This is a genomic window from Prauserella sp. PE36, assembly GCF_003311655.1.
In the GTDB taxonomy this organism is placed as follows: domain Bacteria; phylum Actinomycetota; class Actinomycetes; order Mycobacteriales; family Pseudonocardiaceae; genus Prauserella_A; species Prauserella_A endophytica.
Genome location: NZ_QEQT01000028.1, coordinates 1 through 56449, shown reverse-complemented (window position 1 = coordinate 56449; position 56449 = coordinate 1). Strand labels below are relative to the sequence as shown.

At 71.0% G+C, this 56449-nt stretch carries 50 protein-coding genes; 27 read left to right on the top strand and 23 right to left on the bottom strand.

Translation table 11 applies throughout. The features are described 5' to 3' along the window. The 6 genes from DI005_RS01500 to DI005_RS01475 form a co-directional block, all read left to right on the top strand. Nucleotides 1-1575, top strand: a 1575-nt coding sequence (locus DI005_RS01500) for a glutamate synthase-related protein (protein ID WP_233519945.1), incomplete at its 5' end; no start/stop codon positions are given. Further along, on the top strand, nt 1568-3076 hold the full coding sequence (locus DI005_RS01495; protein WP_112272685.1) for a glutamate synthase subunit beta: 1509 nt from the start codon (nt 1568-1570) through the stop codon (nt 3074-3076). The genes DI005_RS01500 and DI005_RS01495, both read left to right, overlap by 8 nt. A 225-nt stretch (nt 3077-3301) precedes the next feature. Then, nucleotides 3302-4240, top strand: a complete 939-nt coding sequence (locus DI005_RS01490; protein ID WP_112273210.1) for a serine protease — start codon at nt 3302-3304, stop codon at nt 4238-4240. Between the two features lie 60 nt (nt 4241-4300). Then, the gene (locus DI005_RS01485) at nt 4301-5923 is read left to right on the top strand and encodes a LuxR family transcriptional regulator (RefSeq protein ID WP_113641046.1); all 1623 of its coding nucleotides are present in this window, start codon (nt 4301-4303) and stop codon (nt 5921-5923) included. A 115-nt stretch (nt 5924-6038) separates the two neighbouring features. Then, nucleotides 6039-7175, top strand: a complete 1137-nt coding sequence (locus DI005_RS01480) for an NAD(P)/FAD-dependent oxidoreductase (protein WP_112272682.1) — start codon at nt 6039-6041, stop codon at nt 7173-7175. Then, nucleotides 7147-8550, top strand: a complete 1404-nt coding sequence (locus DI005_RS01475) for a class II 3-deoxy-7-phosphoheptulonate synthase (RefSeq protein WP_113641045.1) — start codon at nt 7147-7149, stop codon at nt 8548-8550. The genes DI005_RS01480 and DI005_RS01475 overlap by 29 nt, the downstream gene beginning before the upstream one ends. 6 nt (nt 8551-8556) lie before the next feature. Here DI005_RS01475 and DI005_RS01470 read toward each other — a convergent pair whose 3' ends face one another. Together DI005_RS01470 and DI005_RS01465 are read right to left on the bottom strand one after the other, a co-directional pair. Next, nucleotides 8557-9876: a wax ester/triacylglycerol synthase family O-acyltransferase gene (locus DI005_RS01470; protein WP_112272678.1), complete on the bottom strand. Its 1320-nt coding sequence runs from the start codon at nt 9874-9876 to the stop codon at nt 8557-8559. A gap of 328 nt (nt 9877-10204) precedes the next feature. Next, on the bottom strand, nt 10205-12172 hold the full coding sequence (locus tag DI005_RS01465) for a Stk1 family PASTA domain-containing Ser/Thr kinase (RefSeq protein ID WP_113641044.1): 1968 nt from the start codon (nt 12170-12172) through the stop codon (nt 10205-10207). Nucleotides 12173-12289: 117 nt separating this feature from the next. Between DI005_RS01465 and DI005_RS01460 the strand changes: the two genes are divergently transcribed. After that, a complete protein-coding gene (locus tag DI005_RS01460; protein ID WP_112272674.1) occupies nt 12290-12658 on the top strand; it encodes an Rv2175c family DNA-binding protein in 369 nt (122 codons plus the stop codon). Here the strand turns inward: DI005_RS01460 and DI005_RS01455 are convergent. Continuing rightward, on the bottom strand, nt 12627-13811 hold the full coding sequence (locus DI005_RS01455) for an MFS transporter (RefSeq protein ID WP_199542438.1): 1185 nt from the start codon (nt 13809-13811) through the stop codon (nt 12627-12629). The genes DI005_RS01460 and DI005_RS01455 overlap by 32 nt on opposite strands. Before the next feature lie 23 nt (nt 13812-13834). Between DI005_RS01455 and DI005_RS01450 the strand changes: the two genes are divergently transcribed. Beyond that, the gene (locus DI005_RS01450; protein ID WP_112272670.1) at nt 13835-14350 is read left to right on the top strand and encodes a CGNR zinc finger domain-containing protein; all 516 of its coding nucleotides are present in this window, start codon (nt 13835-13837) and stop codon (nt 14348-14350) included. 138 nt (nt 14351-14488) lie between these two features. On the opposite strand, the gene DI005_RS01445 is transcribed toward DI005_RS01450, so the two are convergent. The 4 genes from DI005_RS01445 to DI005_RS01430 are packed head-to-tail and all read right to left on the bottom strand — an operon-like array spanning nt 14489 to nt 18782. Further along, on the bottom strand, nt 14489-15274 hold the full coding sequence (locus tag DI005_RS01445; protein ID WP_112272668.1) for an LLM class F420-dependent oxidoreductase: 786 nt from the start codon (nt 15272-15274) through the stop codon (nt 14489-14491). Then, nucleotides 15271-16149: a phytoene/squalene synthase family protein gene (locus DI005_RS01440; protein ID WP_112272666.1), complete on the bottom strand. Its 879-nt coding sequence runs from the start codon at nt 16147-16149 to the stop codon at nt 15271-15273. Before DI005_RS01440 ends, DI005_RS01445 begins: the two co-directional genes overlap by 4 nt. Further along, a complete protein-coding gene (gene crtI, locus DI005_RS01435) occupies nt 16146-17633 on the bottom strand; it encodes a phytoene desaturase family protein (protein WP_113641042.1) in 1488 nt (495 codons plus the stop codon). Before crtI ends, DI005_RS01440 begins: the two co-directional genes overlap by 4 nt. A 57-nt stretch (nt 17634-17690) precedes the next feature. Further along, the gene (locus DI005_RS01430) at nt 17691-18782 is read right to left on the bottom strand and encodes a polyprenyl synthetase family protein (protein WP_113641041.1); all 1092 of its coding nucleotides are present in this window, start codon (nt 18780-18782) and stop codon (nt 17691-17693) included. 45 nt (nt 18783-18827) lie between these two features. On the opposite strand from DI005_RS01430, the gene DI005_RS01425 reads away from it, so the two are divergent. The 3 genes from DI005_RS01425 (at nt 18828) to DI005_RS01415 (ending at nt 22629) form a co-directional block, all read left to right on the top strand. After that, nucleotides 18828-19712 carry a methylenetetrahydrofolate reductase gene (locus DI005_RS01425; protein WP_112272659.1) on the top strand — a complete coding sequence of 295 codons (885 nt, stop codon included), beginning with the start codon at nt 18828-18830 and terminating at the stop codon, nt 19710-19712. An 18-nt stretch (nt 19713-19730) separates the two neighbouring features. Then, complete coding sequence (locus DI005_RS01420; RefSeq protein ID WP_113641040.1) at nt 19731-21398, top strand: DUF885 domain-containing protein; 1668 nt, start codon at nt 19731-19733, stop codon at nt 21396-21398. 328 nt (nt 21399-21726) lie between these two features. Further along, entirely contained in the window at nt 21727-22629 is a 903-nt protein-coding gene (locus DI005_RS01415; RefSeq protein WP_112272655.1) for a DMT family transporter, read from the top strand. On the opposite strand, the gene DI005_RS01410 is transcribed toward DI005_RS01415, so the two are convergent. From DI005_RS01410 to DI005_RS01400, 3 genes are all read right to left on the bottom strand, one after another. Continuing rightward, nucleotides 22608-23198 carry an AAA family ATPase gene (locus tag DI005_RS01410; protein WP_233519943.1) on the bottom strand — a complete coding sequence of 197 codons (591 nt, stop codon included), beginning with the start codon at nt 23196-23198 and terminating at the stop codon, nt 22608-22610. The two genes, DI005_RS01415 and DI005_RS01410, sit on opposite strands and share 22 nt — an antisense overlap. Before the next feature lie 108 nt (nt 23199-23306). Beyond that, nucleotides 23307-23873: a GNAT family N-acetyltransferase gene (locus tag DI005_RS01405; RefSeq protein WP_112272652.1), complete on the bottom strand. Its 567-nt coding sequence runs from the start codon at nt 23871-23873 to the stop codon at nt 23307-23309. Continuing rightward, nucleotides 23870-24397, bottom strand: coding sequence for a YbaK/EbsC family protein (locus tag DI005_RS01400; RefSeq protein WP_112272650.1), 528 nt, complete (start codon nt 24395-24397; stop codon nt 23870-23872). The genes DI005_RS01405 and DI005_RS01400 overlap by 4 nt, the downstream gene beginning before the upstream one ends. A gap of 239 nt (nt 24398-24636) precedes the next feature. On the opposite strand from DI005_RS01400, the gene DI005_RS01395 reads away from it, so the two are divergent. From DI005_RS01395 to DI005_RS01380, 4 genes are all read left to right on the top strand, one after another. Then, nucleotides 24637-25152 carry an SAV_6107 family HEPN domain-containing protein gene (locus tag DI005_RS01395; protein ID WP_113641039.1) on the top strand — a complete coding sequence of 172 codons (516 nt, stop codon included), beginning with the start codon at nt 24637-24639 and terminating at the stop codon, nt 25150-25152. Continuing rightward, nucleotides 25152-25916 carry a maleylpyruvate isomerase N-terminal domain-containing protein gene (locus DI005_RS01390; protein ID WP_113641038.1) on the top strand — a complete coding sequence of 255 codons (765 nt, stop codon included), beginning with the start codon at nt 25152-25154 and terminating at the stop codon, nt 25914-25916. The genes DI005_RS01395 and DI005_RS01390 overlap by 1 nt, the downstream gene beginning before the upstream one ends. A 54-nt stretch (nt 25917-25970) precedes the next feature. Then, nucleotides 25971-26654 (top strand): VOC family protein, encoded by a 684-nt coding sequence (locus DI005_RS01385; RefSeq protein WP_112272644.1) that lies wholly within the window; start codon nt 25971-25973, stop codon nt 26652-26654. 116 nt (nt 26655-26770) lie between these two features. Beyond that, on the top strand, nt 26771-27868 hold the full coding sequence (locus tag DI005_RS01380) for a GNAT family N-acetyltransferase (protein WP_112272642.1): 1098 nt from the start codon (nt 26771-26773) through the stop codon (nt 27866-27868). 7 nt (nt 27869-27875) lie between these two features. Here the strand turns inward: DI005_RS01380 and DI005_RS39625 are convergent, their stop codons facing one another. The 3 genes from DI005_RS39625 to DI005_RS01365 all read right to left on the bottom strand — a co-directional run bounded on the left by DI005_RS39625 (nt 27876) and on the right by DI005_RS01365 (nt 33965). Continuing rightward, a complete protein-coding gene (locus DI005_RS39625) occupies nt 27876-28187 on the bottom strand; it encodes a hypothetical protein (protein WP_369973545.1) in 312 nt (103 codons plus the stop codon). Between the two features lie 618 nt (nt 28188-28805). Next, on the bottom strand, nt 28806-29306 hold the full coding sequence (def, locus tag DI005_RS01370; RefSeq protein WP_112272638.1) for a peptide deformylase: 501 nt from the start codon (nt 29304-29306) through the stop codon (nt 28806-28808). A gap of 48 nt (nt 29307-29354) precedes the next feature. Beyond that, nucleotides 29355-33965, bottom strand: coding sequence for an ATP-dependent helicase (locus DI005_RS01365; RefSeq protein ID WP_233519941.1), 4611 nt, complete (start codon nt 33963-33965; stop codon nt 29355-29357). 138 nt (nt 33966-34103) lie between these two features. Between DI005_RS01365 and DI005_RS01360 the strand changes: the two genes are divergently transcribed. Next, nucleotides 34104-36014, top strand: coding sequence for an Hsp70 family protein (locus DI005_RS01360; RefSeq protein ID WP_112272636.1), 1911 nt, complete (start codon nt 34104-34106; stop codon nt 36012-36014). A 3-nt stretch (nt 36015-36017) separates the two neighbouring features. Here the strand turns inward: DI005_RS01360 and DI005_RS39405 are convergent, their stop codons facing one another. Further along, complete coding sequence (locus DI005_RS39405; RefSeq protein ID WP_255565646.1) at nt 36018-36140, bottom strand: hypothetical protein; 123 nt, start codon at nt 36138-36140, stop codon at nt 36018-36020. 59 nt (nt 36141-36199) lie between these two features. On the opposite strand from DI005_RS39405, the gene DI005_RS01355 reads away from it, so the two are divergent. From DI005_RS01355 to DI005_RS01340, 4 genes are all read left to right on the top strand, one after another. Next, complete coding sequence (locus DI005_RS01355) at nt 36200-36394, top strand: DUF3046 domain-containing protein (RefSeq protein ID WP_112272635.1); 195 nt, start codon at nt 36200-36202, stop codon at nt 36392-36394. Nucleotides 36395-36585: 191 nt separating this feature from the next. Further along, nucleotides 36586-37626 carry a recombinase RecA gene (recA, locus tag DI005_RS01350; RefSeq protein WP_112272633.1) on the top strand — a complete coding sequence of 347 codons (1041 nt, stop codon included), beginning with the start codon at nt 36586-36588 and terminating at the stop codon, nt 37624-37626. 261 nt (nt 37627-37887) lie between these two features. Then, nucleotides 37888-38457 (top strand): regulatory protein RecX, encoded by a 570-nt coding sequence (locus DI005_RS01345; RefSeq protein ID WP_113641037.1) that lies wholly within the window; start codon nt 37888-37890, stop codon nt 38455-38457. A 38-nt stretch (nt 38458-38495) separates the two neighbouring features. Next, on the top strand, nt 38496-39095 hold the full coding sequence (locus DI005_RS01340) for a Uma2 family endonuclease (protein ID WP_112272629.1): 600 nt from the start codon (nt 38496-38498) through the stop codon (nt 39093-39095). Here the strand turns inward: DI005_RS01340 and DI005_RS01335 are convergent. From DI005_RS01335 to edd, 3 genes are read right to left on the bottom strand one after another with little or no spacing between them, the layout of a single operon-like run. Then, nucleotides 39092-40543 (bottom strand): lipase maturation factor family protein, encoded by a 1452-nt coding sequence (locus DI005_RS01335; protein ID WP_112272627.1) that lies wholly within the window; start codon nt 40541-40543, stop codon nt 39092-39094. The two genes, DI005_RS01340 and DI005_RS01335, sit on opposite strands and share 4 nt — an antisense overlap. 25 nt (nt 40544-40568) lie before the next feature. Beyond that, nucleotides 40569-41195 carry a bifunctional 4-hydroxy-2-oxoglutarate aldolase/2-dehydro-3-deoxy-phosphogluconate aldolase gene (gene eda / locus DI005_RS01330; protein WP_112272625.1) on the bottom strand — a complete coding sequence of 209 codons (627 nt, stop codon included), beginning with the start codon at nt 41193-41195 and terminating at the stop codon, nt 40569-40571. After that, the gene (edd, locus tag DI005_RS01325; protein WP_113641036.1) at nt 41192-43078 is read right to left on the bottom strand and encodes a phosphogluconate dehydratase; all 1887 of its coding nucleotides are present in this window, start codon (nt 43076-43078) and stop codon (nt 41192-41194) included. Before edd ends, eda begins: the two co-directional genes overlap by 4 nt. 234 nt (nt 43079-43312) lie before the next feature. Here edd and DI005_RS01320 point away from each other — a divergent pair, with 234 nt between their 5' ends. The 4 genes from DI005_RS01320 to DI005_RS01305 are packed head-to-tail and all read left to right on the top strand — an operon-like array spanning nt 43313 to nt 47108. Next, nucleotides 43313-43597, top strand: coding sequence for a hypothetical protein (locus DI005_RS01320; protein WP_113641035.1), 285 nt, complete (start codon nt 43313-43315; stop codon nt 43595-43597). A 17-nt stretch (nt 43598-43614) separates the two neighbouring features. Next, nucleotides 43615-44412, top strand: coding sequence for a hypothetical protein (locus DI005_RS01315; protein ID WP_113641034.1), 798 nt, complete (start codon nt 43615-43617; stop codon nt 44410-44412). 24 nt (nt 44413-44436) lie between these two features. Further along, the gene (locus DI005_RS01310) at nt 44437-46353 is read left to right on the top strand and encodes a fumarate reductase/succinate dehydrogenase flavoprotein subunit (protein ID WP_113641033.1); all 1917 of its coding nucleotides are present in this window, start codon (nt 44437-44439) and stop codon (nt 46351-46353) included. Beyond that, on the top strand, nt 46353-47108 hold the full coding sequence (locus DI005_RS01305; RefSeq protein ID WP_112272615.1) for a succinate dehydrogenase/fumarate reductase iron-sulfur subunit: 756 nt from the start codon (nt 46353-46355) through the stop codon (nt 47106-47108). Before DI005_RS01310 ends, DI005_RS01305 begins: the two co-directional genes overlap by 1 nt. Nucleotides 47109-47176: 68 nt before the next feature. Here the strand turns inward: DI005_RS01305 and DI005_RS01300 are convergent, their stop codons facing one another. From DI005_RS01300 to DI005_RS01285, 4 genes are all read right to left on the bottom strand, one after another. Further along, a complete protein-coding gene (locus tag DI005_RS01300; RefSeq protein WP_112272613.1) occupies nt 47177-48064 on the bottom strand; it encodes an amino acid ABC transporter permease in 888 nt (295 codons plus the stop codon). Then, nucleotides 48061-48729, bottom strand: coding sequence for an amino acid ABC transporter permease (locus DI005_RS01295; protein ID WP_112272611.1), 669 nt, complete (start codon nt 48727-48729; stop codon nt 48061-48063). Before DI005_RS01295 ends, DI005_RS01300 begins: the two co-directional genes overlap by 4 nt. Before the next feature lie 85 nt (nt 48730-48814). Beyond that, entirely contained in the window at nt 48815-49672 is an 858-nt protein-coding gene (locus tag DI005_RS01290; protein WP_112272609.1) for a glutamate ABC transporter substrate-binding protein, read from the bottom strand. A gap of 70 nt (nt 49673-49742) precedes the next feature. Beyond that, nucleotides 49743-50471, bottom strand: a complete 729-nt coding sequence (locus tag DI005_RS01285) for an amino acid ABC transporter ATP-binding protein (protein WP_199542440.1) — start codon at nt 50469-50471, stop codon at nt 49743-49745. Nucleotides 50472-50741: 270 nt separating this feature from the next. On the opposite strand from DI005_RS01285, the gene miaB reads away from it, so the two are divergent. The 3 genes from miaB (at nt 50742) to DI005_RS01270 (ending at nt 54271) form a co-directional block, all read left to right on the top strand. After that, entirely contained in the window at nt 50742-52223 is a 1482-nt protein-coding gene (gene miaB, locus DI005_RS01280; RefSeq protein WP_113641032.1) for a tRNA (N6-isopentenyl adenosine(37)-C2)-methylthiotransferase MiaB, read from the top strand. After that, nucleotides 52220-52714, top strand: a complete 495-nt coding sequence (locus tag DI005_RS01275) for a hypothetical protein (protein ID WP_112272603.1) — start codon at nt 52220-52222, stop codon at nt 52712-52714. Before miaB ends, DI005_RS01275 begins: the two co-directional genes overlap by 4 nt. 186 nt (nt 52715-52900) lie before the next feature. Next, nucleotides 52901-54271 (top strand): OFA family MFS transporter, encoded by a 1371-nt coding sequence (locus DI005_RS01270; RefSeq protein ID WP_113641031.1) that lies wholly within the window; start codon nt 52901-52903, stop codon nt 54269-54271. A 144-nt stretch (nt 54272-54415) separates the two neighbouring features. Here the strand turns inward: DI005_RS01270 and sucD are convergent, their stop codons facing one another. Together sucD and sucC are read right to left on the bottom strand one after the other, a co-directional pair. Beyond that, on the bottom strand, nt 54416-55300 hold the full coding sequence (sucD, locus tag DI005_RS01265) for a succinate--CoA ligase subunit alpha (protein WP_112272599.1): 885 nt from the start codon (nt 55298-55300) through the stop codon (nt 54416-54418). A gap of 5 nt (nt 55301-55305) precedes the next feature. After that, the coding region (gene sucC / locus DI005_RS01260) for an ADP-forming succinate--CoA ligase subunit beta (protein WP_113641030.1) at nt 55306-56449 on the bottom strand (1144 nt) is incomplete at its 5' end.

The following is a 56449-nucleotide window of genomic DNA, read 5'->3' as shown; positions in this document are numbered from 1 at the left end:
CTGATCTCCCCGCCGCCGCACCACGACATCTATTCGATCGAGGACCTTGCGCAGCTGATCCACGATCTGAAGAACGCCAACGAGCGGGCCCGCGTCCACGTGAAGCTCGTCAGCTCGCTCGGCGTCGGCACGGTCGCGGCCGGTGTCTCGAAGGCCCACGCCGACGTGGTGCTCATCTCCGGGCACGACGGCGGCACCGGGGCCTCGCCGTTGAACTCGCTCAAGCACGCGGGAACGCCGTGGGAGATCGGGCTCGCCGAGACGCAGCAGACGCTGCTGCTCAACGGGCTACGCGACCGGATCACCGTGCAGGTGGACGGCGCCATGAAGACGGGCCGCGACGTGGTGGTCGCGGCGCTGCTGGGCGCCGAGGAGTACGGCTTCGCCACCGCTCCGCTCGTGGTCGCGGGCTGCATCATGATGCGCGTGTGTCACCTCGACACGTGCCCGGTGGGCGTCGCCACGCAGAATCCGGATCTACGCAAGCGCTACACCGGTCAGGCCGAGCACGTGGTGAACTACTTCCGCTTCGTGGCGCAGGAGGTCCGGGAACTGCTGGCGGAGCTGGGTTTCCGCACGCTCGACGAGGCGATCGGCCGCGCGGACGTGCTCGACGTCGACGAGGCCGTCGACCACTGGAAGGCGCGAGGACTCGACCTCACGCCGGTGTTCGCGGTGCCCACCGACACGCCGTACGGCGGGGCGCGGCGCAAGGTGCGCGAGCAGGACCACGGCCTCGAGCACGCGCTCGACCGCACGCTGATCCAGCTCGCGGAGGCGTCGCTGGAGGACGCGCACCCCGTGCGGCTGGAGCTGCCGGTCCGCAACGTCAACCGCACGGTCGGCACGCTGCTCGGCTCGGAGATCACGCGCCGCTACGGCAGCGCGGGCCTTCCGGACGACACGATCCACGTGCTGCTGACGGGTTCGGCGGGGCAGTCACTGGGCGCGTTCCTGCCGCCGGGCGTCACGCTGGACATGGTCGGTGACGCCAACGACTACGTCGGCAAGGGCCTGTCCGGCGGGCGGGTGATCGTCCGCCCCCATCCGGAGTCGCCGTTCGCGGCGGAGGGTCAGGTCATCGCGGGCAACACCATCGCGTACGGCGCGACGAGCGGTGAGCTGTTCATCCGCGGCCAGGTGGGCGAGCGGTTCTGCGTGCGCAACTCGGGCGCGCTGGCCGTCGCCGAGGGCGTTGGCGATCACGCGTTCGAGTACATGACCGGCGGCCGTGCCGTGGTCCTCGGCCGCACGGGCCGCAACCTCGCGGCGGGCATGTCCGGCGGCCTCGCCTACGTGCTCGACCTCGACGAGCGGCAGGTCAACCTCGGCATGGTGGAGCTGCTCACGCCCGAGGCCGATGAGCTGGCGTGGCTCAAGAAGATCGTCACGAGGCACCACGAGCTGACGCGCTCGGCGGTGGCGGCGTCGCTGCTGGGCGACTGGCCGCGCCGCTCGGCGTCGTTCACCAAGGTGATGCCGCGTGACTACAAACGAGTTCTGGAGGCCACCAAGGCCGCGCGTGCGGCGGGCCGTGACGTGGACGAGGCGATCATGGAGGCGGCTCGTGGCTGACCCGACGGGCTTTCTGAAGTACGAGCGCGCCGAGCCGCCGAAGCGGCCGAAGGACGAGCGAGTCCACGACTGGCAGGAGGTCTACGCCGACCTCGGCCAGGAGGAACGCAACCGCGCCGTGCGCACGCAGGCCAGCCGCTGCATGGACTGCGGCATCCCGTTCTGCCACTCCGGCAGCGCGGGCTGCCCGCTCGGCAACCTCATCCCCGAGTGGAACGACCTTGTGCGCCGGGGCGACTGGGCGGAGGCCAGCGAGCGGCTGCACGCCACCAACAACTTCCCGGAGTTCACCGGGAAGCTGTGCCCCGCGCCGTGCGAGGCGGGCTGCGTGCTGTCGATCTCGCCCGCGTCCGGTGGCCCGGTGGCGATCAAGCGCGTCGAGGAGACGATTTCGGCGCAGGCGTGGGAATCCGGCTACGTGCAGCCGCAGCAGGCGACGGTCTCGACCGGGCAGCGGGTGGCGGTCGTCGGGTCCGGCCCGGCCGGGCTGGCGGCGGCGCAGCAGCTCACCCGCGCCGGGCACGAGGTGACCGTGTTCGAGCGCGACGACCGGCTCGGCGGCCTGCTCCGCTACGGCATCCCCGAGTTCAAGATGGAGAAGAAGGTCCTCGACCGCAGGCTCGCGCAGCTGCGGAAGGAGGGCACCACGTTCGTCACCGGCTGCGAGGTCGGGGTCGACCTCACCGTCGAGGAGCTGCGGGAGCGCTACGACGCGGTGGTGCTCGCGGTCGGCGCGCTCCGGGGCCGGGACGACACGACCACGCCGGGGAGGGATCTCAAGGGCATCCACCTGGCGATGGAACACCTGGTGCCCGCCAACCGGCAGTGTGAGGGCGACGGCCCGCCCGCCATCGAGGCGGCCGGCAAGCACGTCGTGATCATCGGCGGTGGCGACACGGGCGCCGACAGCTACGGCACCGCGATCCGCCAGGGCGCGCTCTCGGTGACACAGCTCGACCAGTACCCGCAGCCACCGTCCACACGCGACGACGACCGCTCGCCGTGGCCGACTTGGCCGTACATCCTGCGCACCTACCCGGTGCACGAGGAGACGGGCGAACGGCGCTTCGCCGTGGCGGTGAAGCGGTTCGTCGGCGACGAGGACGGCAACGTGCGGGCCATCGAGCTGCACAAGGTGCGCGTGGAGAAGGACCCGGAGACCGGGCGCCGCGAGGTGGTGCCCACGTCCGAGGAGGTCGAGGAGCTGCCTGCCGATCTCGTGCTCTTCGCGATCGGGTTCGAGGGCGTCGAGCACATGCGGCTGATTGACGACCTCGGCCTGAAGCTGACCAGGCGCGGCACGCTCTCGTGCGGCTCCGACTGGCAGACCGAGGCGCCGGGCGTGTTCGTGTGCGGTGACGCCCACCGCGGCGCCTCGCTCGTGGTGTGGGCGATCGCGGAGGGCCGGTCCGTGGCCAACGCGGTGGACACCTACCTCACGGGCGCCTCGGACCTCCCGAGCCCCGTCCACCCGACAGCACTGCCACTCGCGGTGGTCTGACCCGGCCGACTGCAGTGAAGGCCACCTTGCCTGCGTTCAACGCAGGCAAGGTGGCCTTCACTGCAGCTGGGCACCGCGCAGCACGCCGTTGCGTCACCCTTCACCAGACCTCTCCGGATTGGGCCAAGCGGCGGTACACACCTAGGCCCGCTCGGGCGAACCTGGCCTACGCAGCTGTGGTTGCCAATTCACGATCCGTGATGACGGAGGATGTGGGAGGGCGTCATGAGGCGAGGGCTGGCGCGGTCGGCGATGGTGGTGGCCGCGAGCGCGGTGGCGGTGGCGGCCTTCGCCACCCCGGCCGCAGCGCAGCAGACGGATGTGGCGGTACACGCGCTCGACGGCACCGCGAGCGAGGCCACCGAACACTGGACCGCCGACCGCATGCGGGCGGCGATTCCCATGGACGACCTGCTCGACAAGACGGTCTCGGCGGTCGCCGACGTCGCGCGCGGCGCGCCGACGGTGATCCGCCCGCAGGCCGCGAACAGCACCGGGGAGCCGTGGACCGGTGGCGGCGAGGTCACCGAGACCGCGGGCCGGGTCTTCTTCGACTTCAACGGCTCACCCGCGTCGTGCAGCGGAAACGCCGTCACGAGCGCCAACCGCAGCGTCGTGCTGACGGCGGGCCACTGCGTGAAGTACGAGGGCACCTGGCACACCAACTGGATCTTCGTGCCCGGCTACGACAACGGCAACGCGCCCTTCGGTGAGTGGGCCGCGAGCCAGACGCTGACCACGCCGCAATGGGAGGCCGGCGAGGACATCAACTACGACGTGGGCGCCGCTGTCGTCGAACCCCTCGACGGCAACCACCTCACCGACGTGGTGGGGGCGCAGGGCGTCGCGTTCAACACCGAGCGCGGCCAGGACATGTACTCCTTCGGCTACCCGGCGGCCGAGCCCTACGACGGCGAGTCGCTGACCTACTGCAGCGGCGCGACGTTCACCGATCCGTTCTTCAGCGAGGACTACGGAATGCGCTGCGACATGACGGGCGGCTCCAGCGGCGGTCCGTGGTTCCTCGGCTTCGACGAGGCGACCGGGCTCGGCGTGCAGGCCTCCGTGAACAGCTTCGGCTACACGTTCCTGCCCGGCTACATGTTCGGCCCGTACTTCGGCAGCGACGCACAGTCGCTCTACGAAACAGCGCAGGTCGCGTAGCAGGGCCGGTGCCTTCCCAAGCCTCCCGCCGTGAGGTCCAATAGACGGCGGGAGGCCCCAATGGCGACGGCCACGGAACTCGGACGCGCCCGGCAGTGCTTCGAGCGGCACGACTGGCGGGACGCCTTCACGCGGCTGTCGACCGCCGATGCGGAGGAGCCCCTCGAACCCGAGGACCTGGCGCGCCTTGCGGCCGCCGCGTTCCTGCTCGGCCACGACGCCGAGAGCTACCGGGCGGGCGAGCGGGCGTTCCACGAGTACCTGCGCCTCGGCGACGCGGAGCGGGCGGCGTGGAGCGCGTTCTGGCTCGCGCTGCGACTGCTGCTGCGCGGTGAGCTGGCCCGCAGCGGCGGGTGGTTCGCGCGGGCGCAGCGGATCGTCGACGACGGCGACCTCGACTGCGTCACGCGGGGTTACCTGCTCACCGCGACCGGGATCAGGTCCGCACAGGGCGAGGACTTTCTCACGGCGTACGACCTGTTCACCGCCGCCGTCGAGATCGGAGCCCGGTTCGGCGACGCCGACCTGGTGGCGATGGCCCGGCACGGCCAGGGCCGCGCCATGATCGGCATGGGGGACGCCGTCGCCGGGCTCTCGCTGCTCGACGAGGTGATGGCGGAGGTCACCGCGGGCGAGCTGTCCGCGATACCGGCCGGGATGATCTATTGCAGTGTCATCGAGGTCTGCCAGGAGGTCGCCGACCTGCGCAGGGCGCAGGAGTGGACGGCGGCGCTCAGCGCGTGGTGCGCCGCGCAGCCCGGCCTGGTGCCGTTCCGCGGGCAGTGTCTCGTGCACCGCACCGAGGTTCTGCGCCTGCGGGGCGCGTGGGCCGAGGCGCTCGCCGAGATCGAGCGCGCGTGCCTGCGTCTCGCCGACCCGCCTGGCCAGCCCGCGCTCGGCCTCGCCCTCTACCAGCAGGCCGAGCTGCACCGGCTGCGTGGCGAGCTGCAGCTGGCCGAGCAGCGCTACGGCGAGGCGAGCGAGCGGGGCTACCCGCCGCAGCCGGGGCTCGCGCTGCTGCGGCTCGCGCAGGGCCGCACCGCCGCGGCGGTGGCCGCGATCCGGCACGCCGCCGACGGGACGCTGCCGCCTCGGCAGCGGGCCCTCACGCTCGCGGCGCGGGTCGAGATCATGCTCGCGGCGGGCGACACGGCCTCGGCGGGCACGGCCGGGAACGCGCTGGCCGGTCTGGCCGCCGTTCACGACGCGTCGTTGCTGCGCGCGCTGTCGGCACACGCCGAGGGAGCTCTCCGGCTCGCGGACGGCGATCCGGTGGCAGCGGTCGGGTCGCTGCGCGCGGCGTGCCGGCTCTGGGCCGAGGTCGACGCGCCCTACGAGGGCGCCCGTTCGCACATCCTGCTCGGCCTGGCCTTCCGCGGGCTCGGCGACGACGACACCGCGCGGTTCGAACTGGACGCCGCGCGGCGCACACTGCTCCAGCTCGGGGCCGCCCCCGGCGTCGCGGGGCTGAGGGAACCCGCTCCGGCGGCCTGCGAGCTGACCGGCCGTGAGCTGCAGGTGCTCGCACTGGTCGCGGCTGGCCGCTCCAACCGCGAGATCGCGGGGGAGCTGGTGATCAGCGAGCACACGGTGCGGCGGCACCTGCAGAACGCCTTCGCGAAGCTGGGGGTGTCCTCCCGCGCCGCCGCGACGACCTACGTGGTGCAGCACCACCTGGTGTGAGCGGGTGGCACGAACGGACCATGCCCGCACCGCCCGTTTTGGTACACGCGTGCGATGCCGTGCCGTGCTCGCCGTCCGTAGCGTCGAGCGATCCACAACGGGTGAGGAGGACATCATGACCGAGGCGAACGGCACCCGGCGCATCGAGACGGTGATCATCGGCGCGGGCCAGTCCGGGCTCTCCACCGGGTACCACCTCGCGAAGCGCGAGCGTGACTTCGTGATCCTGGACGCCAACGCGCGGGTCGGGGACAACTGGCGCTGTCACTGGGACACGCTGCGGCTCTACAGCCCGGCGCGCATGGAGGGCCTGCCCGGCATGCGGTTCCCGGCGCCGAGAATGGCCTACCCGACCAAGGACGAGATGGCCGACTACCTCGAGTCCTACGCGACGACGTTCGACCTTCCGGTGCGCACGGGCGTCACGGTGACGGGGCTGTCGCGTGTGGACGGCGAGTACGTGGTGCGGACGAACGGGCCGTCGTACGTGTGCGACAACGTCGTCGTGGCCTCGGGCACCTTCGGCAGGACGCCGTACGTGCCGGACTTCGCGGCCGGACTCGACCCGGCGATCCGGCAGCTGCACTCCAGCGAGTACAAGAACCCCTCCGGGCTGCTGCCTGGCGGAGTGCTCGTGGTCGGGGCCTCCCACTCTGGCGGCGACATCGCGTACGAGGTCGCGAAGGCGGGACATCCCACGGTGCTCAGCGGCCACATCAACGGCGAGCTGCCGTTCGACATCAACCGCAGGCCCGCGTACGCGATCGCGCCCGTGTTGTTCTTCCTCGCCCAGCACGTGCTCACCCTGCGCACGCCGATCGGGCGCAAGCTGCGCGAGGAGATCAGGCACCACGGCGGGCCGCTGATCAGGGTGAAGCGGGCCGACCTCGTGGCGGCAGGGGCGGAACTCGCCGAGGACCGCACGGTCGGCGTGCGGGACGGCAGGCCGATGCTCGCCGACGGGCGTGTGCTCGACGTCACCAACGTCGTGTGGTGCACGGGCTTCCGGCAGGACTTCTCGTGGATCGATCTGCCCGTGATCGGCGACGACGGGTGGCCGCTCGAGCAGCGGGGCGTCGTGTCCTCGGCTCCGGGGCTGTACTTCACGGGGCTGGCGTTCCAGTACGCGTTCTCGTCCATGCTGGTCGGCGGCGCGGGCCGCGACGCCGAGTACGTGGTCAGGCACATGCTGTCCCGGAAGAGGGCGCCGCTGGCCGCTTCGTATGCTGGAGGCCGTGAACTGGACAGTTGACGTCCCCATCGACACCCTGCCCTCGCTGCCGCCGCTGCCCGCGGACCTGCGCGCCCGCCTCGACGACGCGCTCGCCCGCCCGGCGGCGCAGCAGCCCGAATGGCCCGACCGCGACATCCTCGGCCGGGTCAGGGCCGTGCTCGAGAGTGTGCCGCCCATCACCGTGCCCGCCGAGATCGACCGGCTGCGCAGCCGGCTCGCGATGGTCGCGCACGGCGAGGCGTTCCTGCTCCAGGGCGGGGACTGCGCGGAGACGTTCGAGTCCAACACCGAGCCCCACATCAGGGCCAACCTGCGCACGCTGCTGCAGATGGCCGTGGTGCTGACCTACGGCGCGAGCCTGCCGGTGGTGAAGGTCGGCCGCATCGCCGGCCAGTACGCCAAGCCGAGGTCCAACTCCACCGACGCGCTTGGCCTGCCGGTGTACCGGGGGGACATCGTCAACTCGCTGGTCGCGGAGCCGGAGCTGCGGGTGCCGGACCCCGGCCGCATGATCAGGGCCTACGCCAACTCGGGCGCCGCGATGAACCTGATGCGCGCGCTGACCGGGGCGGGCATGGCCGACCTTGCGCAGGTGCACGACTGGAACAAGGACTTCGTGCGCACCTCGCCCGCCGGTGAGCGGTACGAGGCGCTGGCCTCCGAGATCGACCGCGGCCTTCGCTTCATGTCGGCGTGTGGCGTGAGCGACAGCTCGCTGCACTCCACCGAGATCTTCGCCAGCCACGAGGCCCTGCTGCTCGACTACGAGCGGGCGATGCTGCGGCTCGACAACCCCGGCTCGCCGGACGCGAAGCTCTACAACCTCTCGTCCCACTTCCTCTGGATCGGGGAGCGCACGCGGCAGCTCGACGGCGCGCACATCGCCTTCGCCGAGCTGCTGGCCAACCCGATCGGGCTCAAGATCGGCCCGACCACCACGCCCGAGCAGGCCGTCGAGTACGTCGAGCGGCTCGACCCGCGCAACGAGCCCGGCAGGCTCACGCTCATCTCGCGCATGGGCAACGGCAAGGTCCGCGAGGTGCTCCCGACGATCGTGGAGAAGGTCGAGAGCTCCGGGCACAAGGTCATCTGGCAGTGCGACCCGATGCACGGCAACACCCACGAGTCGTCCAACGGCTACAAGACCAGGCACTTCGACCGCATCGTCGACGAGGTCCAGGGCTTCTTCGAGGTGCACCACCGCCTGGGCACCTACCCCGGCGGCATCCACGTCGAGCTGACCGGCGAGGACGTCACCGAGTGTCTCGGCGGCGCGCAGGAGATCTCCGACCTCGACCTCTCCGGCCGGTACGAGACCGCGTGCGACCCCAGGCTCAACACCCAGCAGTCGCTGGAGCTGGCGTTCCTGGTCGCGGAGATGCTGCGCGCCTGAGCGGGCTCAGAGACTGCGCTGGTACAGGCCGGCCAGTGACTTGGTGACGGCGTCGGCGAGCGAGCCGACGTCGGGCACCGCCTGCCCGTTGGCCTGGAGTCCGATGTGGAGCGAGTTGCGGTAGGTGCTCAATGCGATGCCCACCGACTGGTGCGGGGCGAGCGGAACGAAGGGGTAGACCTCCCTCAGCCGGGCTCCGTTCAGTGACATGGGGATTCCGGGCAGCGGCACGTTGGTGACGACGGTGTCGAACAGCAGGGGCGCCGCCCGGCCCGCCATCTTCGTCGCGATGCGGTGCACCCCGGAGGGCACCTGGCTCGCGAGGATCGGGATCGCACCGGCCCCGCGCGCGGGCCCGGCCTGCTTGTTGCGCTCCATCGCCGCCCGGACCGCCCGCAGCCGGTCGACCGGGTCGTCCAGCTCGACCGGCAGGTCGCACAGGTAACCGGAGAGGACGTTGCCGCCCGCGTGCTCGGCCTCCCGCCCGCGCAGGCTCACCGGGATCAGCGCACGCAGGGAGCGGGCGTCGGCGCGCTGCCCACGGTTGATCATCCAGTCGCGCAGCGCGCCGGCCAGCACCGCCAGCACGACGTCATTGTTGGTGCCCCCGTGCGCCTTGCGGATCACCCGGATGTCGGCGAGGTCGATGCGCACCAGCCCGATGCGGCGGGTCGCGGCGTTCATGGTCGCCGTGGGCGAGATCGGGTACGGGCGGGCCGCGCGCAGCACCGCGCTCGCGATGCCCGCCGACGCCTTCGCCTGGCTGATCGCCGCGGTGGCCCCGTCACGCAGCTCCCGCAGCGGCGACCTCGGCTCGGGAGCGCGCCGCCGGTGGTCGCGCTGCGCAGGCACGGACACCTCGTCGAGCAGCCCGAAGGCGAGTTCGACAGCGCCCGCGCCGTCCGTCAGCGCGTGGTGGAACTTCACGAGCAACGCGAACTCGCCGTCCGGCAGCCCGGTCACCAGTTGAAGATTCCACAATGGAGCGTCGAGGTCGAGCGGTTCGGCCATCCAGTGCGAGGCGAACTCGGCGAGCGGGTCCGGCTCGTAGAGGTCGCAGAGCTTGCTGACACCGATGTGGTTCACCGCGTCGAAACGTGGATCGTCCTCCCACTGGGCGCCGCCGAGCAGGGGCAGGCCGGAGCGGACCCGCCTGCGCAGCCTGGGTATCCCAGCCGCCCGTTCGGCCAGCAGGGCGACGATCTTCTCCGGGTCGAGCTCCCGTCGTGGTCGGAAAGTCGCTACCGCGCCCATGTGCATGGGCGTGTTCTCACCTTCCAGGCAGAGGAAGGCGACATCGAGTGCGCTGAGCCGGTCCACTGGCATCGGCGGTCTCTCCCCGCGAGTAGATCGCTTGTCGGTTGCCGTTGAGTAGTTCACCAGTCGTACATGTCGTGGGCGTGGTCGAAGTGTTACCGACCCGCTAACCCTTCGGTGACGTCGCCTGGCGTCGCGCGCACCCCGCAACGGTCACAGAATCTACGGCGAATTTCCCCCCGATGTCGAGGGGCCGACGTGATTTCCAGCCATTACGGCAACGAATACAAACCTTCGGGGGGCACGATCATTCAAGCGGGACAACAGGTTCCAGTATCCGGGTGCGCACGTGCGTTGCGCCCGAACGCGAATTTTCACACATATTTCAGATCGGGTATCACGGCACGATGGTGAGGTTGATCGTGGTGCCCTTCGGCACGAGGGTTCCCGGAGCGGGATCCTGCCCGATGACGAAGCTGAAGCCTCCCCGGCCCCCGTCGCTCGCCGAGAGCCCGGACTGGGACAGGATCTGCACGGCCTCCTCGCCGGAGCGGCCGAGCACCGACGGCACCTCGACGGCGTTGGAGACGTACACGCCCACGCGGTTGCCCGCCTCGATCGTCGCGCCGCCCGCCGGGTCGGTGCGGATCACGTGGCCCGTGGGCACGTCGCCGGAGAACTCCTCGCCCGCGTCGTAGGGCTGGAACCCGGCCGCGGTGAGCGTCTGGAACGCCTGGTCCCTGCTCATGCCAGCCACCGACGGCACCGGGGTCGGCGGCGGTCCCTTCGACACCACGATCGTCACGGCGTCGCCGATGTTGGCCTGGCTGCCGGGCTGTGGCGACACCGCCACCACCGCGCCCTCCGGCACCTCGGCGCTGTACTGGTCGGCGGCCTGGTCGCGTTTCGGCTCCAGCTGGACCGCCTTGATCGCCTGCTCGGCCTGCTGCACCGACGAGCCTGGCGGGATGTCCGGCACGACGGGCCTGCCGAGCGAGAGCACCACGGTCACCTCGTCGCCGAGCAGCGCCCGCGAGCCCTGCTCCGGGTCGCTGCGGATCACGGTGCCGCTCGGCACGGTGTTGTGCCGTTCCTCCGTGAACCGCGGCGTGAGCTCGGCCTGGCGGAGCACCTGTTCGGCACTGGCCCTGTCCATGCCCGCGACCTTGGGCACGTCCACGTAGCGGCCACCGGTGAACCACCAGACGCCCGCGCCGATGCCGCCCGCGACGAGCAGGCCCACCAGCACCCACAGCGTCACCCAAAGGCCGCGGCGCCTCGGCGGGCCGTCCTCCCGCGCGCCCGGTGACGGTGGCAGCGGCTGCTGCGTGTCGGCCTGATGAGCCATGCGGGGCAGCGCCTGTGTGCCGCGCGGGCCGCCGCCCGCCGGTGTCTGGACGGTCACGGCCTGGAACGCCGGCAGCGTCTTCTCCGCGTCCGGCACCTGCTCCTGCTCGCGTGGGGAGGACGGCACCACGACGGGCACGACGGGGATTCCCAGCTGGTTGCGGACCTCGGTCAGCTCGGCGAGGAACACGCCCGCGTCCTGCGGCCGCGCCTCGGGGTCACGGCGCGTGGCCCGCAGGACGAGGTCGTCGAGCGCGGGTGGCAGGTCTGCCCTTGCCAGGCTCGGCGCGGGCACGTCGTCGTTGACGTGCCGGTAGGCGACGGACAGCGCTGTGTCCGCGGTGTAGGGCACGCGGCCGGTGAGCATCTCGTACAGCAGGATCCCGGCCGAGTAGACGTCACCGCGCTCGCTCGCCGACCCGTCGGTGACCTGTTCGGGGGAGAGGTAGGCGACCGTGCCGAGGATGACGCTCGTGCTGGTGGTGCCCGCGCTGGCGACCGCGCGCACCAGGCCGAAGTCGCCGACCTTCACGACCCCGCCCGCGTTGCCGCCCTTGCCGATGAGCACGTTCTCCGGCTTGACGTCGCGGTGCACCAGCCCGGCCGCGTGCGCGGCGGCGAGCGCCGAGAGGACGTGCTCGGCGATCGTGAGGGCCAGCGGGAGGTCGAGCGCGCCGCGCTGGTCGAGCAGGTCACGCAGCGTGCCGCCGTCGACGAGCTCCATCACCAGGAACGCGCGCCGCTCCGGTCCCGCGGAGGTGTCGAAGCCCTGGTCGTGCACGGCGACCACGTGCGGGTGGTGCAGCCGCGCGGCCGAGCGGGCCTCACGCTCGAACCGGTCCACGAACGTGCGGTCGTCGGCGAACCGGGAGTCCATGATCTTGATCGCGACCGGGCGGTCCAGTCGCGTGTCGACACCCCGGTAGACCGAGGACATGCCGCCTCTGGCCAGCAGCCCGTCGACGCGGTACCGCCGATCGAGCAGCGTGCCGGTGAGGCCGGTTTCCGTGCGTGTCACAGGGCTGGATCCTACGGTCGGTGGCGTTGCCTCCGGCTACGGTGCCCCCGTTACGCCATTAGATTGGTCCTGCTCACCGAGGCTGTGTCTCTTGCCGCATGTGGCAAGGTAGTAGGCGTGAGTGCGATCCCTATCGCTGACGACGTGCTCGATGCCGAAGTGGCCGTACTCCCGGTGGCGGAGGTCGCAGGCGTGCTCGGGCTGTCGCTGAACAAGGTGCGGCAGATGTTGCGGGACGGGCAGCTGATCGCCGTCCGCAGAGATGGTGAGCTGGTCGTCCCCGCGGACTTCCTCGGCAAGGACGGCGTCATCAAGGGCCTCGCCGGAACCATCACGGTGCTTTCGGACTCCGGGTTCACCCGCACCGAGATGCTGCGGTGGCTCTTCTCGGAGGATGAGTCGCTGCCCGGCGTGACACCCATCAACGCGCTGCGCACGAGTCACGGCACCGAGGTCAAACGGCGCGCGCAGGCGATGGCTTTCTGACCGGGATGGACACATAGGTCAGCGCGGCCAGCGCCTGGAATCCCGCCGCGGTCAGCAGGCACGCCGTCGGCGACGCCGCGGCCACGGGGCCCGCGAGCGCGGAACCCGCCGCCAGACCGGTGATCTTGAGACTGGCGCCGGTGGTGAAGATCCGCGCCCGCAGGCCGTCGGGCGCCTCGCGGTGCCGGATCGCGAACAACGCCGTGAGCTGAGGACCCTCGCCGAGCCCGGCGACCGCCGCGGCCGCGACGACGAGCACGGCCGGTCCCGGCACGGTCGCGAGCAGCATGCCCGCGCCCAGCAGCGCCGTGCTCGCGAGCACGGCGCGGTCGGGACGGGCCAGCAGGCGGGGCGCTCTGGCCAGCACGGCGTTGGCCAGCAGCGCCGTCGCGGCGAGCACGCTCAGCAGCAGCGCGCCGAGGCCCGCGTCGCCGAACCGCTGCTCGCCGAGCAGCGGGGTCGCCACCAGCAGCATGCCGAACCCGGCGAACGACACCACCGACGTCGCCGTGGCCCGCAGCAGCGACCGGCTGGCCCCGATGGCCCGTATTCCGGCGAGCAGGTCGTGGAGTAGCCGAGTGCGCGGCGCGGGCTGCTGTGACGGCAATGCCAACGCCGCCGGGATCGCCGCGGCGACGAGCACGATCGCCGCCACCAGCGCCACCGGTGCGCCGAAGGCGCCGGCCAGCACGCCCGCGAGCGCGGGCCCTGCCAGGCTCGCTCCGCCGAACGTCATGGCGTCGAGCCCGTTCGCGCGCGGCAGGGTCCGCGCGTCGACGAGCCGGGGCAGCTGCGCGGTCCAGCCGCCCGAGAGGGCGGGGTTCAGCAACCCCGCGCCGAGGGCCACCGCCACCACGAGCGGGGTCGCGACCGTGCCCACTCCGGCGAGCACGATGGCCAGCCCGCCCGCGTAGCAGCCGAGCGCCGCCGCCAGCAGCATGCCGGGGCGGCGGCTGCGGTCCAGCACCGCGCCGAGCAGCGGACCGCCCACGGCCGCCGAGACCGTCAAGCCCGTGAGCAGGGCTGATCCGGTCTCGATCGAGCCGGTCGCCGCGAGCCCGAGCACGAGCAGGGCGGGGCCGGACAGCTCGTCACCGGTCCTGGCGACCGTGGCGCCGAGCAGATATCTCGCCATTGCGTAACGGCTCTTCACGCACAAGACGTTACACTGGTGGCATGCCGTTCGAGGGCGCGCAGCGGGCCGCCGACCTGGTGGCCGTGCTGCTTCGCGAGCCGGTCGGGACCGAGAACGTGGCGGCGGTGCTGCTCGACCACGGGGAGAAGGAGCCGCTCGGGCTCGGCGACGCCGACGTGGCGGCCATGCGGAAGGTCGCGCCCGAGCTGCACGCCGTGTTCGCCGCGACCAGCGTCGAGCAGGCTGCCGGACTGCTCAACGACCTGCTCGCCCGGTACGCCCATCCGCCGAGGCTCACCACCCACGGCGGCGAGCACGAGTGGCACGTGCATGTGGACAGTCGCGACGACGCACCGTGGGCGGAGTGGCTGGTGACGTCGTCGGCGCACGCGCTGGCGCTGCTGCTGGCGCAGCGGCAGCGCCAGCCGGGCGGGCTGTGCGCGTCGGCCGCGTGCGGACGGCCCTTCGCCGACCTCGGCGGCGGCAGCCCGCGCCGGTACTGCTCGGAGCGGTGCGCTACCCGCGAACGCGTCGCCGCGCACCGCCGTAAGGGCTGAGCGGCGTGCGGCACCGCCTGGCCCGCCTTGTTCGATTCCACGCAGGCAAGGTGGCCTTCACTGCGTTGAACGCAGGCAAGGTGGCCTTCACTGCGGTGTGACCGCGGTGTGAGGCTTCGTGCGCTTCGGAGGGTGTGGTCAGCCGTTCTGTGCGTCGCGCCAGGCGATCCACTTGCGCAGCGTGCTCAGGTCGTAGTCGGGGCCGCCCGTGGCGACCGTGAACATCGTGATGCCCAGCTCATGCAGCTTGGCGCCGGAGTCCTCCGGGTCGCCCCGCACGCCAACCGACCGCTCGATCTCGGCCGGGTCGCGGCCCACGTCGGCGCAGTGCCGGTCGAGGATCTCGAGCTTGCGCGCCGCGATCTCGACGTCGCCGAAGCCGTGCCAGATGTCCGCGTGCTTGGCCACCAGGCGCAGGGTCTTCTTCTCGCCGCCGCCACCGATCAGCACCGGAATCTCGCGGGTCGGAGCCGGGTTGAGCTTGGCGAGCCTGCTCTCGATGCGCGGCAGCGCGTCGGCGAGTTCGGCGAGCCTGCTTCCCGCGGTGCCGAACTCGTAGCCGTACTCGGTGTAGTCCTTTTCGAACCAGCCGGCGCCGATGCCGAGGATCAGCCTGCCGTCACTGATGTGGTCGACCGTGCGTGCCATGTCCGCCAGCAGCTCGGGGTTGCGATAGCTGTTGCACGTCACGAGCGCGCCGATCTGAACGCGCGACGTGGACTCCGCCCAGGCGCCCAGCATCGTCCAGCACTCGAAGTGCTTGCCGTCGGGATCACCGGAGAGCGGGTAGAAGTGGTCCCAGTTGAAGACGATGTCGACGCCGAGCTCCTCGGCCTCGGAAGCCGCGCGCCGGATGGTGGCGTAGTCGGCGTGCTGCGGCTGGAGTTGCAGTCCGATCCGAATGGGCCTCTTGGCTGTGGTCATACCCTCACCCTAGTCAGGAGCGCGCCGCCCGCGACCGCGATCCGCCGCCACCGCGGCACCGCCACGCGACGTCTCAGCACGTCGTAACCCGCGGTGACGATCTCGTCGAGGATGCCCTCGTACAGCGTGCACGCGGTGGCGACACAGGGCCGGGACTCCTTGCGGAGCAACGCGATCCCGGGCCGGGCGCGCCGGTAGACGGCGCGGTTGCGGGCCACGAGGGCCGCCAGCGCGCGGCGGATCCGCCGGTCGGTGCCGCCCGTGCGCGCGGACCATTCGAGCAGGTGACGGTCCACATCGAACGCGGTCAGCTCGGCCAGTGGCAGGTAGATCCGGCCGCGTGCGAGGTCCTCCCCGACATCGCGCAGGAAGTTCGTGAGCTGGAACGCCTCGCCGAGCGCGGCGGCGTACGGCGCGGCCTCCTCGCGGGGCGCCACGGTGCCCAGCACGGGCAGCATCTGCAGCCCGATCACGCAGGCCGAGCCGTACATGTACTCGTGCAGCGCCTCGTACGTCGCGTACTCGCGCACGTGCAGGTCCATCCGCATCGAGCGCAGGAACGCGGCGAACAGGGACCGGTCGATGCCGTAGCGAAGCACCGTGTCGGTCAGCGCGAGCAGCACCGGGTCGGCCGGTCGCTCCCCGGCGAACGCCCGGTCCAGCCGGGCCCCGAGGTCCGCGAGGCGGGACTCCGGGTCACTGCCGCGCGACGGGTTGTCCACGATCTCGTCGGCACACCGCGCGAAGCCGTACAGCGCGTGCGTGCCCGGCCGCGCGTCCGGCGGCAGCAGCCGGGTCGCCAGGTAGTACGTGCGCCCGTGGTGGGCGTTGATCCGGCGGCACTCGGCGTACGCGCTGCGCAGCTGCGCGGTCATCGCGCGCCCTTCGGCGGCGCGATCCGCGCGGCGGCGAGCCTGCCCGAGATCAGCACCGGAGGAATGCCGACTCCCGGTGTCGTCCCGCACCCCGCGAGCACGACGTTGTCAGCGCCCCGCACCAGGTTCGCGGGCCGGAACGGGCCGGTCTGCGCGAACGTGTGCGCCAGCGAGAACGGCGTGCCCGCGGCGAGCCCGCGTTCGGCCCAGTCGGCCGGCGTGACCAGCTCGGCGATCTCCAGCTCGCCCGCGACGCCGTCGAGCCCCCGCGCGGCCAGTGTGCGCAGCAGCTCGTCGCGGTAGGCGGGGCCGAGCCGCGCCCAGTCGAGCGGTCCCGTGTGCAGGTTCGGCGCGGGCGCCAGCACGGAGATCACCTGCTCGCCGTCGGCCGCGAGTCCGGGATCCGTCGCGGTGGGCCGGGTGACGAGCAGGGACGGATCGCTCATCAGCCTGCCTTCGCGGATGATCTCGGCGAACGTCCGCTCCCACTGCTCGCCGAAGAAGATCGTGTGGTGGGCGAGTCCCGGCCAGGTGCGCCCGCTGCGTCCGTGCAGCACCACCGCCGAGGGCGAGAACCGCAGCGGCAACGCGCGGCGGGGGCGGATGCCGAGCAGGCCGTACGCCGTGGTCAGCTCCGTGGCGAGCACCACCGCGTCGCACTCGACGCGGTCGCCGTGGCCGGTCCGCACCGCGCGCACGCGGGAGCCGACGCGCTCGAGCCATGCCGCCTGCGTGCCGAACCGCACCGTCGCACCGGCCTGCTCCGCGGCCTCGGTGAGCGCCCGCCCGACCGCGCCCATGCCGCCGCGCGGGTAGTACACGCCGCCCACGGTGTCCATGTAGGAAATGACGCCGTAGGCGCCCAGCGCGCGCATCGGGTCGAGCCCGGCGTAGAGCGACTGGAACGAGAACAGCCTGCGCACGCGGTCGTCCCGCAGGAACCGCCCGATCCGTGGGCCGAGCCTGCCGAAACCGCCGAGCGCGGCCAGCTTCGCCAGCTCCGGGCGCACCAGGTCCACCGGCGAGTCGAAGTTGCCGCCGATGAAGTGGTCCTTCTGCGCCGCGTACAGCGCGGTGAGCCAGCGCCGCAGCCGCCGGTATCCCTCGGCCTCCCCGGCGCCGGCCACGGCGCGGATCTCGGCCTCCATCGCGTCGGCGTCGGTGTGCAGGTGAATGGTGCTGCCGTCGGCGAAGTGCGCGCGGTAGGCCGGCTCGAGCCGTTCGAGCGTGAGCAGGTCGGCGGTGTCGCGGCCGACGGCGGCGAACGCCTCGTCGAGCAGCTCGGGCATCGTGAGCACGCTCGCGCCGGTGTCGATCGTGTAGCCCTGGTCGCGGTGCCCGCCGGCGCGCCCGCCCGGCCGGGGGTCGCGTTCCAGCAGGGTCACCTGCCTGCCCTGGCCCAGCAGGTGCAGGGTGGCGGAGAGCCCGGAGAGCCCGGCGCCCACCACGACGACCCGGTCGGTCGGCCCGGGAACCCTCCGCACTAGTGCCCCATCAGATCTGCGTCCACGGATGACCACACCCACCTTCCCTGACGGGCTCTAGTACTTCCTCTGCGTCGCAACGGCCGTCAACTCGGTCAGCTTCGACGCCGCCGGCTCGGCGAGGTCGATGCCGCGCAGCGTGGTCAGCGCGGCGTCGGTCAGCTCGTCGATGCGGCGCTCGACCTCCGCGACCGCACCGACATCGGTCAGCGCCTGCCGCACGATGTCCACGTCGGCACGTGTGAGATCGGGGTTGCCCACCGCGGCGGTGATCGCCTTGTGCTCCTGTTCCCGCTCCTGCTCGGCCGCAAACCGCAGCCCCAGCGCGAGCAGCAGCGTCCGCTTGCCCTCGCGCAGGTCGTCGCCCGCCGGCTTGCCGGTGACGGACGGGTCCCCGAAGACGCCGAGCATGTCGTCGCGCAGCTGGAACGCGACGCCGAGGTCGCGGCCGAACGCCATCAGCGGGTCGATCAGCTCCGGCCCCGCACCGGCGAGCGCGGCGCCGAGGTGCAGCGGCCGCTGCACGGTGTAGGCCGCGGTCTTGAGCCGGTCGATCCGCAGCGCCGCCTCCACCGACGCGTCGCCGGTCGCCTGCGTGTGCACGTCGAGGTACTGGCCGGCGAGCACCTCGGTGCGCATCGCGCGCCACGCGGGCCGCGCGGCGCGCAGCACCGGTGCGGGCAGCGGCGCCTCGGCGAACATGTCGTCGGCCCACGCGAGCGCGAGGTCGCCGATGAGCACGGCGGCCGCCAGCCCGAAGCTGTCCGGTGAGCCGAGCCAGCCCTCCTCGGCGTGCCTGCCCGCGAAGGCGACGTGCACGGTCGGGGAGCCGCGGCGGGAGTCGGAGGAGTCCAGCACGTCGTCGTGGATCAGCGCGCACGCCTGGATCAGCTCGAGGCTCGCCACCACCCGCAGCACGCCCTCGGCGTGGTCACCCGTGGGATCGCCGCCCGCGCCACGCCAGCTCCACCACGCGAACGTCGGGCGCAACCGCTTGCCCCCGCCGAGCACGAAGTCACTCAGCGCGTCCGTGGCGGGACCGAACGTGGGCTCGGTGTGCCCGATGGCCTCGCTCGCGTCCCGGAGGAAGTCGGCCAGCGCGGCGTTGACGTGCGCTGGCAGGTCTGCGTCGAAGGCGGGCTCACTCATGCCTCTATCGTCGCAGGTCGATACTCCGCCAGTAGCATGTGCGGCATGACGTCGGTGATCGAGCGACTGCGGGGCGACACTCCCGTTTTCTCAGTGGAGTTCTTCCCGCCCCGCGACGAGGCCGACGAGGCGGTGCTGTGGCGAGCGGTCCGCGAGCTGGAACAGCTCGACCCCGCCTACATGTCGATCACGTACGGCGCGGGCGGCTCGAGCCGCGACGGCACCATCCGCAGCATCGCCAGGGTCGCGACCGAGACCACCCTCGTGCCCATGGCGCACCTCACCGCCGTCAACCACTCCGTCGCCGAGCTGCGCAACGTCATCGGCTGGTACGCCGCCGTCGGCGTGCGCAACATCCTCGCCCTGCGCGGCGACCCGCCCGGCGACCCCTACGGCGAGTGGATTCCGCACCCGCAGGGGCTCAACTACGCCGAGGAGCTCGTAGAGCTCGTGCGCTCGCTCGGCGACTTCTGCGTCGGGGTGTCGGCCTTCCCCTACGGCCACCCCCGCTCGCCCGACCTCGACACCGACACCCGCTACCTGGTGCGGAAGTTCAAGGCGGGGGCGGACTTCGGCATCGCGCAGCTGTTCTTCGAGGCCGACGACTTCCTGCGGCTGCGCGACCGCGTGGCCGCCGCGGGCTGCGACAAGCTGCTCATCCCGGGCATCATGCCGCTGACCACGCCGAGGACGTTGCACAAGACCATCGAGCTGTCCGGTGTCGACGCCCCGCGCACGCTGCTCGACCGGCTCGAACCGCTCTCCGCCGACGCGAAGGCGTTCCGCGCCGAGGGCCTCGACGCCGTCACCGAGCTGTGCGAGCGGCTGCTCGCCGAAGGCGTTCCCGCGCTGCACTTCTACACGTTCAACCGCTCCAAGGCGACACGCGAGCTGGTGGGCAGGCTCGGACTGGTTCCGGCGCGCGCGTGAGGCGGTAGCGTGCCGCCCATGCGTGTGCACGAGATCTGCGACCAGTTCGTCGACGACATCGCCGCGGCCGACCCCGTCGCGGCGACGATGTTCGGCGTGGCGAGCTACGACGACCAGCTCACCGACTACTCCCCGGAGGGGCATGCCGCCCGCGCCTCGCTCGCGAAGCGGGCGCTGCGCGAGCTCGAGGCGGCGACCCCCGCCGACGACGGCGAGCGCGTGGCGAAAGCCGTGTTCCTCGAACGGATCGGCCTTGATGTGGAGGTCCACGAGGCCGGCCTGGACGTGGCGTCGCTGAACGTCATCGAGAGCCCCGTGCAGAACGTGCGGCAGGTCTTCGACCTCATGCCGAGCGAGACCACCGGGCACTGGGAGAACATCGCCGCGAGGATGGGCAAGGTTCCCGCAGCGCTCGACGGTGTCCGGGCCTCGCTGCTCGCCGCGGCCGAGGCGGGCAACGCGCCCGCGCTGCGGCAGATCGCCAAGGTCGCCGAGCAGGCCGAGGTGTGGGCGGGCCTGAGCGGGGGCTCGGGCTTCTTCGTGCCCCTCGCCGAAAGCGCCGGGGGCGTGCCGGATTCGCTGCGCGCGGAACTCGGCCGGGCCGCGCACGCCGCGCAGGAGGCCTACGCCGAGCTCGCCGGGTTCCTGCGGGCCGAGCTCGCCCCTGAGGCGCCCACGAAGGACGCCGTCGGTGAGGACGTCTACCGCCTGTGGTCGCGCTACTTCGTCGGCGCGAACCTGGACCTGCGCGCCGCCTACGACTGGGGGTGGGAGGAGTTCGCCCGCGTCGAGCGGGAGGCCAAGGAGGTGGCCGCGCGGATCGCGCCGGGCGCGTCGCTGGCCGGGGCCGCGCGGGCGCTCGACGAGGACGAACGTTACCGCGTGCGCGGGCAGCGCGGCTTCCAGGAGTGGATGCAGGGGCTCTCCGACGAGGCACTGAACTCGTTGCGAGGCAAGCACTTCGACATCCCCGACGAGCTCATGGCGCTCGACTGCCGCATCGCGCCGCCCGGCGGGGGCGTCGGCGCCTACTACAGCGGTCCCAACGAGGACTTCTCCCGGCCGGGCACCATGTGGTGGTCGGTGCCGCAGGACCGCGAGGACTTCTCCACCTGGCGCGAGGTCACCACCGTCTACCACGAGGGCGTGCCGGGGCACCACCTGCAGATCGCGACCGCCGTTCACCAGGCCGCCTCGCTGAACCGGTTCCAGCGGATGCTGGCATTCACCTCGGGCCACGCCGAGGGCTGGGCGCTGTACGCGGAACGGCTCATGCGCGACCTCGGCTACCTGGAGGACGACGGCAACCTGCTCGGCATGCTCGACGCGCACCTCTTCCGCGCCGCGCGCGTGGTGGTGGACATCGGCATGCACCTGGAGCTGGAGATCCCGGCGGGCACCGGCTTCCACGAGGGCGAGCGCTGGACGCCGGAACTGGGTCTGGAGTTCATGCTCACCAGGACCATCACCGACGCCGACCACGTGCGGGACGAGATCGACCGCTATCTCGGCTGGCCGGGCCAGGCGCCGTCGTACAAGCTCGGCGAGAAGCTGTGGCTGGACGCCCGCGACGAGGTGCGCGGGCGGCAGGGCTCCGCCTTCGACCTGCGGGACTTCCACATGCGGGCACTGCGCATGGGCGGCATGGGCCTCGACACCCTCCGCGAACAGCTCGCCCTGCTCTGACACCGTCCCCCCAAGGCCACCTTGGTTGCGCCCGCCCGTCTGCCCTCCACCGCCCAAACGGAGACGCTGACGCGCCACTGCGTCGATTCAACGCAACAAAGGTGGCCTTGGGTGCAGTCGGCGACTGTATGATCGGGCCCATGATTCACCGGGTCTTCCGCAGCACCCCGCCTCCGCGCTCCTGAGCGGGGCGTAGGCACGAAGCCACGCCGTGCGGCCTTCTCGTCGCCGCACGGTTTCTTTCTGCATCCATCCGGTAGCCGTTCCGGCTCCGGAGCACGCCCCGCGTCGTCGGCCCTCCCTTTCACTTCGACGTTGGAGCGTTCTCATGTCCGTTTCCGTTGCCGTGCGCGCCCGCGCCGGCTCGGTGAGCCTGGTCGTCGCCGGGGTGCTGTGGGGAACCGGCGGCCTCGCCGGTTCCCTCCTGTCCGAGCGAGCGGGGTTGCACCCGCTGGCCGTCGCCGCGTACCGGCTGCTGCTCGGCGGCGCCTTCGCGGTGCTGTTCCTCTGGGCGACCGGCAGGCTGCGCGCACTGCCGCGCACGCGAGCCGCCGCGGTGCGGCTGCTGCTCGCCGGTGTCCTGCTCGGCCTGTTCCAGGCGTGCTACTTCGCCGCCGTGTCGCTCACGTCCGTGAGCATCGCCACGATGACCACCATCGGCAGCGTCCCGGTGTTCGTGGCGCTCGCGACGGCGGTCGCCCGGCGGCGGGCGCCGCGGCTGCCGACCGTCCTTTCCATCGCGGGCGCGCTGCTCGGCCTCGTGCTGCTCAGGTGGTCGCCCGACGGCGCGGGCGAGGGCTGGGAGACGATCGCCGGCCTCGCCTTCGCGCTCGTGTCGGGAGCAGGGTTCGCAACGCTGACGCTCGTCACCCGCAATCCCGTCGAGGGCCTCGATCCCTTGCGCACCACCGCGTTCGGCTGCCTGCTCGGTGGCGTGGCGCTGCTGCCGGGCGCGCTGTGGTTCGGCGCGGCTGTCCCGTTGAGCGCGGACGTGCTCGCACTCGCGGTGTATCTGGGGGCCGTGCCGACGGCGCTGGCATACGCCGCGTACTTCCGTGGGCTCGAGCACTCCCATCCGGTGCTCGCCGCGCTGTCGGCGCTGCTCGAACCGCTGACGGCGGCCGTGCTGGCCGCGGTGCTGCTCGACGACCGCCTTGGCCTTGCCGGCTGGTGCGGCGCCGCGCTGCTGGTCGCCGCCATCGGGGTGAGCTACTGGCGGCCCGAGCGCTGACCGGCCGGGTGGCGCCTCCCCTGGGGGGCGTCCCCCGGCTCCGTGAGCACAAGCAGGCCCCGCCGGGTGACGGAGCGGTCGGTCACCGTCGCGCTGCGCCACCCGGCGGGCACCATGCCCGCCATCAGCCGGTCGCGCGTGCGCGGTGCGTGCCGCGCGTGCCGCGAGAACGACCAGCCGAGCAGCACGCGGCCCCGCCGGTGCTGTCCCTTCAGCGCCTCCTCGACGGTGCAGTCGATCCACAGCAGGTGCCTCGGCCGCCCTGTCAGCACGCCCAGCGCGACGAAGGCGGACCTCGCGAACGCGCCCGTCGCGGGGTCGTGCACGACGATCGTGTTCCGCGCGCGGGCGGCCACGGCGACGAGCCGGAGCACGTGCAGGACGTGGACGAGCGGCCGGTACCAGGAGTAGGGCGTCCCGGCCGGCAGAACGCGGCGGAGCAGGGAGCGCAGCTGATCGGTGTCCAGCACGGTGACGGGCGGGACGCTCTCGATGTCGCGCAGCAGTGTGCTCTTGCCCGCACCCGGCAGGCCGGCCACCACCACCAGTGCGTGGGGCTCGACGTGCATGGGGAAACGGTCGGGTGCGGTAAGGCTCATGCTCCGCCCAACGCGCCGCGGGTGGTCCCGCGTTCCGGAGAACGCGGAAGACCACGACGATCTGGGGAAACGCACAGGCTACTCAAGGGGCAGCGTGCGTCCCAGTATCGCGAACGGGCGCGGGTCGCCCGCGAAGTGGTAGTCACGCAGCACGTCGGTGAAGCCGAGCCTGCGGTACAGCTTCCATGCCCGGCTCGTGCCCTCGGGTGTGGAGAGCAGCACGTGCCGGTGCCGCACGCCGTCGACGAGCGTGCGCAGCAGATTCTCGCCGGTGCCCCGGCCCTGGCTGCTCGGCCGGACGTGGATCTCGGTCAGCTCGAAGTAGTCACCGAGCCACGCGTCGGCGGCCTGGTCGCCCTCGCGGCCCGCCAGGCCCCTTCGCACTTGCTCGTGCCACCACTGGCCCGGCGTGCCGCGGTAGCCGTAGGCGAGCCCGACGAGGCGGTCGTCGGTGTCGAGCGCGGCGACGCAGCGCCAGCCGTCCCGCAGCGCGTGGGTCAGCCACATCGGCGCGCGTTGCTCGGCGGTGCCTTCCGGGTAGTTCATGGCGGCGACGTAGAGCGAGAGCGCCTCGGGCAGCCGGGCGCGGAACTCGTCGCCGGAGAGGTGGGCGAGCTTGGCGTAGCCGGAGGACATCGCGGTCATGCCGGCACGTCCTCCGGGGGTGGCGCCGCGACGTCGGCCGCGCGGCCGCCGGTGACGGCGAGCAGGCCGTCGAAGGTCGTGGGGTACACCGACTTGGGGTGCCCGGCCGCCGCCCACACCACGTCGTAGGCCCGCAGCGCGGTGTCGACCAGCGTGATCAGCCTGCTCGGATGCCCGACCGGCGCGACACCGCCGATGGTCTGCCCGGTGTGCTCCTTGACGAACGCGGGGTCGGCCTTGCCGACCTCGGTGGCGCCGGTCAGTGCGGCGAGCGTGCGCGGGTCGGCGCGGTGCGCGCCGGAGGTCAGCGCGAGCAGCGGGGCGTCGGGCTCGCCGTCGAACGAGGCGCGGAACACGAGGCTGTTGGCGATCGCGCCCACCTCGACGCCCAGAGCCTCGGCCGCCAGTGCCGCCGTGCGCGCGTCGGCGGGCAGGATCCGGATGCCGTCGGCGGCGGCGTCCTGACCGGCCTCGGTGAGGGCTGCCGCCACCTTGGCGACCGAGGGGTGGTCGAGGGTGCTCATACACGTATGAGATCACGGGACAGCCGTCGGATGCGACGCAGATCGCCCGTTGACCACCCCACCTGGGCTTGAGCACCCGTCACCCGCGAGCTAGTCTGGAGGTGTTCGAACATACGTTCGACACCCGGTGGAGCGCTCTCCGGTCGGTCCCCGGCGCGTGGATGGGGGAAGCATCTGCGCGCCGGGACCATTGTCCGCCGTCCGCGCTCCATCTCCGGTTCGAGAGAGGGAGGTGGGCCATGTCCGTCGCGTTCGCGTCGCGCGGTGGCCCGGGGTCGCGCAAGGGCTCTACCCAGCCCGCGCTGCCGTTCGAGGTGCGGCCGCCGACGGTGCCCGCCGCCGTGTCGCTGCTCACGCAGGCGAAACACGGGCTGGCGGAGGCGACGCGGGAATCGGATCCGGTCAAGCGGTTCATCGCCGCCTACCTGTCGGCGCTGCGGGCCGCGGCCGCGATCCTCGCCGCGCGCGGGCGTCCGCACCGGGGCCGCGCGAAGCCGGAGAGTGTGTGGACGCTGCTGGAGGGCGCCGTGCCGGAACTGCGGCAGTGGGCCGGGTTCTTCGCGGCGCACTCCGCGAGGCAGGCGGCGGCGCAGGCGGGCGTCACGCGGCGCATCACCGCCGAATCCGCGGACGAGTTGTCCGCACGGGCGGGCCAGTTCGTGTCGATCGCTGGCCGCGTGGTGCACGGTCACCCCGTGGAGCGGGCCGCCCACTGCGGCGCGCGCCCGCACGCGCACCGGCGCCGGAGCGGATGATGCCGGGACAGGCGCTGATCGACCACGGCAGGCTGCTGGACGCGATGGGGTACGAGGTCGATCTGCTGATCGAGGCGGCGCGCGCGGTGCCGCACGACGTGGCGGTGCCGATGAGTCCGGGTTGGACGGTCGGAGAGGTGGTCCGCCACGTGGGCAGTGTCTACCGCGTCGCGCTGGCCTGGCTGGTCGAGGGAGGCCGGCCAAGGGAGTGGCAGCGGGACCCCGCGCCGGGCCAGACCGTCGAGAGCTACCTGCGGCAGGGGTTCGTGGACCTGGACGAGGTGCTGCGCTGGCACGACCCCGGTGAGCGCGCCGCCACCTGGTGGCCCGCGGACCCGACCTACGGGTTCTGGTGCCGCCGCATGGCGCACGAGTCCACGATCCACCGGGTCGACGTGGAGGACGCGGCGCGGTTCGACCTCGGTGAGATCGCCGACGACATCGCGCTCGACGGCATCGACGAGGCGCTCGCGGTGTGGTTCAGCCACCGGCTCGGGATGCTGGGGCTCAGCGGCACCCGCCAGAGCTCGGTGGGGGTGCGCACCGGCGGGCACAGCTGGATCGCCAGGGCAGGGCCCACGGAAACGGTCGCGTGGCGCTGCTCCGATGCCGAGGCACTGCGGGCCGACGCGGTCGTCTCCGAGTCCCCGGTCACGGTCTACCTGTGGCTGTGGGGCAGGCAGCGGCTGGGAGCGGTGCACGTGGACGGTGACGACGACGCGGCAGGGCAGTTGTGGGCGCTGATGAGGCTGGCCACGAGATGACGGGTTTGTGGGGAAGCAACATCCGTTGTCGAGGTCGGTCGCTAGATTGCCCAGATGGCAACTCGTCTGGCGCATCTCGTGGTGGACGCGCGACAGCCGTCGCTGCTCGCCGGGTTCTGGTCCGGGCTCCTGGGTTGGGAGGTGGTGCCTGAGGACGGGGCGGACGTTGAGGGTGCGGTCGCGGTGCGGGCACCGGAGCCGGACGGCTGTCAGCTGTCGCTGGTCTTCGTGCCGGCACCGGGACCCAAGACGGCGAAGAACCGCGTGCACCTGGATCTGGCCAGCGCCGGTAGGGAGCGGCAACGGTCCATCGTGGACGATGCCGTCGCCCGCGGCGCCACCACAGCCGACGTCGGGCAGGGCGCTGTGCCATGGGTGGTGCTCGCCGACCCGGAGGGCAACGAGTTCTGCGTGCTCGAACCGCGTGAGGAGTACGCCGACACGGGAGCGCTGGCGGCCGTCGTCGTGGACGTACGCGAACCTGCCGCGCTCGGTGGGTTCTGGTCCTCGGTCAGCGGCTGGGACGTGGTGCGGCGCCATCCCCAGTTCACGAGCCTGCGGGAGCCCGGATGCCGGGGACCGTGGCTGGAACTGTTGCGCAACGCGGACGCCGAGCGCACGGGGACAAGGTGGCGCCTCGCCGTGGCCGTCGAGGGCGATGCGCCGGCCGGGGAGCTGCCGGGCGCGCGGCTCACCGATCCGGAGGGCAACGAGATCGCGGTCGTCACTCGCGGCTGACCTCGGGGCGTGATCACGGAGCGTGTTTCCGTTGCGTTGCGCACCCGAGGCGACGCTGACACGCGCGAAACACCTCTGCCGCCGACCAGCAACAACGGCCGGGGATCGTGGATGTCATGGACATTCGCCGTGCCCGGACCACCGCGCGTTCCGAGATCCCCCGTGCCTGGCTCGACCAGGTGCGGGAGGCCGACCGGACCTCGGTCACGTGGAGGTTGCGCGTCCGCATGGACGACCGGCCCGGCACGCTGGCCCGGGTCGCGGTCCGGCTCGCGGACCTGGAGTGCAACATCCTGGGTCTCGCCGTGCTGGCGGTGCCGGATGGGGTGCTCGACGAGATCGTCGTCCGGCCGGCCGTGGGCCTGACGCGCGCGCACCTGGTCCAGGCCATCGAGGACGAGGATTGCGAATGCCTCGGCATCACCGACGCCGACGTGCGTGAGCTGGTCGACTCGTCGGCGGCCGGCCTGGTCGCGGCGAGCCGCGTCGTCGCCGATCCGGCGAGCCTCGCCGACGCGGTGCGCGAGGTCCTCGCGGCGGATCTGGTCACTGTGGTGCCGTCCGTCGAGGCCAATCCCGGCCGAACCGAGGGCGGGCACCGCGCCGTCTTCCTCGCCGGGGAGGCCGACGCGCTCGTGGCCCGCAGGTTGTGGGCGCCGTTCCTGCAGCAGGAGCTGGCGAGGGCCGACGCGCTGCTCGGACTGCTGGCGGCCATGCGCGCCAACGTCTCCGGGCCAACGGTCGAGACCTGTACCGACGGCGCGACCGTTGTGCTGCGCGAGGCCCGGCCAGGTGACGCCGACGCGCTTTTCGCGCTGCACGGCCGATGCTCGGCGCGGACCCTGTTTCACCGCTACCACACGGGCCTGCGCATCGTGCCGCGCCGCTGGCTGCACCGGCTGCTGGTCCCGCCGCGCGGGGTCGGCGTCGTGGCCGTATGCGGGCGGGACGTGATCGCACTCGGCCAGCTGATTCCCGAGCAGGGCGGCGACGCCGCGGAGATCTCGCTGCTCGTCGAGGACGCCTGGCAGCGCAACGGGCTCGGCACCGCCCTGCTGCGCAGGCTTGCGGTGCTCGCCTCCGCGTGGGGCTGTCGCGAGCTCGTCGCGACGTGCCTGCCAGGGGAGGACGGAATCCGCAGGACAGCTCTCCGGGCAGGGCTCTCGCCTGCACCCGCCCCCGATGAGAGAGGTGTCCTGCGGATCGTCCTCTGAGCTGCTGTCAGCAGGTGACAGACACGTCGGCGCTCTCCTCGAAGGAGACGTGCACGTGGTCGTAGTGGTTCGCGGTCGCGCTGCCGCGGTCCTCCATCGTCGACCAGCCGCTGCCGTCGTTGTACTGCTGTTCCCAGATCACGTAGGTCACCCCGAACTCCGCCTGGTGAGCCAGGACGTAGTCGGCGATCTGGTCACCTGTGGACGAGTCGACCATGAAGTCCAGCGCCAGTCCGGAGGGGTGGTCGCTCGCGCCGGAACGGCTGCCGACGCCGCCGACGGAATCGACGTCGAACTTGGTGAGAACGTGGTTGCCCACCTGCGCGACGTGAGGCTGCGTTCCCTCGAGTTCGGTCGAGCACGACTCGGGCGGGGGCGGCGGTGGTGGTGGCGGAGGAGGCGGTGGCGGAGGCTCTTCGCTGGAGCTCTCCGTGGTGGTGGTCGTGGTCGGGGAGGGGGAGGGCGGGGGTGTGGTTGTCGTGCTGGTCGGGACCGGCTTCCGGCTCGTGGTGGGGGATGGTTTCACGAGCCGGTGCTGTTCGGTCGGTCCCGCTGAGGCGGCGAGCGCGGCGCCACTGTTCTCGGTGTCGTTGCCCCACAGTCCGCTGGTGAACCAGACTGTGAACGCGAGCATGCTCGCTGCGGCTACGCCCAGCGCGGTCGGTTTTGCCCAGGAGGGCGATCTTTTCGCACGATGTCGGCCGGCCATTTCTGTCCTCGAAAAATCGATTACGGCAAGAGCTCGGCCAGATTACGAACTGACAACGGCGAAGTCACGAACGAGTGGTGATGGCCACAGGGCAGGCGAAGCAACCTGGGTTCTTGACCAGGTGAGTTAGGCCGTTCGGCGGTATAACCGGCAGATCACGGCGCACTCAAACGGCACGCCGGTTGCCCAGGGTCAGATCAATATTCCGTTGCGTTGCGGAGCAATTTGTCAACGGGACCAGAACCAGTCGCGCTGGCGCGCTTCGCGCAGGGCCTGCCGGCGCTGGTCTTTGTCGAGCCGGTCGAGATAGAGCTTGCCGTCGAGGTGATCGGTCTCATGCTGAAGACACTGCGCCATGAGCCCGCTGCCCTCCACGGTCACCGGCTCGTTGCGCACGTCGACGCCGCGGACGACCGCGTACCGCGCCCGGACGGTGGTGAACCACAGTTCGGGCACGGAGAGGCAGCCCTCGGTGACCTCCTGCGTTTCCTCGGAGAGCTCCACGATCTCCGGGTTCAGCACGTACCCGAGCTCGCCCTTCACATTGTAGCTGAACGCCCGCAGGCTCACGCCGATCTGCGGCGCGGCGAGTCCCGCCCTGCCGGGCAGGTCGACGGTCTGGAGGAGGTCGTCGACCAGTGCCTTCACCGAGGCGTCGAACCGGGTCACCGGGTCCGCCACGGTCTTCAGCACCGGGTCACCGAAGTAGCGCAGGTCGCGCACGGCCATCGTCGGGATCCTTTCCACACGTCGCCGTGCAGCTTAGGAGGTGGGCGCTCAGGCCCGGAGCCGCAGCCCCTTCGGAGTAGCCCGGAAACCGGCCTCCCGCAGGACATCCGCGAGCTCGGAGGTCAGCGCCTCCTCACCATCCGCCCGCTGAACCTGCAGCTGGCCGAGCCACCCCTCTCTGACCGCCGTCGACAGCGCGTGAGCCGCCGTGCGCAACACCGGCCCGTCCTCCGTGAACGACAGCAGCGACCGTCCGCCCCGCTCCACGTAGAGCGCGGGCACACCGTCGACCAGCACCGTCAGCGCCCCCGCCTTGCGGGCGGGCCGGTGCTTCGTGGCCCCCAGCGGAACCGGCCAGGGCAGCGCGGCGCCGTACGGCTGTGCCGGATCGGCGGCCGCCAGCACCACGGCACCCTGCGGCGCACGTGGGCCGCCGGCGTCGGACAGAGCGCGCAGCCGGTCGACCGCGCCGCGCGCCGCGAACTGCGCCGCGCCGAGCCCCTCCACGACGTACCCGCGGATGACCTGACCCGAGTCCTCCATGCCGCGCAGCACCTTGTAGATCCCGGAGAAGCCGCCCGTGACCCGCTCGGTGTCCAGTGCGCCCCGGGTGAGCACCCCGTGCCGTTCCAGGAACGACTCCGTCCGCGCGTGGGTCCGCCGCGTCGGGTCGGCCTCCCGGTCCGGGGTCAGCCCCCAACGCCCCGCGACCGTCGGCGGCCCGGTGCGCGACGGCATCGCGGGCCTGCCCGCCCGCAGCCGCGCGTAGCGGCCCCTCGGTGGCGAGCGGCGCGGCTTGTGCGCCGCCCCCTTCCCGGAGACCTGCGCCCGCAACGGGCCGAGCGTGTCGCCCGTGACCATTCCCGCCCACACGAGGTCCCACAGCGCGGCCACCACGTCCCCGTCGTCGGGCGCCTTGTCGACCAACGGCGTCACGCGGTCGACGAGCTGCCGGAAGAACAGCGCGCCGTGCTCCAAAGTGGACACGATCGCGGAGTGCAGCGGGCCCTCCGGCATGGCCTCCTCGACATCGGGCAGCAGCAGATCGGCCACATCGGACGGTGCCAGCGCGACCCAGCCGTCCCCTCCGGACAGTGAGCCGCAGCCACACCACGTCACCTCGCCCGCCGTGGTCAGCTCGTCCAGCAGTGCCGGGTAGTAGCCGGGCAGCCTGCTCGGCAGGATCAGCGACTCCAGCGCGCTCGCCGGCAACGGCGCACCCGCCAGCTGCTCGACCACGGACAGCACGTCGTCCGCCGTCGGCGCCGAGCGCACGCGCCCGCCGATGCCGTGCCACCCTGGCAGGAACCGGCCCAGCGCGGCCGGTTCGACCGGCTCGACCTCCGCCCGCAGCCGCGCCAGCGACGCGCGCCGGAGCCTGCGCAGCACCGCGGCGTCGCAGTACTCGACACCGCCCGGCTCGTACGGCTGCGGCCGCAGCTCACCCCTGACGAGCCTGCCCTCCGTCGTCAGCCGGTCGAGGATCCCGGTGACCACCGCGGGGCCGAGCCCGAACCGCCGCGCCGCCTGCGCCGCCGCGAACGGCCCCCGGCTGCGGGCGTAGCGGATCAGCAGGTCGCCCAGCGGGTCGGCCACCGGCTCCGTGAACACCTCGGGCACGCCGATCGGCAGCGCGACGCCGAGCGCGTCCCGTACCCGACCGGCGTCCTCGATCGCGAGATAGCGCTCCTCGCCGCCGATGCGCACCTGGATCGCCCGCCGCTCGGCGACCAGCTCGGTGAGCCAGTCAGGGCGCACCCCGCGTTCGGCGGCCTCCTCAACGGTCAGGTCACCGAGGAAGCGCAGCAAATCCGCCGCGTCCTCGACGCCGCGGGCGTGCCGATCCTCGTCGAGTCGTTGCAGCGAGCGCTCCACCGAAGCCACCACGTCGGCGTCGAGCAGTTCCCGGATCGCCTCGGTTCCGAGCAGCTCGGCGAGCAGCGCCGAGTCGAGAGACAGCGCCGCGGCCCGCCGTTCGGCGAGTGGCGCGTCCGTCTCGTACAGGAACATGCCGACGTAGCCGAAGAGCAGGCTCCGCGCGAACGGCGACGCCGACGGCGTCTCCACCTCGACGACCTTCACCCTGCGCGCCCGGACGTCGGCCATCAGCTCGCGCAGCCCGCCCACGTCGTAGACGTCCTGCAGGCATTCCCGCATGGCCTCCAGCACCACCGGGAACCGCTCGTACTTGGCGGCCACCCCGAGCAGCTGCGCGGCCCGCTGCCGTTGCTGCCACAACGGTGTGCGCCGGCGGGGATCCCGGCGCGGCAGCAGCAGCGAGCGCGCCGCGCACTCCCGGAACCGGGCCGCGAACAACGCCGAGCCGCCGACCTCGGTGACGATCAGCGACTCGACCTCGTCCGGGTCGACGAGCACGTCCTCGGCGGTCAGCATGATCTCCCTGCCGTCCGCGTCGAGCGCCTCCGGCAGCCGCAGCACGATGCCGTCGTCGGAGTGCGCCACCTGCGCGTCCACGCCGCGCGTCTCCCGCAGCCGCGCCGCGATCGCCAGCGCCCACGGAGCGTTCACCTGCGCGCCGAAGGGCGAGTGCACCACGACGCGCCAGTCGCCGAGCTCGTCGCGGAACCGCTCCAGCAGCATCGTCCGGTCACTCGGCACGTGCCGGGTCGCCTCGCGCTGCTCACCGAGATAGGTCAGGAGGTTCGTGCTCGCCCGTTCGTCGAGTCCCGCGGCGGTGGCCCGCTGCCGGGCGGTCTCATCGTCTGCTGTGGACACCTCGCGCAGGAACCGGCCGAGCGCCCTGCCGAGCTCGAGCGGCCTGCCGGGCGCGTCGCCCTTCCAGAACGGCATCCGCGCGGGCTCGCCGGGCGCGGGCACCACGATCACCCGGTCGTGCGTGATGTCGGTGATCCGCCATGACGAGGTGCCCAGCAGGATCGTGTCCCCGACCCTGGACTCGTAGACCATCTCCTCGTCCAGCTCGCCCACACGCGAGCCCGGCCGCTCGCCGTCGCCCGGCGTCATCACCGTGAACAGGCCGCGGTCGGGAATCGTGCCGCCCGAGGTGACGGCGAGCCGCTGCGCCCCCGGCCTGCCGCGCAGCTCGCCGGTCACCCGGTCCCACGTGATGCGGGCCCGCAGCTCACCGAACTCCTCGCTGGGGTAGCGCCCGGCGAGCATGTCGAGCACCGCGTGCAGCGCGTCGTCCGGCAGCGCCGCGAACGGAGCCGCCTTGCGCACCGTCGTGGCGATCTCCTCCACCGTCCTCGGTTCGAGCGCCACCATGGCGACGACCTGCTGCGCCAGCACGTCGAGTGGGTTGCGGGGATACCGGATCGCCTCGATGGCGCCGTTCGTCATCCGCTCGGCCACGACCGCGCACGACACCAGGTCGCCCCGGAACTTCGGGAACATCACGCCGCTCGACACCGCGCCGACGTGGTGGCCCGCCCTGCCCACCCGCTGCAGGCCGGACGCGACCGTGGGCGGCGCCTCGATCTGCACCACCAGGTCGACCGCGCCCATGTCGATGCCGAGTTCCAGCGAGGACGTGGCGACCACGCACGGCAGCCGTCCCGACTTCAGCTCCTCTTCCACGCGGGTGCGCTGCTCGCGGGACATCGAGCCGTGGTGGGCCTTCGCGACCGTCGCCTCGGCTCCCACCGTCAGCCCGGACTCGCCGATCGCCTCCGCCGGGTAGCGCTGGCCCGGCTCCAGCTCGGTACGCTCGGCCACGAGCTCGTTGAGCCGCGCCGTGAGCCGCTCGGCGAGCCGTCGCGAGTTCGCGAACACGATGGTGGACCGGTGCTGCCGGATCAGCTCCAGCACGCGTTCCTCGACGGCGGGCCAGATCGACGGCCTGCGCACGCCGCCACCCGAGATCTCCTCCTGCGTGCCGATCCCGCCCTCCGAGGGCAAGGGCAGCGGTTCGGCGGGAGGGCTCGCCGGAGCGTCCAGCTCGCCCATGTCCTCGACCGGCACCTCGACGCTGACCTCGATCGTCTTGGCGAGCTTGGGCTGCACCACGCGCACCGGCCTGCCGCCGGCGAGGAACGAGCTGACCTCGTCGACTGGCCGGACCGTTGCCGAGAGCCCGATGCGCTGGGCGGGCCGCCGCAGCAGGTCGTCCAGCCGCTCAAGTGAGAGCGCCAGGTGCGCGCCGCGCTTGCCGCCCGCGACGGCGTGCACCTCGTCCACGATCACGGTCTCGACACCACGCAACGACTCCCGCGCCGACGAGGTCAGGATCAAGAACAGCGACTCGGGCGTGGTCACCAGCACGTCGGGCGGCGTGCGCGAGAACGAGCGGCGCTCTGCCGCCGTGGTGTCGCCGGTGCGCATGCCGACCGTGATGTCCGGCACCGGCAGACCCAGCCGGTGCGAGGCCTGCGAGATCCCCGCCAGCGGTGCCCTCAGGTTGCGCTGGACGTCCACCGCGAGCGCCTTCAACGGCGAGACGTAGAGGACCCGGCAGCGGTTCTTCGGCGTGTCCGGCGCGCCCTCGACCGCCAGCCGGTCCAGCGCCCACAGGAACGCGGCCAGCGTCTTGCCCGAGCCCGTCGGCGCCACCACCAGGGAGTGCTCGCCCGCGTGCGCGGCGCGCCAGGCCCCCTCCTGCGCGCGCGTGGGCTCGGCGAACGCCCCCGCGAACCAGTCCCTGGTCGCGGGGGAGAAGAGGTCCAGAACATCCGTGCCCACGTTCCCATGATGCTCCCGGCCACCGACAGTTTCCGGCCGTACCCGTCCTGAGCAGGGAAATCGCCGGGTCCGTCCACGCCGTGAGCGCGGACATGGGAGCATCACCGCGAGCTTCGCGACATCAACAAGGGGAGAACTGTGCGGATTCTGTCCGTGGATCTCGGTACGTCCAACACCGTCGCCGTCCTGTCCGCACACGGTCGCCCGCCCCGCGTCGTCGAGGTCGACGGTTCCGCGACGATGCCCTCCGCGGTCTTCGCGGAGGAGGACGGCACCCTCGTCGTGGGCAGGGACGCCGAGCGGCGCGCGCGGCTCGACCCCACCCGGTTCGAACCCAACCCCAAGCGCAGGGTCGACGAGCAGACCCTGTTGCTCGGCACCGATGTCGTCCCGGTGAACGAGGCGCTGGCCGCGGTCCTGCGGCGTGTGCTCGACGAGACCTCCCGACAGCTGGGCGGCGAGCAGCCGGACGAGATCCGGCTGACCCATCCCGCGCAGTGGGGTCCCGTCCGCCGCAACGTCCTGCTCTCGGCCGCGCGGCTCGCCGGCATGACCGGCTCCGTCTCGCTGGTGCCCGAGCCCGTGGCGGCCGCCGCGCACTTCGCGTCGTTCCCCGGCAAGGCGCTCGGCGCCGGGCAGACGCTCGCCGTCTACGACCTCGGCGCCGGCACGTTCGACGTCGCCGTCGTCGGCGCGACGCAGAACGGTTACACGGTGCTGGCCGAGGACGGCCTTCCCGATCTGGGCGGTCTCGACGTCGACCAGGCGCTGCTCGTGCACGTCGGGCGCGAGGTCTCCCACCGCGACCCGCAGCACTGGCAGCGGCTGCTGCGCCCGGAGTCCACGGCCGACCGGCGTACCCGGCGCACGCTGCAGGAGGACGTCAAGGCCGCCAAGGAGGCACTGTCGCGGCTGCCGCAGACCGAGGTGCCGATGCCGGAGCCGTTCACCGACGTGCTCGTCACCAGGGCCGAGCTGGAGGCGCTCGTCCGGCCCGCCATGCTGCGCAGTGTCGAACTGCTCGCCAGGACGGTCCGGGCGGCGGGACTGAGCCCCGACCGGCTCGCCGGCATCTACCTGGTCGGTGGATCGAGCAGGCTGCCGCTGGTCGGCACGCTCCTCGCGGAGAAGCTCGGCGTGGTGCCCTCCAGCCTCGACCAGCCCGAGACCGCCGTGGCGCTCGGCGCTCACCACGTGGCCTCAGACGGCATCAGCATGCGCACCCAGAACGTCGAGGGCCAGGTCGCCTCGGCGGGCGTCGCACCGCCGCAGCAGGCGCCCGGCGCCACCGGCCCGCACCCCCCGCCGCAGGTCGCCGCCGTGCCCGGATACGCCCCACCCGCTGCCTACCAGCAGCAGCCCGCGTACCCGAACAGCGGCCCGCAGCCTGCGCTGGCCACCCAGCACGCACCGGGGGCGAACTTCCCCTCGTACCCGGCGGCGCCGGACGGCAAGGGCGAGAAGAACCGCAAGAAGCTGCTCATCGGGGCCGCGATCGCGGCCGTGGTGCTGATCGCGGCGAGCACGGCGTTCTTCCTGTGGCCCTCGTCGTCGGCCACGACCTACACGGCGGAGGAGTGCCGCGAACCGGGACAGACCGACCAGCAGGGCTTCACGGGCTGCCTGCGGCAGCTCGCTGGTGACCTGGCCGACACCAGCCAGTGCGGGCCGGGCACCGGGACCGGCCCTGCCGCGGCGGCGAACGAGGAGGAGCTGGGGGTCACCGTGACCTGCTCCGCGCCGGGGCTCGCGGGCGCCCAGGTCACCTACCTGCACGGCTCGTCGCGCGACGTGCTGAAGCAGTACACCGACGGGCTGCTGAACCGCACGGGCGGCGGCGACCGGGTGGAGGCCGACTGGGGCGGCAACGCGCTCGAGGGCAGTTACTCGGCCTCCGCGGGGCGCAACTCGTCAGTGCTCGTCTTCACGGTCGATGACCGCCCGCTGTCCGGCTTCATCTACCAGGTCAACGCCACGGGAGAGGGCGAGTCGGCCAAGCCGGGCGCGCTGGCCGACTACTTCGAGCAGAACGTGCAGCCGGGCGAGTAGCCGTCATTTCCGCCGATTGCGGCGGTAGTTGATCAGCAGGACGACCAGCGTCGCGCTCACGGCCGCGATCGAGGCGAGCGCCAGGGCCGTTGACTCGAACCCGGAGAAGGTCTGTGCGAGCTGCATGTCCCCACGGTACGGCCTCGGCGCGGGAGCACGCCGGTCCCGTGGTTAGCCTTGTCCCGATGCGAATCACGGTTTTTCGACGGCTGATGGCGGAAGAGTTCGGCGCGGCGCGCTCGGAGACGCTGGCCAAGGACCACGTGCTCAGCGGTCTCGGCGGGCGCACGGTTGACGAGGCGCTCGAGGCCGGGGTGCCCGCGAAGGAGATCTGGCAGCAGGTCTGCGCCGAGTTCGAGGTTCCCGTCGAACGCCGCTGACCGCTCGGCGAGCCGAGAAATCCTACTGGAGGGGTGTGTCACCTTCGACCTCGAACAGGTGTTCGTCTATCGTGTTGTTCACGCCGGGGTCGTCTGTCCACAGATTTCCGCCGAGCCCGGGAACTGTCGGACCCCGCCCGTAACGTCGAGCCCAACAGATCACAACCGCGACAGCCAATGAGGTGGATTCCATGCCAGCAGCACCGGACAAGGGCAAGGCGCTCGATCTAGCCCTTGCCCAGATCGACAAGCAGTTCGGCAAGGGGTCGGTGATGCGGCTCGGTGAGGACACCCGCCCTCCGATCGAGGTCATTCCCACCGGCGCCATCGCGCTCGACATCGCGCTGGGCATCGGCGGCCTGCCGCGTGGCCGCATCGTCGAGGTCTACGGCCCCGAGTCCTCGGGTAAGACCACCGTCGCGCTGCACGCCGTGGCCAACGCGCAGAAGGCGGGCGGCATCGCCGCGTTCATCGACGCCGAGCACGCGCTCGACCCGGAGTACGCCAAGGTGCTGGGCGTCGACACCGACGCGCTGCTGGTCTCTCAGCCGGACACCGGTGAGCAGGCGCTGGAGATCGCCGACATGCTGATCCGCTCCGGTGCGCTCGACATCCTGGTGATCGACTCGGTCGCCGCGCTCGTGCCGCGCGCCGAGATCGAGGGCGAGATGGGTGACTCCCACGTCGGCCTGCAGGCACGCCTGATGAGCCAGGCGCTGCGCAAGATCACCGGCGCGCTGCACAACTCCGGCACCACCGCGATCTTCATCAACCAGCTGCGCGAGAAGGTCGGCGTGATGTTCGGCTCTCCCGAGACCACCACCGGTGGTAAGGCGCTGAAGTTCTACGCCTCGGTCCGCCTCGACGTCCGCCGCATCGAGACGCTCAAGGACGGCGGCGAAGCCGTCGGCAACCGCACCCGCGTGAAGGTCGTCAAGAACAAGGTGGCGCCGCCCTTCAAGCAGGCCGAGTTCGACATCCTCTACGGACACGGCGTCTCTCGCGAGGGCTCGCTCATCGACATGGGTGTCGACCAGGGCATCCTGCGCAAGTCCGGGGCCTGGTACACGTACGAGGGCGACCAGCTCGGCCAGGGCAAGGAGAACGCCCGGAAGTTCCTGCGCGACAACCCCGACATCGCCAACGAGGTCGAGAAGCGCATCAAGGAGAAGCTCGGTATCGGCGCCCAGCTCGACGCCGACGAAACCGCTCCGGCGCCGGTCGACTTCTAGGGAGAGTGTTTCAAGTGGGGGTTTGCGTGGCGGTGCGGGTGGCGGAACCTCAGCCGCCCACCCGCCGGCCCGGCCACCGTCCCCCATCGATGCGCTTCGCGCCACAGTGTCCTCGGCTCCGGGATCGCCTCCTCATGAATGCCAATCCACCACGTCGTCGCTGTCCTCTCGAGGAGGCGGCTGAGAACCCGCTGCGGTGCCGGTTGCCGGCCACCCCAAGCGGCGTGGCCGCTTCTGATGCGCGCTCTGGGGGCCCGGCCGATGAGTGAGCCGAGCTCCGGCGGGGCACGGCGGTCGCGAGCACGCCCGGTGTCCGAGCTGACCCCCGAGGAGGCGAGGAAGAAGGCCAAGGAGCTCTGCTTGGATCTCCTGGCCGCCCGGCCGCGCACGAAGGACGAGCTGCGCAAGACGCTGCGCCGTAAGGGGTTCGACGACGAGCTCAGCGAGACGCTGCTGGGCAAGCTCGACCATGTGGGGCTCGTGGACGACGCCGCGTTCGCGGAGATGTGGGTGCGGTCCCGTCATGCCTATCAGGGGTTGGCGAAGCGTGCGCTCGTGGCCGAGCTGAGGCGCAAGGGCGTCGACAGCGAGGTCGCGGCGGAGGCGGCTGGCGAGATCGACCGCGACGCCGAGGAGGACCGAGCGAGGCAGCTCGTGCGCAAGAAGCTGCGCACCATGAGCGAGGTGGACGAGCAGACCGCGACCCGGCGGCTGCTCGGCATGCTCGCCCGTAAGGGCTACCCCCAGGGTCTGTCCTACGCTGTGGTCCGCGAGGAACTCCGAGACGCGGGCGCCGAGTCCACGATGCTCGACGACGTCACCCTGGAATAGCTTCCGTGAGACACTCGGCCAGGGCGTGAGGAGCCGCTGTGACAGCCCTGCCAGAGCACCCCGCATCGCGACTGCCCGGCGTGGATCACCTGCTGACCATCGCCGAGTATCTCGAACTGGGGGAGACGGAGCCCGGGTACACCGAGCTCATCGGGGGCCGTCTGTTGATGTCGCCAAGCCCGAGACCGGGCCACAACATTGCCTCGTTCAGCCTCCTGGAGCAACTGAAACCACAGTTGCCCGGGGGTCGTCGTGGGGTGCAGGACATCGATGTCGATCTGGAGCTCACGTCACCGGACCAGCCAGGCTACTCGCGGAGACCTGGTCTCGTCGTGGCCGACGGCGATGCCGTCGCACGAGTGGACCGGGAAGGGGGCATGCTGCGCGCGTCCGACCTGCTGCTCGTCGTGGAGATCGTGTCTCCGGGATCGAAGCGCATCGACACCGTCGACAAGCGCGGTGAGTACGCCGATGCCGGTATTCCGCACTACTGGATCGTCGACATCACCGAGCCCGTCTCGCTCGTGGCCTGTCACCTGGCGGGCGACTTCGGCTACCAGGACGACGGCGCCGTGACGGGGACGTTCACCGCCACCGAACCGTTTCCCGTGCGCATCGACCTCGCCGCCCTGCACTAGTCGGGATACCCCACCGGCACGGCCGTGCCGTCCTCGGCGAGCCGGCACGTGCGGATCACCGTGCCCACCGGCTCGCGGACCCACCACGCGCCCGTCTCCCGGCGTTCCTGGCGGGTGGTGTATCGGTAGTGGAACAGGCGAGCCCGGACGAACTTGGGCGCCGATCCGGGGAAGGGGTTGCGACGGAACAGCTTCAGGGTGCGCCGGTCCGCGATCAGGAGCTTCGTTGCCAGCTCGGGCAGCCACCGGGTGCCGTAGCGCGACGACAACGACACGAACCACAGCTGCCAGTCCAGCCGGAGGTGGTAGGGCGCGATCTGCGGCGGGCGGCGCCGTGGATCGCCCGGTTTGCCCTTGAGCTCGTACTCGCGCCACCTCGTCTCCGGCGTCACGGCCGGCTCATCGGTGCCCTCGATGATCACCTCGTGCCGGTCGCGGGTGATCGTGCCGAACGCGCCGTAGGTGTTCACCAGGTGCAGGCGGTTGAAGCTGTAGTTCATGATCTGCCCGCGCCCCAGGAGGTTCCGGATCGGCCAGTAGCTGAGCACGACCGTGGCCGCGGTCAGCCCGAGCACCACGGCCCGGTACCAGAGCGGCGTCTCACCGGGCTGGGGCGGTGTCAGCGGGAACAGGCCACCGTCCACAGCGGACACCGCGAGCGTGATGGTGATGACGTTGAGCCACGCGAAGTTCCCGCTCAGCACCAGCCAGCCCTGCGTGACGATGACGACTCCGGCGGCGACCGTCGCCACGGGCTGCGGCGCGAACAGCAGAAAGGGCACCACCAGCTGCGCCACGTGGTTCGCCGCGACCTCCACTTTGTGCAGTGGTCTCGGCAGGTGGTGGAAGTACCAGCTGAGCGGCCCTGGCATCGGCTGCGTCTCGTGGTGGTAGTACAGGCACGTCAGGTCGCGCCAGCACCGGTCGCCGCGCAGCTTGATCATCCCGGCGCCGAACTCCACCCGGAACAGCAGCCACAGCAGCAGCCACAGCACCAGCACCGGCGGCTCCACGTGGGCAGGGCCGAGGAAGATCGCCAGGAAGCCCGTTTCGAGCAGCAGTGACTCCCAGCCGAACGAGTACCACACCTGGCCGACGTTGACGATCGACAGGTACAGCACCCACGGCACCGCCCACAGCAGCATGTGCGCCCAGACCGGCAGGCCGTCGGCGAGCCCGGACACGAGCACCGCCGACACGAGTGCGCCCGTGCCGGCGACCGCGACGAAGAACCGGTCCGAGTAGTGGGCGTGGAACAGGCTCGGCGACTCGCGAAACGGCGTCCTGCTCAGAAAACGCGGAACGGGCAGCAGCCCGCGTTCTCCGAGCAACGCCCGGAACTGGTTGAGCGCCACCAGAAACGCCAGCAGGTAGATCGCCGCGAGCATCCGCTGGAACACCAGGCGCGAGGCCCAGTAGTCCTGGTCGCCGAACCAATCCCAGCTCACCGCGAGTGTGTCTCCTGACGAAACCTCACCGCTCGAGCGCGGACGCCTCCTTCGCCAGTGCCTCGATCCGCGCGTAGTCCCGAGCGGCCAGCGCATCCTTGGGGGTCAACCATGTGCCACCCACACAGCCTACGTTCGGCAGTGAGAGATAGCGCGGCGCGCTCGCGACCGTGATGCCTCCCGTGGGGCAGAACCGCAGGTCCGGCAGGGGGCCGGCGATCGCGCTCAGCGCCGGCGCGCCGCCGCTGGCCTCGGCGGGGAAGAACTTGAGGGTGTCCAGGCCCCGCTCGGCCAGGCGCATCGCCTCCGACACCGTGGCCGCGCCAGGCAGCAACGGCAGCCCGGTCGCGAACGCGCCGTCCAGCACGGAGTCGGTCGCGCCCGGCGTCACGAGGAACGCGGCCCCCGCGTCGGCCGCCTGCCGCGCGTGCTCGGGCCGCGTGACCGTGCCCGCGCCCACCACGATGTCCGGCACGCCCGACGCCACCCGCGTGATCGCGTCGAGTGCGACCGGGGTGCGCAGCGTCAGCTCGATCGCCCGGATGCCGCCCGCCAGCAGCGCCTCCGCCACCGGGACGGCGTCCTCGGCGCGGTCGAGCACCACCACCGGCAGCACCGGCGACAGGTCGAGCAGTTCACGTCCGGTCGTCACCTCGTACCTCCCACACCGACCTCTGTCACAGCACCGAAGTGCCCCGGCGTCACCGGGCCGAACACGCTCGCGCCCGCCTCCGCGGGGCCGACCGAGCGCCGGAGAGCCGCGAACAGTTCCCTGCCGGTGCCGGTCCAGGCCGCCTCGTCGGGCGGGCCGTCCGAAGGCGTCCGCCCGGCCAGCTCGGCCGGGTCCACCAGCACGTCCAGCTCCCCGGCTTCGGCGTCCAGCCTAACGAGGTCACCGTCGGCGACCTTGGCCAGCGGGCCGCCCGCCGCGGCCTCCGGCGACACGTGGATCACCGCCGGGATCTTGCCCGACGCGCCGGACATCCGGCCGTCGGTGACGAGCGCGATCCGGTGGCCCCGGTCCATGAGCACGCCAAGCGCCGGCGTGAGGCCGTGCAGCTCCGGCATCCCGTTGGCTCGGGGGCCCTGGTTGCGGATGACCACGACGACGTCCCGGTCGAGTTCCCCGGCGCGGAAGGCGCGGTCGAACTCGGCCTGCGTGCTGAACACGCGTGCGGGCGCACGCACTACGCGGTGCTCCGGCGCAACGGCCGACACCTTGATGACCGCCCGCCCCAGGTTGCCCGACACCATGCGCAGCCCGCCGTCCATGGCGAACGGCCGGTCGGCGGGCCGGAGCACGGCCTCGTCGAGGCTGTGGGCGGGAACCTCGCGCCACTTCAGGGCGCCGCCGTCCAGGACGGGCTCCCGCCGGTAGTGGTGCAGGCCCGTTCCGGCTGCCGTGCGGACGTCCTCGTGCAGCAGCCCGGCCTCGAGCAGCGTGCCGACGAGGAACTGCACGCCACCCGCGGCGTGAAAGTGGTTGATGTCGGCGCTGCCGTTCGGATACACGTTCGCCAGCAGCGGCACGACGGCGGAGAGATCGGCGAAGTCGTCCCACGTCAGCTGGAGGCCCGCCGCGGCGGCGATCGCGACCAGGTGCAGCGTGTGGTTGGTCGAGCCACCGGTGGCCAGCAGCGCGACGAGCCCGTTCACAACGGACCGTTCGTCGATCACCTCGGCGACCGGTGTGTAGTCCTCGCCCCGCGAGATGGCGACCACGCGCCGAGCGGCCTCCTCCGTCAGCGCCCGGCGCAGCGGCGTGCCGGGGTGGACGAAGCTCGCCCCAGGCAGGTGCAGGCCCATCACCTCGACCACGAGCTGGTTGGAGTTGGCGGTGCCGTAGAAGGTGCAGGTGCCGGGTGAGTGGTAGGAGGCGGCCTCGGCGTCGAGCAGGTCCTCGCGTGTCGCCCTGCCCTCGGCGTAGAGCTGGCGCACGCGCACCTTCTCCTTGTTGGGCAGGCCCGAGGTCATGGGCCCGGCCGGCACGAGGATCGCGGGCAGGTGCCCGAAGGAGAGCGCGCCGATCAGCAGTCCGGGCACGATCTTGTCGCACACGCCGAGCAGCAGGGCGCCGTCGAACATCTCGTGAGAGAGCGCGACGCCGGTGGCCATGGCGATCACGTCGCGGCTGAACAGGGACAGCTCCATGCCGGGGCGGCCCTGCGTGATGCCGTCGCACATCGCGGGAACGCCTCCCGCGAACTGGGCGACGCCGCCCGCCTCGCGGGCGGCGTCCTTGATCCAGGCGGGAAACTCGTCCAGCGGCTGGTGGGCGGAGAGCAGGTCGTTGTAGGCGGAGACGATCGCGATGCCCGGCTTGCGCAGCCCGCGGATGGCGAGCTTGTCGGATGGCGAGCACGCGGCGAAGCCGTGGGCGAGGTTGCCGCAGCCGAGCCCGCTCCGCGCGGGGCCCTCGGTCGCGGCCGCGGCGACGCGGGACAGGTAGGCGGCCCTGGTCCGGGCGCTGCGCTCGGTGATCCGGGCGGTGACGTCGGCGAGGACGGGATGGACGGTGTTTGATCTCACGAGCATCTCCGGTCGCTGCACTGGTATTGGGAGGCGGCGGACGACGGCGCTGACGTCTCGGCCGGGCTTGGGCAACTGACACGATACAGATGAGCGCAGCAGGGACCAAAATCGATTAAGAAGATCACGATTAGTGACCCCGATCACGTCCGAAACTACCGGTGTGCTACTTGTCACACTCAACGCTGAAAGGCAGAGTCGGCCATAAGCCCGACCGGACTGATTCGGAGGTCACGGAAGATGTCCACCACAGAGTTGAGCGAACTCCGCAGGACCATAGGGCAGCTGAGGCAGTGCGTCGGTGCGCTGCGAGCGCGCTACGGAGAGGCCCCCGCGGTCCGCAGGCTCGTCAACGACGTCGAGCGGCTCGACATCGATGCCATCGACCTCGACCAGATGGTTCCCGTACCCACGCAGGCCCGGCCCGTGGACGTCGTCCCGGTGCCCGACACCCCGTACGACCCTGCCCTGTGGGAGGGCGCGGACGACGAGGGCGTCGGCGGCTACCAGCGCGACCAGCGCTGAAGGCGGCGGCTGGCAACGTGGCAAGTCCCGCCGAAATCCGCACTCCTGGCCGCTCGCGCGCGAGCATCGCCGCCCGAACCCTGCGCACCGACCGCTGGTGGATACCACCACTGCTCACCACGATCGGGCTCGCGACGTTCGTCATCTACGCCGGCGTCCGCTCGTTCATGCGCACGGGCTACTGGGACGCCGAGCACCACTACCTGACGCCGTTCTACTCGCCCTGCCTGAGCGAGTCGTGCCTGCCGGGTTCGGCGCACTTCGGCACACCGATCGGGGAGCTGCCGGGGTTCATCCCGCTCGCCTTCCTTTCGCTGCCGTTCCTGCTCGGCTTCCGGCTCACCTGCTACTACTACCGCAAGGCGTACTACCGCTCGATCTGGTTCTCGCCGCCCGCGTGCGCGGTGGCGGAGCCACACACCAAGTACACCGGCGAGACGCGGCTGCCGCTCATCGTGCAGAACGCCCACCGGTACTTCTTCTACGTCGCGTTCCTGATCACGCTGATCAACACCTACGACGCCATAGTCGCCTTCCAGGGTGGCTTCGGGCTCGGGAACCTGATCCTGCTCGGCAACGTGGTCCTGCTCTGGTGCTACACGCTCTCGTGTCACTCGTGCAGACACGTCACCGGCGGCAGGCTCAAGCACTTCTCGAAGAACCCGGTGCGCTACTGGATCTGGACACAGGTCAGCAGGCTCAACACGCGGCACATGCAGTTCGCCTGGCTGACGCTGGGCACGCTGGTGCTCACCGACCTCTACGTCTGGCTCGTGTCCACCGACGTGATCTCCGATCTGCGTTTCATCAACTGAACAGTTTTCCGAGGTGGCAATTTCATGACCGAGGTCGAACGGCACAGCTACGACGTCGTGGTGATCGGTGCCGGCGGCGCGGGCCTGCGCGCGGTGATCGAAGCGCGGCAGCGGGGCCTGAGTGTCGCGGTGGTGTGCAAGTCGTTGTTCGGCAAGGCCCACACCGTGATGGCCGAGGGCGGGTGCGCGGCGTCCATGGGCAACGCGAACCCCAACGACAACTGGCAGGTGCACTTCCGCGACACCATGCGTGGCGGCAAGTTCCTCAACAACTGGCGCATGGCAGAGCTGCACGCGAAGGAAGCGCCCGACCGCGTGTGGGAGCTGGAGACCTACGGCGCGCTCTTCGACCGCACCAAGGACGGCCGGATCAGCCAGCGCAACTTCGGCGGGCACACCTACCCCCGCCTCGCGCACGTCGGCGACCGCACCGGTCTCGAGCTGATCCGCACCATGCAGCAGAAGATCGTGTCGCTGCAGCAGGAGGACTACAAGCAGTACGGCGACTACGAGGCGAGGGTCAAGGTCTTCGCCGAGTGCACGATCACCGAGCTGCTCAAGGACGACGGCCGCATCTCCGGCGCGTTCGGCTACTGGCGTGAGTCCGGGCGCTTCGTGCTCTTCGAGACGCCCGCCGTGGTGCTCGCGACGGGCGGCATCGGCAAGTCGTTCAAGGTCACGTCGAACTCGTGGGAGTACACCGGCGACGGCCACGCGCTCGCGCTGCGGGCGGGGGCGAGCCTGATCAACATGGAGTTCGTCCAGTTCCACCCCACCGGGATGGTCTGGCCGCCCAGCGTCAAGGGCATCCTCGTCACCGAGGGCGTGCGCGGTGACGGCGGCGTGCTGAAGAACTCCCAGGGCGAGCGGTTCATGTTCCGCTACATTCCGGACGTCTTCAAGGGACAGTACGCGGACAGCGAGGACGAGGCCGACCGCTGGTACGACGACGCGGACAACAACCGCAGGACGCCGGACCTGCTGCCGCGCGACGAGGTGGCCCGTGCCATCAACGCCGAGGTCAAGGAGGGCCGGGGTTCGCCGCACGGCGGGGTGTTCCTCGACATCGCGAGCCGGCTGCCAGCCGAGGAGATCAAGCGCAGGCTCCCGTCGATGTACCACCAGTTCAAGGAACTGGCCGATGTGGACATCACCAAGGAGCCCATGGAGGTGGGGCCCACCTGCCACTACGTGATGGGTGGCATCGAGGTCGACCCGGACACCGCCTCGTCCAGCGTGCCGGGTCTGTTCGCCGCGGGCGAGTGCTCCGGCGGCATGCACGGCTCCAACCGGCTCGGCGGCAACTCGCTGTCGGACCTGCTCGTGTTCGGCCGCAGGGCGGGCCTCGGGGCGGCGTCCTACGTGGAGTCTCTGACGCGGCGGCCCGCCGTGGCCGACTCCGACGTCACGGCCGCCGCGAAGCTCGCGCTGGCGCCGTTCGACCCGCCTGCCGACGGTGTCGCCGAGGAGAACCCGTACACGCTGCACACCGAGCTGCAGCAGAGCATGAACGACCTCGTCGGCATCATCCGCAAGGCAGACGAGATCGCCAAGGCGATCGACAAGCTCGCCGAGATCCGCCAGCGCATCCGCGGTGTCACCGTCGAGGGCCACCGGCAGTACAACCCCGGCTGGCACCTCGCGCTGGACCTGCGGAACATGCTCGTGGTCAGTGAGTGCGTGGCGCAGGCGGCGTTGCGGCGCACCGAAAGCAGGGGCGGGCACACGCGCGACGACCACCCGCAGATGGACGCGCAGTGGCGCAACACCCTCCTCGTCTGCACCTCGCCGGGCGGTGACCCGCTGGCACCGGACGTCTCCGTCGAGGCGAAGCCGCAGGAACCGATGCGGCAGGACCTGCTGGAGCTGTTCGAGCTGTCCGAGCTGGAGAAGTACTACACCGAGGATGAGCTCGCCGACCACCCGGAAAGGACGGCCTGATGGGCTACGACGCGAAACTCCGGGTCTGGCGCGGCGACGACGGCTCGGGGCAGCTGCAGGACTTCACGGTGGAGGCCAACGAGGGTGAGGTGGTGCTCGACCTGATTCACCGCCTGCAGGCCACGCAGGCGCCCGACCTCGCCGTGCGGTGGAACTGCAAGGCGGGCAAGTGCGGTTCGTGCTCGGCCGAGGTCAACGGCAGGCCGCGGTTGCTGTGCATGACGCGGATGTCGGTGTTCGCCGAGGACGAGGTGATCACCGTGACGCCGATGCGCACGTTCCCCGTGATCCGGGACCTGGTGACCGATGTGTCGTACAACTACACCAAGGCGCGCGAGGTCCCCTCGTTCACGCCGCCGCCGGGGCTGGCGCCGGGTGAGTACCGGATGCAGCAGGTGGACGTGGAACGCTCGCAGGAGTTCCGCAAGTGCATCGAGTGCTTCCTGTGCCAGAACACGTGCCACGTCGTGCGGGACCACGAGGAGAACAAGCCCGCGTTCTCCGGGCCCCGGTTCCTCATGCGCATCGCCGAGCTGGAGATGCACCCGCTGGACGTGGCCGACCGGCGTGACGAGGCACAGAGCGACCACGGGCTCGGCTACTGCAACATCACCAAGTGCTGTACCGAGGTGTGCCCGGAGAACATCCACATCACCGACAACGCACTGATCCCGATGAAGGAGCGCGTCGCCGACCGCCGCTACGACCCGATCGTCTGGCTAGGCAACAAGCTGTTCCGCCGCGGCGAGAACTGAGCAGGGCACGAAGAAGGCCACCTCCCCCGGACGGGGAAGGTGGCCTTCTTCGCGGAACGGGGTGGGTGTCAGACGGCCTGGCCGGTGGCCACGTCGTCGACGGCGCCGGGTGCGACCACGGCTCCCGTGCCCTTCTTGCGCTGCCTGTTCCACTTCTCCAGCCAGCTCGCGGCGGAGGTGATGATGAAGTTGAGCACGATGAAGATCACCGCGACGATCACGAGCGTCGCGATCATGTTCTGACCGTAGTTGTTCGAGATCGGCCGGATCCGGCTGAGCAGCTCGGCGAACCCGAGCGCCGCGCCACCGAGCGCGGTGTCCTTCACGATCACCACGATCTGGCTCACGATCGCGGGCAGCATCGCCGTGACCGCCTGCGGCAGGAGGACGTTCGTCATCGTCTGCGTCTTGCGCAGGCCGAGCGCCTGCGCCGCCTCGGTCTGGCCCTTCGGCAGCGACAGAATGCCGGCGCGGACCACCTCGGCGAGCACCGAGCCGTTGTAGAGCACGAGCCCGGTCACCACCGCGTAGAGCGGCCGCTGATCGGATGCGATGTCGGTGAAGTTGAAGTAGAACTCGTTGGCGAAGAACATCAGGATCAGCACCGGCACGGCGCGGAAGAACTCGACGACCGTCGCCGATGGCCAGCGGACCCAGACGTGGTCCGACAGCCGCAGGATCCCGAACAGCGCGCCGATCGGCAGGGCGATCAGGATGGAGAGGCCCGCGGCGATCAGGGTGTTCTGCACGCCCGGCAGGATGAACGTCGTCCAGATCCTGCCGTCGGTGACGAACGGACTCCATTTCTCGCCGTCGAGCTGGCCCTTCTCGGCCATCGTCGCCAGCACCCACCAGATCACCGCGGCCAGCGCCACGAGGAACGCGATGGTGTAGCCGACGTTGCGGGCCTTGGCCTTCGGCCCCGGTGCGTCGTAGAGGACAGAGGGAGCGCTCATCGCTTCACCGCCGCTTTCTTGGCGACCCAGCCGAGCAGCAGGCCGGTGGGCAGGGTCAGGATCACGAAGCCGAGCGCGAAGATCGCGAAGACGAGGAAGATCTTGTCGCTCTCGTTCTCGATCATCTCGCTCATCAGCAGCGACGCCTCGGCGACGCCGATCGTGCTGGCGATCGTGGTGTTCTTGGTAAGGGCGATCAGCACGCTGGCGAGCGGGCCGACCACGGACCGGAAGGCCTGCGGGAGCACCACGATGCCCAGCACCTGGGTGAACCCGAGGCCCAGCGCGCGGGCCGCCTCTGCCTGGCCCACCGGCACGGTGTTGATGCCGGAGCGGATGGACTCGCAGACGAACGTGGCGGTGTAGGCGACGAAACCGAGAATGGCCAGCCGGTAGTTCTGCTGCTCGAAGTTCTGGCCCGCGAGCGTCATGCCCAGCGTCTGGTTCAGGCCCAGCGAGCATGCCAGGATGATCAGCGTCAGCGGGGTGTTCCGCATCAGGTTGATGTACGACGCGGCGAACCCCCGCATGAGTGGCACGGGGCTCACCCGCATCCCGGCGAGGATCGTGCCCCAGATGAGCGAGCCGATGGCGGAGAAGAATGTGAGCTGTACGGTCACCCAGAACGCGCCGAGCACGTCGTACTCGCTCAGGAAATCGAACACTGTCTGTGCTCCTCAGGCTGCCCGAACGACCTGGGCCGGCCGTTACCGGCCGGCCCAGGACTAGTTCGGCGTTGCTGTTACTGGATCACTGCTCGATGGCAGGGGGCTCGCCGACCTGGTAGCCGGACGGACCGAACCACTTCTCGGCCGACTTCTTCCACTCGCCCGAGTCCTGCATCTTCTTGATGGCGTTGTTGATCGCGGTGCGACCCTCGGTGTCGCCCTTCTTCAGGCCGACGCCGTAGTTCTCGTCGCTCAGGTTGGCGCCCACCAGCTTGAACTTGCCGGGGTTCTGGGCGGCGTAGCCCGCGAGGATCGTGTCGTCGGTGGTCAGCGCGTCGACGGCGCCGTTCTCGAGACCAGTGAGGCACTCGGAGTAACCGGCGTACTCCTGGAGGTCGGCGTCCTTGGCGAAGTCCTCCTTGACGTTCTGCGCGGAGGTGGAGCCCCTCACCGAGCAGAGCTTCTTGCCGTTGAGGTCCTCTGCGCCCTGGATCGAGTTGTCGTCGGCGCGGACGAGCAGGTCCTGGTGCGCGAGGAAGTACGGCCCCGCGAAGTCCACCTTCTGCTTGCGCTCGTCGGTGATGGAGTACGAGGCGACGATGAAGTCGACGTCGCCCTTCTCGATCATGTTCTCGCGCTGGGCCGACGGCGTCTCGACGAACTCGATGTCGCCCTCCTCGACGCCGAGCTCCTTGGCGATGTACTTGGCGACGTCGACATCGAAGCCCTCGTAGCCACCGTCCGGCGTCTGGAGGCCGAGGCCGGGCTGGTCGATCTTGATGCCGACAGTCAGCCTGCCGGACTCGGCGCGCGACACCAGCGACTCGTTGCCGCCCTCGTCGCCACCGCCACCGCCGCCGTTCCCGCCACCGCAGGCGGCGAGGGCAAGGCTCGTGGCCGCCACGACGGCGCCAACACGTAATACTCGGCTGAACCGCATTTGTCTTGTGTTCCTTCCATCTGTATCGCCCCGCTCGTGTCGGGGTGCCCGACAGGCCACGGGCGGGGGACTAGTGGGTCAGAATCTTGCCAAGGAAGTCCTTGGCTCGCTCGGATTTGGGTGCGGTGAAGAAATCGTCCGGCGTCGAATCCTCGACGATCTCACCGTCCGACATGAACACGACACGGTGCGCTGCCCGCCGGGCGAAACCCATCTCGTGGGTGACCACGAGCATGGTCATGCCCTCGTCGGCGAGCGACGTCATGGTGTCGAGCACCTCCTGGACCATCTCGGGGTCCAGCGCCGAGGTGGGCTCATCGAACAACATCACCTTGGGCCGCATGGCCAGTGCCCTGGCGATCGCCGCGCGCTGCTGCTGGCCACCCGAGAGCTGAGCGGGGTACTTCTGCGCCTGGTTGGCGATACCCACCCGCTCCAGCAGCTCCATCGCGGTCTTGCGCGCGTCGCCGGCGGAGACCTTGCGGACCTTCTGCGGTGCGAGCGTCACGTTGTCGAGGATGGTCTTGTGCGCGAACAGGTTGAACTGCTGGAACACCATGCCCACGTCCGCCCGCAGCGCGGCCAGCGCCTTTCCCTCCGCCGGCAGCGGCTTGCCGTCCACCTGGATCTCGCCCGAGTTGATCGGCTCCAGGCGGTTGATGGCCCGGCAGAGGGTCGACTTGCCGGAGCCCGACGGCCCCAGCACGACAACGACCTGGCCCGCCGGAACCTCGAAGTCGATCTCCTTCAGGACGTGCAGGTCGCCGAAGAACTTGTTCACCCCGCTCGCCTTGATCATGGGCGGCGCGGATGTCGCGGTGCTCATCTATCCTCCATCACGGCGAGCTGTTCGGGTCCCGGACAACCGGATTCAACACCGTTGGGGCAATCCCGGCATGACATTCGGACCAAAACGCAACCTTATGTGTCCGACCGCCCTGGGCGGCGAACCAACGGCACACTGTTTCCGAACCTTAGCCACTCTGCGTTCAACAGGCTTCGTGAGGTGTTCACACCCGGTTGACCTACCCTGATGGGTGCAGTACCACCAGCGTGAGCAGGAGATCGGGTGAGCAGGACCTATCACATCCGCACCTTCGGCTGCCAGATGAACGTGCACGACTCCGAGCGCCTCGCGGGGCAGCTGGAGAGCGCGGGCTACGTGGCGGCCGAGGACGGGAGCGCCGCCGACCTCGTCGTGCTCAACACCTGTGCGGTGCGCGAGAACGCGGACAACAAGCTGTACGGCCACCTCGGCCATCTGCGGCCCCGCAAGAAGGACCGGCCGGGGATGCAGATCGCCGTCGGCGGCTGTCTCGCGCAGAAGGATCGTGGCGAAATCGTTAGGCGGGCGCCGTGGGTGGACGTCGTCTTCGGCACCCACAACATCGGCTCACTGCCCACCCTGCTGGAGCGCGCCCGGCACAACGCCGAGGCCCAGGTGGAGATCCTGGAGTCGCTCGAGACGTTCCCCTCCACGCTGCCCGCGCGGCGGGAGTCGGCCTACTCGGGCTGGGTGTCGGTGTCGGTCGGCTGCAACAACACGTGCACCTTCTGCATCGTGCCCTCGCTGCGCGGCAAGGAGCGCGACCGCAGGCCGGGCGAGGTGCTCGCCGAGGTCGAGGCGCTGGTCGCTGAGGGCGTGCTGGAGGTGACGCTGCTCGGCCAGAACGTCAACTCCTACGGTGTCGAGTTCGGCGACCGGCTGGCGTTCGGCAAGCTGCTGCGTTCGTGCGGCGCGATCGACGGGCTCGAGCGCGTGCGGTTCACCTCGCCGCACCCGGCGGCCTTCACCGACGACGTCATCGACGCGATGGCGGAGACGCCCAACGTCTGCCACCAGCTGCACATGCCGTTGCAGTCGGGCTCCGACCGAGTGCTCAAGGACATGCGCCGCTCGTACCGCTCGTCGCGGTTCCTGTCCATCCTGGACAAGGTGCGCGCCGCGATGCCGGACGCCGCGATCACCACCGACATCATCGTCGGCTTCCCGGGCGAGACCGAGGAGGACTTCGAGGCGACGCTGGAGGTCGTGCGGCAGGCCCGCTTCTCCAGCGCGTTCACCTTCCAGTACTCGAAGCGGCCCGGCACCCCGGCCGCCGAGATGGAAGGCCAGGTGCCCAAGGAGGTCGTGCAGGAGCGCTACGACCGGCTGGTCGCGTTGCAGGACGACATCGCCTGGCAGGAGAACAAGAAGCTCGTCGGGCGGAAGGTCGAGCTGCTCGTCGCCGCGGGTGAGGGCCGCAAGGACGCCGAAACCCACCGGATGAGCGGCAGGGCCAGGGACGGCAGGCTCGTGCACTTCACGCCGGATGGCTCCGCCGTGGACCGCGAGGTGCGGCCCGGTGACGTCGTCGAGACCACCGTGACCTACGCGGCGCCCCACCATCTGGTGGCCGACGGCGACCTGCTCTCGCACCGCCGCACGAGGGCGGGCGACAACGCCGAGGCGGGCCTGCGGCCCACGACCAACGGCGTGAGCCTCGGGCTGCCCTCGTTCGGAGCCCCGCCGCCGGCCCCGGCCGCCGCTCAGGGAGGGTGCTCGCTGTGACCGACAAGGACCCCGACGAGCGGCGCGAGGGCAACGGCGCCGACATCGAAGAGCTCGGCGCGGACGTGGACGCGGCCGTCAGCAAGGCGGTCAAGACCGTCGAGCTCGGCAGGCGCGGTTTCACGATCGCCGTCGCCGTGTTCGGTCTCGTGGTGGGGCTCGTGCTGCCGTGGGTCGGCGACCACTTCGGCTGGGAGGTGCTGGCAGGCGAGGGCGGTGCCATCCCCCGGCTGTTCGCGACGACGTCGACGGTGTTCGGTGTCGCGGCCTCGGCTCTGGCACTGGCGACGCGGCGGTGGTGGCTCACGTGGGTCTGCGCCATCGGCAGCTGGATCGCCGCCGTCGACGGGCTGCTGGCGATCTGGTCGCAGCAATCGTCCACGGCCAGCGGCGCACCGGGCGAGGGCCCCGGCGTCGGCATGATCATCGCGGTTGTCTGCATGGTGGTGCTCGGCGTGCAGTGGGTCCGTGTCGCCTGGTCGCGGAACTGAGTACCGCGAGAAAGAGGCTCCGTCCCCCAGTGGCGCCGTCGATGACACCGTGAGCCGCAGCGTCTCTTCTGCGGCGCGTTGATCGCGACCGAGGTGCCCTTGGGTGCGCAGGATGTTATCGACATCACACCCAGAGGCTGCCATACTGGCTACTACATACTGTATGCACAATGGCGGGTGGGGTGTATGTCCGGCGTGTCTTTCGTTCCCAAGGTGAAGGAGATCCGCGACTTCTACGGCCGGCGGTATCGCGTCGGTGAAACCGACCGTGACCTGCTGGGCCGTTCTCGTCGGTGGATGCTGTGGGCGGCTTGGACGGCCATGCTGGTCGCGAGCGTCGGCCAGTACGGCTTCGGCGCGCTCATGCCCGTACTCGGCACCACCCACGGCTGGACGCTCGCGCAGGGCGGCTGGGTGCTCGCGGTGTGGATCCTCTGCCAGAGCGGCACCGTCTACCCCGCGGCACGGCTGCGCAGCAGGCTCGGGCTCGCGCCCGCCGCCACGATGCTCGTCGGCGCCGCGCTGTGCGCTGCCGGCCTGGTGACGCTCGGCGGTTCGACGAGCTTCGTCGTCGTACTGCTCAACCACGGCGTGCTCGGAGGGATCGGCGCAGGGCTCGTCTACGGCACGTGCCTCGGCGTGGTCGCCAAGTGGTACCCCGAGCGGCCCGCCCGCACCGCCTTCGTCAGCGGCGCGTTCGCGTACGGCTCGATCCCGTTCGTGGTGCTGGCCGGTCAGTTCGCGCGCCCGGGGTCCATGGAGGCGTTCCTCGGCGTGGCGGGCCTCGCCGTGATGCTGCTCGTGGGGGCCGCCGCGCTGATCCTGCGCGACCCGCCGCGGTACTGGTGGCCCGCGCACGTGGACCCGAGGGCCTGGGCACTGGACAAGTCCGTGAACCCCGGGCTGCGCAACAACCGCCCGCCCATCCGGCGGTACTCGGCCGCCGAGATGGTCCGCTGCCCCGAGTCGGGGCTGCTGTACCTCGCGGTGACGTGCCTGGCCGCGGTGATCCTGTTCGACATCGCCTACCTCGCGGTGTTCGCGACGGCCAGCGGCTGGAGCGCGGAGTTCGGCGCCGCCGCGCTCGCCGTGCTCGCCGCGGCCAGCGGTGCGACGCGCACCGCGGAGGGCTGGGCAGGCGACCGCTTCGGACGGCGTTGCGTGGTGCGCGTGGCGTTGTACGCGGGGGGAGTGGCGCAGTTGTTGCTGCTTTTCTCCGGGCAGCAGGGGAACGCTCCGCTGCTGTTGCTCGGCGCCGCGCTCGCCGGAGGGGCGGCGGGCGCCTGCTACGGGCTGCTGCCCGGTCTCGTCGAGGGGCACTTCGGTGAGCAGCCCGGCCTGCCGAACTTCGGGATCTTCTACGGGGCCAAGTCGGTCGGCGGGCTGATCGGTGTCGCGCTCGCCGGTTACGCCGTGAGCAGCGACGGCTACCCGGTGATGTTCGTGGTGGCGGCGGTGCTGAGCCTGACCGGCGCGGGCCTGGTGCGGTTCCTGCGCCAGCCCGGCCGCCCGAGGCTGCCGCTGCCCGGTCTGGCGGAGCCGCTGCTCACCCGCTGAGGCGATCCCAGTTCCGCAGTGAAGGCCACCTTGCCTGCGTTCAACGCAGTGAAGGTGGCCTTCACTGCGGTTACTGCGGTCACTGCGGCCGCAAAGAAAGGTGCCGGAAGCCTCATGGCTTCCGGCACCGTCCACTGTGGTGGGTCAGCGCAGGATCTCCTTGCGCGCGAGCTCGGCGGTTTCGGTGGGGGTTTTGCCGACCTTGACGCCTGCGGCTTCGAGGGCTTCCTTTTTGGCTTGGGCGGTGCCGGAGGAGCCGGAGACGATGGCGCCGGCGTGGCCCATGGTTTTGCCTTCGGGGGCGGTGAAGCCGGCGACGTAGCCGACGACGGGTTTGGTGACGTTGGCCTTGATGTAGTCGGCGGCGCGTTCTTCGGCGTCCCCGCCGATTTCGCCGATCATCACGATGACCTTGGTGTCGGGGTCGGCCTCGAACGCCGCGAGGGCGTCGATGTGGGTGGTGCCGATGACCGGGTCCCCGCCGATGCCGACCGCGGTGGTGAAGCCGATGTCGCGCAGCTCGTACATCATCTGGTAGGTCAGCGTCCCGGACTTGGACACCAGGCCGATGTGGCCGGGGCCGGTGATGTTGGCCGGGATGATGCCCGCGTTCGACTTGCCCGGGGAGATCACACCGGGGCAGTTCGGGCCGATGATCCTGGTTTTGTTTCCCTTGGCGACGGCGTGGGCCCAGAAGTAGGCCGAGTCGTGCACGGGGATGCCTTCGGTGATGACCACGGCCAGGCCGATCTCGGCGTCGATGGCCTCGATGACGGCGTCTTTGGCGAACTTGGGGGGCACGAAGATCACCGAGGTGTCGGCGCCGGTGGCCTTCATGGCCTCCTCGACGGTGCCGTAGACGGTGAGGTCCGTGCCGCCGATGGTGACGGTCTGGCCGGCCTTGCGGGCGTTGACCCCGCCGACGATGGTGGAGCCGGCGGCCAGCATCTTGGTGGCGTGCTTGGTGCCTTCCGAGCCGGTGAGGCCCTGCACGATGATCTTGGAGTTCTCGTTGAGGAAAATGGCCATGGGGATCAGGCTCCTGCCGCGGCGAGCTGGGCGGCCTTGTCGGCCGCGTTGTCCATGGTGTCCACCTGCGTGACCAGCGGGTGGTTGGCCTCGTCGAGGATCCGGCGGCCTTCCTCGACGTTGTTGCCGTCCAGGCGCACCACCAGCGGCTTGGTGGCCTCGTCCCCGAGGATCTTGAGGGCTTCCACGATGCCGGTGGCCACCGCGTCGCAGGCGGTGATCCCGCCGAACACGTTCACGAACACGCTCTTGACCGCGGGGTCGCCGAGGATGACGTCCAGCCCGGCGGCCATCACCTCCGCCGAGGCGCCGCCCCCGATGTCGAGGAAGTTCGCGGGCTTGACCCCGCCATGCCGCTGCCCGGCGTAGGCGACCACGTCCAGGGTGGACATGACCAGGCCCGCGCCGTTGCCGATGATGCCGACCTCACCGTCGAGCTTGACGTAGTTGAGGTCCTTGGCCTTGGCCTTGGCCTCCAGCGGGTCCTCGGCCTGCTTGTCCACCAGCTGCTCGTGCTCGGGGTGGCGGAACGTGGCGTTGCCGTCCAGGGTGACCTTGCCGTCCAGGGCGACGATCTTGTCCTGCGGGTCCCGCACCAGCGGGTTGACCTCGACCAGCGTGGCGTCCTCGGCCACGAAGGTCTCCCACAGCTTCACCACCACCTCGGCGGCCCGCTCCCGGATCTCCACCGGGAAATTGCCCTGGGTGAGGATCTCGAGCGCGGTGGCCTTGTCCACCCCGGCGATCGGATCCACCGCCACCTTCGCCAACGCCTCCGGGCGCTCGACCGCCAGCTGCTCGATCTCCACGCCACCCTCGGCCGAGGCCATGGCCAAAAACGTGCGGTTCGCCCGGTCCAGCAGGAACGAGAAGTAATACTCCTGCGCGATGTCCGACGCCTCGGTCACCAGCACGCGACGCGTGACATGACCCTTGATGTCCAACCCGAGGATCGCCTCGGCCTTCTCCCGCGCCTCGGCCGGATCCTTGGCCAGCTTCACACCACCGGCCTTACCCCGGCCACCGGTCTTCACCTGCGCCTTGACCACAACCTGCCCACCGATCTCCTCGGCGGCGGCCCGCGCTTCTTCCGGATTACTCGCCACAGCGCCGGGCAACACCGGCACACCATGGGCGGCGAAGAGGTCC

Coding starts and splice junctions, on each gene's coding strand:
- DI005_RS01445 (WP_112272668.1), bottom strand. CDS start 15,274: ATGACCACAGCCAAGAGGCCCATTCGGATCGGACTGCAACTCCAGCCG.
- DI005_RS01475 (WP_113641045.1), top strand. CDS start 7,147: ATGCTGGAGGCCGTGAACTGGACAGTTGACGTCCCCATCGACACCCTG.
- DI005_RS01345 (WP_113641037.1), top strand. CDS start 37,888: ATGAGTGAGCCGAGCTCCGGCGGGGCACGGCGGTCGCGAGCACGCCCG.
- DI005_RS01480 (WP_112272682.1), top strand. CDS start 6,039: ATGACCGAGGCGAACGGCACCCGGCGCATCGAGACGGTGATCATCGGC.
- DI005_RS01470 (WP_112272678.1), bottom strand. CDS start 9,876: ATGCCAGTGGACCGGCTCAGCGCACTCGATGTCGCCTTCCTCTGCCTG.
- DI005_RS01450 (WP_112272670.1), top strand. CDS start 13,835: ATGCCGTTCGAGGGCGCGCAGCGGGCCGCCGACCTGGTGGCCGTGCTG.
- DI005_RS01400 (WP_112272650.1), bottom strand. CDS start 24,397: ATGAGCACCCTCGACCACCCCTCGGTCGCCAAGGTGGCGGCAGCCCTC.
- def (WP_112272638.1), bottom strand. CDS start 29,306: ATGGCCGTGCGCGACCTGCGCTACTTCGGTGACCCGGTGCTGAAGACC.
- DI005_RS01305 (WP_112272615.1), top strand. CDS start 46,353: ATGGGCTACGACGCGAAACTCCGGGTCTGGCGCGGCGACGACGGCTCG.
- edd (WP_113641036.1), bottom strand. CDS start 43,078: ATGCTCGTGAGATCAAACACCGTCCATCCCGTCCTCGCCGACGTCACC.
- DI005_RS01390 (WP_113641038.1), top strand. CDS start 25,152: ATGCCGGGACAGGCGCTGATCGACCACGGCAGGCTGCTGGACGCGATG.
- DI005_RS01285 (WP_199542440.1), bottom strand. CDS start 50,471: ATGATCAAGGCGAGCGGGGTGAACAAGTTCTTCGGCGACCTGCACGTC.
- DI005_RS01430 (WP_113641041.1), bottom strand. CDS start 18,782: ATGAGTGAGCCCGCCTTCGACGCAGACCTGCCAGCGCACGTCAACGCC.
- DI005_RS01395 (WP_113641039.1), top strand. CDS start 24,637: ATGTCCGTCGCGTTCGCGTCGCGCGGTGGCCCGGGGTCGCGCAAGGGC.
- DI005_RS39405 (WP_255565646.1), bottom strand. CDS start 36,140: ATGCAGCTCGCACAGACCTTCTCCGGGTTCGAGTCAACGGCCCTGGCG.
- DI005_RS01355 (WP_112272635.1), top strand. CDS start 36,200: ATGCGAATCACGGTTTTTCGACGGCTGATGGCGGAAGAGTTCGGCGCG.
- DI005_RS01385 (WP_112272644.1), top strand. CDS start 25,971: ATGGCAACTCGTCTGGCGCATCTCGTGGTGGACGCGCGACAGCCGTCG.
- DI005_RS01270 (WP_113641031.1), top strand. CDS start 52,901: ATGTCCGGCGTGTCTTTCGTTCCCAAGGTGAAGGAGATCCGCGACTTC.
- DI005_RS01425 (WP_112272659.1), top strand. CDS start 18,828: ATGACGTCGGTGATCGAGCGACTGCGGGGCGACACTCCCGTTTTCTCA.
- DI005_RS01490 (WP_112273210.1), top strand. CDS start 3,302: ATGAGGCGAGGGCTGGCGCGGTCGGCGATGGTGGTGGCCGCGAGCGCG.
- DI005_RS01310 (WP_113641033.1), top strand. CDS start 44,437: ATGACCGAGGTCGAACGGCACAGCTACGACGTCGTGGTGATCGGTGCC.
- DI005_RS01290 (WP_112272609.1), bottom strand. CDS start 49,672: ATGCGGTTCAGCCGAGTATTACGTGTTGGCGCCGTCGTGGCGGCCACG.
- DI005_RS01485 (WP_113641046.1), top strand. CDS start 4,301: ATGGCGACGGCCACGGAACTCGGACGCGCCCGGCAGTGCTTCGAGCGG.
- DI005_RS01410 (WP_233519943.1), bottom strand. CDS start 23,198: ATGCACGTCGAGCCCCACGCACTGGTGGTGGTGGCCGGCCTGCCGGGT.
- DI005_RS01320 (WP_113641035.1), top strand. CDS start 43,313: ATGTCCACCACAGAGTTGAGCGAACTCCGCAGGACCATAGGGCAGCTG.
- DI005_RS01420 (WP_113641040.1), top strand. CDS start 19,731: ATGCGTGTGCACGAGATCTGCGACCAGTTCGTCGACGACATCGCCGCG.
- recA (WP_112272633.1), top strand. CDS start 36,586: ATGCCAGCAGCACCGGACAAGGGCAAGGCGCTCGATCTAGCCCTTGCC.
- DI005_RS01405 (WP_112272652.1), bottom strand. CDS start 23,873: ATGACCGCGATGTCCTCCGGCTACGCCAAGCTCGCCCACCTCTCCGGC.
- DI005_RS01440 (WP_112272666.1), bottom strand. CDS start 16,149: ATGACCGCGCAGCTGCGCAGCGCGTACGCCGAGTGCCGCCGGATCAAC.
- sucD (WP_112272599.1), bottom strand. CDS start 55,300: ATGGCCATTTTCCTCAACGAGAACTCCAAGATCATCGTGCAGGGCCTC.
- DI005_RS01415 (WP_112272655.1), top strand. CDS start 21,727: ATGTCCGTTTCCGTTGCCGTGCGCGCCCGCGCCGGCTCGGTGAGCCTG.
- DI005_RS01300 (WP_112272613.1), bottom strand. CDS start 48,064: ATGAGCGCTCCCTCTGTCCTCTACGACGCACCGGGGCCGAAGGCCAAG.
- DI005_RS01380 (WP_112272642.1), top strand. CDS start 26,771: ATGGACATTCGCCGTGCCCGGACCACCGCGCGTTCCGAGATCCCCCGT.